The organism is Compostibacillus humi (assembly GCF_014637175.1).
Classification (GTDB): domain Bacteria; phylum Bacillota; class Bacilli; order Bacillales; family Amphibacillaceae; genus Oceanobacillus; species Oceanobacillus humi.
In genome coordinates this window covers 1-44,010 of the sequence record NZ_BMEV01000021.1, presented here as the reverse complement: position 1 = coordinate 44,010, position 44,010 = coordinate 1, and the positions used below count along the sequence as shown (strand labels likewise).

The 44,010-nt window shown below is 40.3% G+C and carries 42 protein-coding genes, 1 pseudogene and 1 riboswitch; of the genes and pseudogenes, 12 read left to right on the top strand and 31 right to left on the bottom strand.

Annotated features, from left to right (window positions below; all coding sequences use genetic code 11):
* Window positions 1-151: 151 nt before the first annotated feature.
* The 9 genes from IEV18_RS07335 to IEV18_RS07295 form a co-directional block, all read right to left on the bottom strand.
* Window positions 152-820, bottom strand: coding sequence for a methionine ABC transporter permease (locus IEV18_RS07335; RefSeq protein ID WP_188391733.1), 669 nt, complete (start codon window positions 818-820; stop codon window positions 152-154).
* On the bottom strand, window positions 786-1,841 hold the full coding sequence (locus tag IEV18_RS07330; RefSeq protein ID WP_188391732.1) for a methionine ABC transporter ATP-binding protein: 1,056 nt from the start codon (window positions 1,839-1,841) through the stop codon (window positions 786-788). Before IEV18_RS07330 ends, IEV18_RS07335 begins: the two co-directional genes overlap by 35 nt.
* Window positions 1,842-1,974: 133 nt before the next feature.
* Window positions 1,975-2,088: riboswitch (SAM riboswitch) on the bottom strand.
* Between the two features lie 121 nt (window positions 2,089-2,209).
* On the bottom strand, window positions 2,210-2,530 hold the full coding sequence (locus IEV18_RS07325; protein WP_188391731.1) for a thioredoxin family protein: 321 nt from the start codon (window positions 2,528-2,530) through the stop codon (window positions 2,210-2,212).
* Between the two features lie 29 nt (window positions 2,531-2,559).
* Window positions 2,560-3,000, bottom strand: a complete 441-nt coding sequence (locus IEV18_RS07320) for a toprim domain-containing protein (RefSeq protein ID WP_188391730.1) — start codon at window positions 2,998-3,000, stop codon at window positions 2,560-2,562.
* A 113-nt stretch (window positions 3,001-3,113) separates the two neighbouring features.
* Window positions 3,114-3,497, bottom strand: a complete 384-nt coding sequence (gcvH, locus tag IEV18_RS07315) for a glycine cleavage system protein GcvH (protein ID WP_188391729.1) — start codon at window positions 3,495-3,497, stop codon at window positions 3,114-3,116.
* Window positions 3,498-3,570: 73 nt separating this feature from the next.
* Window positions 3,571-3,930 carry an arsenate reductase family protein gene (locus IEV18_RS07310; RefSeq protein ID WP_188391728.1) on the bottom strand — a complete coding sequence of 120 codons (360 nt, stop codon included), beginning with the start codon at window positions 3,928-3,930 and terminating at the stop codon, window positions 3,571-3,573.
* Between the two features lie 192 nt (window positions 3,931-4,122).
* Window positions 4,123-5,907 carry an acyl-CoA dehydrogenase FadE gene (locus IEV18_RS07305; RefSeq protein WP_188391727.1) on the bottom strand — a complete coding sequence of 595 codons (1,785 nt, stop codon included), beginning with the start codon at window positions 5,905-5,907 and terminating at the stop codon, window positions 4,123-4,125.
* A gap of 65 nt (window positions 5,908-5,972) precedes the next feature.
* The gene (locus tag IEV18_RS07300; protein ID WP_188391726.1) at window positions 5,973-7,148 is read right to left on the bottom strand and encodes an acetyl-CoA C-acetyltransferase; all 1,176 of its coding nucleotides are present in this window, start codon (window positions 7,146-7,148) and stop codon (window positions 5,973-5,975) included.
* A gap of 19 nt (window positions 7,149-7,167) precedes the next feature.
* Window positions 7,168-9,555, bottom strand: coding sequence for a 3-hydroxyacyl-CoA dehydrogenase/enoyl-CoA hydratase family protein (locus tag IEV18_RS07295; protein WP_188391725.1), 2,388 nt, complete (start codon window positions 9,553-9,555; stop codon window positions 7,168-7,170).
* 312 nt (window positions 9,556-9,867) lie between these two features.
* Between IEV18_RS07295 and IEV18_RS07290 the strand changes: the two genes are divergently transcribed.
* From IEV18_RS07290 to IEV18_RS07265, 6 genes are all read left to right on the top strand, one after another.
* On the top strand, window positions 9,868-10,800 hold the full coding sequence (locus IEV18_RS07290) for a metal ABC transporter solute-binding protein, Zn/Mn family (protein WP_188391724.1): 933 nt from the start codon (window positions 9,868-9,870) through the stop codon (window positions 10,798-10,800).
* A gap of 41 nt (window positions 10,801-10,841) precedes the next feature.
* On the top strand, window positions 10,842-11,594 hold the full coding sequence (locus tag IEV18_RS07285) for a metal ABC transporter ATP-binding protein (protein WP_188391738.1): 753 nt from the start codon (window positions 10,842-10,844) through the stop codon (window positions 11,592-11,594).
* On the top strand, window positions 11,591-12,442 hold the full coding sequence (locus IEV18_RS07280) for a metal ABC transporter permease (protein ID WP_188391723.1): 852 nt from the start codon (window positions 11,591-11,593) through the stop codon (window positions 12,440-12,442). Before IEV18_RS07285 ends, IEV18_RS07280 begins: the two co-directional genes overlap by 4 nt.
* Window positions 12,439-12,852: a Fur family transcriptional regulator gene (locus tag IEV18_RS07275; RefSeq protein WP_188391722.1), complete on the top strand. Its 414-nt coding sequence runs from the start codon at window positions 12,439-12,441 to the stop codon at window positions 12,850-12,852. Before IEV18_RS07280 ends, IEV18_RS07275 begins: the two co-directional genes overlap by 4 nt.
* Window positions 12,853-12,984: 132 nt before the next feature.
* Window positions 12,985-13,428, top strand: coding sequence for an SH3 domain-containing protein (locus IEV18_RS07270; protein ID WP_188391721.1), 444 nt, complete (start codon window positions 12,985-12,987; stop codon window positions 13,426-13,428).
* 790 nt (window positions 13,429-14,218) lie between these two features.
* Window positions 14,219-15,436: an ISL3 family transposase gene (locus IEV18_RS07265; RefSeq protein ID WP_188391720.1), complete on the top strand. Its 1,218-nt coding sequence runs from the start codon at window positions 14,219-14,221 to the stop codon at window positions 15,434-15,436.
* 117 nt (window positions 15,437-15,553) lie between these two features.
* Here the strand turns inward: IEV18_RS07265 and IEV18_RS17525 are convergent, their stop codons facing one another.
* The 4 genes from IEV18_RS17525 to IEV18_RS07245 all read right to left on the bottom strand — a co-directional run bounded on the left by IEV18_RS17525 (window position 15,554) and on the right by IEV18_RS07245 (window position 20,199).
* Window positions 15,554-16,750: a murein hydrolase activator EnvC family protein gene (locus IEV18_RS17525; protein ID WP_188391719.1), complete on the bottom strand. Its 1,197-nt coding sequence runs from the start codon at window positions 16,748-16,750 to the stop codon at window positions 15,554-15,556.
* A gap of 415 nt (window positions 16,751-17,165) precedes the next feature.
* Window positions 17,166-18,437 (bottom strand): isocitrate lyase, encoded by a 1,272-nt coding sequence (gene aceA / locus IEV18_RS07255; protein ID WP_188391718.1) that lies wholly within the window; start codon window positions 18,435-18,437, stop codon window positions 17,166-17,168.
* Window positions 18,434-20,032, bottom strand: coding sequence for a malate synthase A (gene aceB / locus IEV18_RS07250; RefSeq protein ID WP_373281896.1), 1,599 nt, complete (start codon window positions 20,030-20,032; stop codon window positions 18,434-18,436). Before aceB ends, aceA begins: the two co-directional genes overlap by 4 nt.
* 71 nt (window positions 20,033-20,103) lie before the next feature.
* Entirely contained in the window at window positions 20,104-20,199 is a 96-nt protein-coding gene (locus IEV18_RS07245) for a YhfH family protein (RefSeq protein ID WP_188391717.1), read from the bottom strand.
* Window positions 20,200-20,412: 213 nt separating this feature from the next.
* Between IEV18_RS07245 and IEV18_RS07240 the strand changes: the two genes are divergently transcribed.
* The gene (locus IEV18_RS07240; RefSeq protein ID WP_188391716.1) at window positions 20,413-21,459 is read left to right on the top strand and encodes an aromatic acid exporter family protein; all 1,047 of its coding nucleotides are present in this window, start codon (window positions 20,413-20,415) and stop codon (window positions 21,457-21,459) included.
* A gap of 20 nt (window positions 21,460-21,479) precedes the next feature.
* On the opposite strand, the gene IEV18_RS07235 is transcribed toward IEV18_RS07240, so the two are convergent.
* From IEV18_RS07235 to IEV18_RS07200, 8 genes are all read right to left on the bottom strand, one after another.
* Window positions 21,480-22,112: a response regulator transcription factor gene (locus tag IEV18_RS07235; protein ID WP_188391715.1), complete on the bottom strand. Its 633-nt coding sequence runs from the start codon at window positions 22,110-22,112 to the stop codon at window positions 21,480-21,482.
* Window positions 22,105-23,148: a sensor histidine kinase gene (locus tag IEV18_RS07230; protein WP_188391714.1), complete on the bottom strand. Its 1,044-nt coding sequence runs from the start codon at window positions 23,146-23,148 to the stop codon at window positions 22,105-22,107. Before IEV18_RS07230 ends, IEV18_RS07235 begins: the two co-directional genes overlap by 8 nt.
* The gene (liaF, locus tag IEV18_RS07225; RefSeq protein WP_188391713.1) at window positions 23,145-23,870 is read right to left on the bottom strand and encodes a cell wall-active antibiotics response protein LiaF; all 726 of its coding nucleotides are present in this window, start codon (window positions 23,868-23,870) and stop codon (window positions 23,145-23,147) included. Before liaF ends, IEV18_RS07230 begins: the two co-directional genes overlap by 4 nt.
* 121 nt (window positions 23,871-23,991) lie before the next feature.
* Window positions 23,992-24,621 (bottom strand): PspA/IM30 family protein, encoded by a 630-nt coding sequence (locus tag IEV18_RS07220; protein ID WP_188391712.1) that lies wholly within the window; start codon window positions 24,619-24,621, stop codon window positions 23,992-23,994.
* A gap of 16 nt (window positions 24,622-24,637) precedes the next feature.
* On the bottom strand, window positions 24,638-24,982 hold the full coding sequence (locus IEV18_RS07215) for a lmo0954 family membrane protein (protein ID WP_188391711.1): 345 nt from the start codon (window positions 24,980-24,982) through the stop codon (window positions 24,638-24,640).
* A 177-nt stretch (window positions 24,983-25,159) separates the two neighbouring features.
* The gene (locus IEV18_RS07210; RefSeq protein ID WP_188391710.1) at window positions 25,160-26,152 is read right to left on the bottom strand and encodes an LLM class flavin-dependent oxidoreductase; all 993 of its coding nucleotides are present in this window, start codon (window positions 26,150-26,152) and stop codon (window positions 25,160-25,162) included.
* 508 nt (window positions 26,153-26,660) lie between these two features.
* Window positions 26,661-27,716 (bottom strand): M42 family metallopeptidase, encoded by a 1,056-nt coding sequence (locus IEV18_RS07205; RefSeq protein ID WP_188391709.1) that lies wholly within the window; start codon window positions 27,714-27,716, stop codon window positions 26,661-26,663.
* A gap of 54 nt (window positions 27,717-27,770) precedes the next feature.
* Window positions 27,771-28,334 carry a DUF1836 domain-containing protein gene (locus IEV18_RS07200; protein WP_188391708.1) on the bottom strand — a complete coding sequence of 188 codons (564 nt, stop codon included), beginning with the start codon at window positions 28,332-28,334 and terminating at the stop codon, window positions 27,771-27,773.
* A 139-nt stretch (window positions 28,335-28,473) separates the two neighbouring features.
* On the opposite strand from IEV18_RS07200, the gene trhA reads away from it, so the two are divergent.
* Window positions 28,474-29,121 (top strand): PAQR family membrane homeostasis protein TrhA, encoded by a 648-nt coding sequence (gene trhA / locus IEV18_RS07195; RefSeq protein ID WP_188391707.1) that lies wholly within the window; start codon window positions 28,474-28,476, stop codon window positions 29,119-29,121.
* Window positions 29,122-29,248: 127 nt separating this feature from the next.
* Here trhA and IEV18_RS07190 read toward each other — a convergent pair whose 3' ends face one another.
* From IEV18_RS07190 to IEV18_RS07175, 4 genes are all read right to left on the bottom strand, one after another.
* On the bottom strand, window positions 29,249-29,644 hold the full coding sequence (locus tag IEV18_RS07190) for an HI0074 family nucleotidyltransferase substrate-binding subunit (protein WP_188391706.1): 396 nt from the start codon (window positions 29,642-29,644) through the stop codon (window positions 29,249-29,251).
* On the bottom strand, window positions 29,599-29,934 hold the full coding sequence (locus tag IEV18_RS07185) for a nucleotidyltransferase family protein (protein ID WP_188391705.1): 336 nt from the start codon (window positions 29,932-29,934) through the stop codon (window positions 29,599-29,601). Before IEV18_RS07185 ends, IEV18_RS07190 begins: the two co-directional genes overlap by 46 nt.
* A gap of 508 nt (window positions 29,935-30,442) precedes the next feature.
* Complete coding sequence (locus tag IEV18_RS07180) at window positions 30,443-30,985, bottom strand: NADPH-dependent FMN reductase (RefSeq protein ID WP_188391704.1); 543 nt, start codon at window positions 30,983-30,985, stop codon at window positions 30,443-30,445.
* A gap of 73 nt (window positions 30,986-31,058) precedes the next feature.
* Window positions 31,059-31,805, bottom strand: a complete 747-nt coding sequence (locus IEV18_RS07175; protein WP_188391703.1) for a DUF4181 domain-containing protein — start codon at window positions 31,803-31,805, stop codon at window positions 31,059-31,061.
* A 123-nt stretch (window positions 31,806-31,928) separates the two neighbouring features.
* Here IEV18_RS07175 and IEV18_RS07170 point away from each other — a divergent pair, with 123 nt between their 5' ends.
* The 4 genes from IEV18_RS07170 (at window position 31,929) to IEV18_RS07155 (ending at window position 34,512) form a co-directional block, all read left to right on the top strand.
* Complete coding sequence (locus IEV18_RS07170; RefSeq protein ID WP_188391702.1) at window positions 31,929-32,405, top strand: hypothetical protein; 477 nt, start codon at window positions 31,929-31,931, stop codon at window positions 32,403-32,405.
* A 113-nt stretch (window positions 32,406-32,518) separates the two neighbouring features.
* Window positions 32,519-33,235 (top strand): peptidylprolyl isomerase, encoded by a 717-nt coding sequence (locus IEV18_RS07165; protein WP_188391701.1) that lies wholly within the window; start codon window positions 32,519-32,521, stop codon window positions 33,233-33,235.
* Window positions 33,236-33,256: 21 nt separating this feature from the next.
* Window positions 33,257-33,742 (top strand): PCYCGC motif-containing (lipo)protein, encoded by a 486-nt coding sequence (locus tag IEV18_RS07160; RefSeq protein WP_188391700.1) that lies wholly within the window; start codon window positions 33,257-33,259, stop codon window positions 33,740-33,742.
* Window positions 33,743-34,083: 341 nt separating this feature from the next.
* Window positions 34,084-34,512 carry a DUF1259 domain-containing protein gene (locus tag IEV18_RS07155; RefSeq protein ID WP_188391699.1) on the top strand — a complete coding sequence of 143 codons (429 nt, stop codon included), beginning with the start codon at window positions 34,084-34,086 and terminating at the stop codon, window positions 34,510-34,512.
* Window positions 34,513-34,690: 178 nt separating this feature from the next.
* On the opposite strand, the gene IEV18_RS07150 is transcribed toward IEV18_RS07155, so the two are convergent.
* From IEV18_RS07150 to IEV18_RS07120, 6 genes and pseudogenes are all read right to left on the bottom strand, one after another.
* Complete coding sequence (locus tag IEV18_RS07150) at window positions 34,691-35,044, bottom strand: DUF2200 domain-containing protein (RefSeq protein ID WP_188391698.1); 354 nt, start codon at window positions 35,042-35,044, stop codon at window positions 34,691-34,693.
* Window positions 35,045-35,177: 133 nt separating this feature from the next.
* Window positions 35,178-35,450, bottom strand: a pseudogene (locus IEV18_RS07145) (DUF3291 domain-containing protein).
* Between the two features lie 92 nt (window positions 35,451-35,542).
* Entirely contained in the window at window positions 35,543-36,760 is a 1,218-nt protein-coding gene (gene norA, locus IEV18_RS07135; RefSeq protein ID WP_188391696.1) for a multidrug efflux MFS transporter NorA, read from the bottom strand.
* Window positions 36,761-37,695: 935 nt separating this feature from the next.
* Entirely contained in the window at window positions 37,696-40,170 is a 2,475-nt protein-coding gene (locus IEV18_RS07130; protein ID WP_188391735.1) for a restriction endonuclease-like protein, read from the bottom strand.
* Window positions 40,142-42,238: a DUF8727 domain-containing protein gene (locus tag IEV18_RS07125; RefSeq protein ID WP_373281895.1), complete on the bottom strand. Its 2,097-nt coding sequence runs from the start codon at window positions 42,236-42,238 to the stop codon at window positions 40,142-40,144. The genes IEV18_RS07130 and IEV18_RS07125 overlap by 29 nt, the downstream gene beginning before the upstream one ends.
* A gap of 136 nt (window positions 42,239-42,374) precedes the next feature.
* Window positions 42,375-43,544 (bottom strand): hypothetical protein, encoded by a 1,170-nt coding sequence (locus IEV18_RS07120; protein WP_229733577.1) that lies wholly within the window; start codon window positions 43,542-43,544, stop codon window positions 42,375-42,377.
* Window positions 43,545-44,010: the final 466 nt, after the last annotated feature.

Sequence of the window (44,010 nt, the reverse complement as noted above, 5' to 3'; positions counted from 1 at the left end):
CTTACCCGTAAACCATTGTCGTGTTTGTCAAGAGCGATGGCGGGAGTTCCCCTCATCCTAAAATATTAGGATTTTTATTTTGAGGTTGTTTTCATAGAACTTTTTACACTACCTTCTTTATTGTTTTATATTAAGGATAAAATAATCCCTATTATCTTTTATCAATCCGTTTAGAAATAAAATCGCCAATAAATTGGAAAATGAAAACGATAATGACAATCACTATTGTACAAGCAAAGACGACATCAAAGTCTCTGCGCATAAAACCATAATAATGGGCATGGTTTCCTAGTCCCCCGGCACCGATTACTCCAGCCATCGCAGTATAGCCAATTAAGGCAATGGATGTAACGGTAATGCCGGAAATCAATGCAGGCATCGATTCTGGAAGCAGCACTTTAAAGATGATCGTGCTGTTTCTTGCTCCCATTGATTTCGCCGCTTCGACTACCCCTTTATTCACTTCAATAAGGGCAATTTCCACTAATCTGGCGTAGAAAGGAGCGGTGCCAATAATTAGAGCCGGCAATGCTGCATTTGGCCCGCGAACGGTGCCAATCAAAAAGTTCGTAAATGGGAATAAGAGCAAAATTAAAATAATAAATGGAATGGCCCGGAATATATTCACGAGGGCAGATGTGACAACATAAACAAATTTGTTTTCCCAAAGTCCGCCTTTATTTGTAAGATAGAGCAATAATCCGAGCAAAATACCTAAAATAATGACCCCGATTAAGGATAAGACAGTCATATATAGTGTTTCATATGTTGCCTTCAGCAATTCATCAGATGTTATGTTTGGAAATAACTCGCTTATCATTTGCAACCACCTCCACTTCAGCAGAGGTTTCTTCCCGTATATAAGCTACTGCTTTCTCTATCTCTGCTTCCTCTCCCTTGGCTTGGACGAAAAGGGTTCCGTATCCGCCGCCTTGGGTCTGTGTAATTTTTCCTTGAAGAATATTTATATCTATCGGATATTTGCGGATGACATCGCTGATGACCGATTCCTGGGTTGCTTCGCCGATAAAATGAAGCCGGAGAAGTTTTCCTTCTTTTATACTGGATAGCAAATAATGGATATCCTCGTCTTCTTTATCCGTCCCCATCACCTGGGCAACAAACTTTCTCGTTACCGGCTGTTTCGGATTCGTAAATACTTCAAGCACGTCACCTTGCTCGACGATTTTCCCATGTTCCATCACCGCAACCCGCTGGCAAATTTTTCGGATGACGTGCATTTCATGGGTAATAAGGATAATGGTTAATCCTAACTTTTTATTGATATCAACGAGCAAGTCCAGAATGGAATTCGTCGTTTCCGGATCCAGCGCACTGGTCGCTTCATCACAAAGCAGCACTTTCGGATTGTTAGCCAGCGCCCGGGCAATGCCGACCCGCTGCTTTTGTCCTCCGCTCAGTTGGGAAGGATAAGATTTTTCCCTTCCATTCAGCCCGACCAGGTCGATCAGTTCCTGGACCCTTTCCATTCTCTCCCGTTTCGGGACTCCCGCAATTTCCAGCGGAAAAGCGATATTTTCTTCCACCGTCCGCGACCAAAGCAAATTAAAATGCTGGAAAATCATGCCGATTTCTTGCCTTGCCAGACGCAGTTCGTTTGCATTCAGTGCAGTTATTTCTTTATCGCGGATTGTAATTTTCCCTGAAGTAGGTTCCTCCAGCCGATTAATCAGCCGCACAAACGTACTTTTGCCTGCGCCGCTATAGCCAATCACACCAAAAATTTCCCCTTCTTCGATATCTAACGTAATTCCATCTACTGCTGTAATTTCTTTATCTTTTGTCGTAAAAGTTTTTCGTAACCCTTCGATGGAAATCACTGATATCCCTCCTCTGCCTTTCCGTTTCGCTTAGTATGTACTTTTCGCGTAAAATAAAATACGCCTTTCTGCCAGAGAACAGAAAGACGTATGAGTATACAAACAAGCACATATATACTTTAGTCTTACCGTTCTCTCATCTTTCAAAGCAAACATGCTTTGCAGGACTTGGCACCTTTTTCAAACAATATGTTTGAAGGTTGCCGCGGTTTCCTCGGGCCGGTCCCTCCACCGCTCTTGATAAGAGAAAGTAACGCGAATTCATTTATTAAATTTATGATTCTAATCATAGCACCGGTTTTATCCCTTGTCAACAAATAACGAAAATTTTTTATACAAATTGCTTTCCATGCACCGGAGAGGCTATATTACTGCATTTTTTCCTGAAATATTTCGGGTTTATACTCGTACAAATATGTATAAATATTAGCAATGGACCGGAAAGCATAAACTTTTTCTTTTACTTCGCCTTGTTCCATAATCAGCAAACAAGGAACACTTTCGACTTTATGTTCCTGCAAATAATCAGCATAATAGGAAGCATTCATTTCGAAAAAAATCGTTTGCTGATGAATCGATTCAATTTTTTCCAGCATTGCCCTTGCCACGTGACAAGTTCCGCAAAAGGGGGAGAAAATAAAGAGCAAATAGTTCCCATCCTGCAATTGTTCCTTTGTAATTTGCTGCAAAAAAACCACCTTCACTGATATTGTTTCGTTTATTTCTTTCCGCCGGAATCATCCGAATCTGAAAATCCACGCGATCCGTAATTTCTATATGTCCCTTGCGTACCATTACTTCCTTGGGATAAATAATATGGATCAACCGAAATATGTTTGCTTAACAACGCAGTTGCAAGGAGGTGCTTTGGCGTTGTTGCCACCTCCCGATATTCGCTGCTGACAAAAATATGCTGTGCGTGGGGAAGTTCCTTTGACAATAGTTTTCTTAACTTTATCCCGGATTTATCCTCATCAACTAAAATATAAACTTCCTTTTCGTCTAAATCATAAGTTTCCAGCAATTCATCGAAACGCGCAATTCCGAGCGTTCCATTCGTACAAATAATCGTCACGTTTTCGGTAATAATTTTTTCAATCTGTCTTTTGTCCGACAGCCCTTCCACGATAATTACCTTATCAGACGGAGTTGTAATCATCTGTTTGCACTCCTTCTGGAAGCAACAAGGTGCTTTCTTCGCTAATAATTCTCATTATATGATAAAACGAAGGCTAACTATACAGATATTCATCATATAGTTAGCCTTTCCTTTTAATCTTCTTCAGTTAGTTCTTTATACGCCTGTGCAGATAAAAGGTTGTCCAATTCGGATTCATCACTTAATTCGACAACAATCATCCAAGCCTTTTCATACGGAGATTCATTGACAAATTCCGGGCTGTCTTCCAGCTCTTCATTCACTTCCACAACTTTACCTGAAACCGGTGCATATAATTCAGAAACCGTTTTAACAGATTCCACGCTGCCAAAAGGTTCGTCTACCGTAATTTCATCGCCAACTTCAGGAAGTTCAACGAAAACGATATCGCCCAATTCATCCTGAGCAAAATCGGTAATACCGATACGCACTTGATTGCCTTCTCTTTTTACCCACTCATGTTCTTTTGAATACAATAATTCCTCAGGAAAGTTCACCTTTATCCCTCCAAGTAAAAAACTGTTATAACATAACTATACATTTTATAGGCATTTTTTTCTACCTATTTCTTTAAGCTAACCAATTTGCAGCGAAAGTTTCTTCATTAAATCCGACGGTCACTTTGTTTCCGTCGGTAACGATCGGCCGTTTGATCAGCATTCCGTCGGATGCAAGCAGTTCCGCCATTTCTTCTTTCGTCATGTCATTTACTTTATCTTTCAACTGTAGTTCCCGATATTTTTTTCCGCTCGTATTAAAAAACTTTTTCGGTGCAACGTCCGCTTTTTCCATAAAACTTAAAATTTCTTCTTTCGTTGGCGGATTTTCAGCGATTGGAATCGCTTCGTATTCTAACCCGTTGTCATCCAGCCATTTTTTTGCCTTGCGACACGTACCGCATTTTGCATACCAATAAAATGTTAATGCCATAGTTACACCCCATTTCCTGCCATGATAGATATGTATTCAACCTCTCAATATTAATCTACCATACATTTAAACGTCAGAAAAATCATATGGTTTTCAAACAAACTTAGGTTTCATGGCAGGCAGCAAACTGAATAAACGCGGAACCGAAATCTTTACAGTTCCGCGTTTTCATATTGATTTGCACTTCAGTTTCTATAAAACATATTTTTCTTGTTCGATAATTGGTGCAGCGATTTCCCGTTTTTTCTTGATGACATTGATCGGCGTATGGCGGGTTAATTTTCTTAAAGAAGCAAGCATCATCCGCAAGTTGTCCCCTTCCTCAACCGCTAAAATCGTTTCTTTCGCATCGGCTTCAATTCGGTTAAAGGCTTCTTGCACATACACTTCAGTATATAATAGCTTTTGTCTGCTTTTCTCTTCGCCATCCCGGCCAATCGCTTTTTCCGTACGAAGAATGGCAGATTCCATATTGTATACTTCTGCAACCATGTCAGCAAGGTTCGCAAGGATTTCCTGTTCCCCTTCAATTTTTTGCATATACTTTTGTACCGCTAATCCTGCAGCAAATAGAACAATTTTCTTCGCATTCTTCAGCAAATATTTCTCCTGTTCTAACGGTTCAGTGCCTACTTCCTGCGGCATCATCATCACTAATTCTTCCTGCAGGCTTTGAGCTTGCTGGAGCAGCGGCAATTCTCCCTTCATTGCTTTTTTCAGCAATGTTCCTGGAACGAGCAGACGGTTAATTTCATTCGTTCCTTCGAAAATCCGATTTATCCGGGAATCCCGATACATCCGCTCCACATCGTACTCCTGGATAAAGCCGTTTCCGCCATGCATTTGTACTGCTTCGTCAACCGCATGGTCCAATAGTTCGGTCGCCATATATTTGTTCATGGAGCATTCAATTTGATACTCGGCAATCGCTTTTGCTACTTCGCGGCCGTCTTTTAATTGTTCTTCCGTTAATGATCCCATCCGCTGTTCGAACAACCCGACGGTCCGATAAACGGCACTTTCATTGGCATAAATTTCAGAAGCAATGGTTCCGATTTTTTCCTGAGTCAATGCAAAGCTGGAAATCGCTCGATTAAACTGTTTCCGTTCATTTACATATTTAACTGCTGTTTCCAGCGCAGCTTTTGCCCCGCCGACACCGCCGATAGCTAATTTATAGCGGCCGACGTTTAAAATATTAAAGGCAATCCGATGGCCTTTGCCGATTTCACCGAGGAGGTTTTCCGCCGGAACTTCAGCATTATCTAAAATTAGCGTTCTTGTGGACGAGCCTTTAATTCCCATTTTCTGTTCTTCTGCTCCGGTAGACACACCTGGGAAATCTCTCTCCACAATAAAGGTGGAGAAGTGCTCCCCATCCACTTTGGCATAGACGATAAATACGTCTGCAAAGGCAGCATTCGTAATAAATTGTTTTTCCCCATTTAAAATATAATGGGTTCCCGCTTCATTTAATACGGCTGTCGTTTTGGCCGCAAGCGCATCAGACCCAGATCCCGATTCGGTCAGCGCATAGGCAGCGATTAGCTCGCCGGTTGCCAGTTTCGGTAAATATTTTGCCTTCTGTTCTTCATTGCCAAAAAATACAATCGGCAAGGAACCGATACCGACATGGGCTCCATGGGTAATGGAAAAGGCGCCGGCACGGGAGAATTTTTCCGTAATTAACGCCGAACTTGTTTTATCTAATCCGAGGCCGCCGTATTCTTCCGGAATATCCGCACTTAATAGCCCCAACTCCCCGGCTTTCTTTAACAGTTCCACCGAAAGATCAAATTCATGGTTTTCCAATTTTTCTGCTACCGGCAGCACTTCATTTTCAATAAATTCTTCCGTCGTTTTCGCGATCATTTTATGTTCATCGGTAAAATCTTCCGGAGTAATGATATCTTCCCCGGTTAAATCTTCTGTCAAAAAAGCGCCGCCTTTAAATACTTTCTCTTTCGTTTCGCTCACGTGAATCCTTCCTTTCTATCATTTTATTATTTCGTAATCGGAGAAAGATTCTCCGATTACATAGATTATAGAAGTTCGAATACGCCGGCAGCACCCATTCCGCCGCCGATACACATCGTCACAACGCCAAATTGTACATTGCGGCGTTTCATTTCATGGATTAGGGATAACGTTAATTTCGTTCCCGTGCAGCCAAGGGGATGTCCCAGGGCGATGGCACCGCCATTTACATTCACTTTGTCCATATCCAAATCCAACGCTTGAATCACCCGAACCGCCTGAGCAGCAAATGCTTCATTCAGCTCAAACAATCCAACGTCAGACAGTTCAATTCCCGCCATTTCCAACGCTTTCGGAATGGCTGCCACCGGACCGACTCCCATAATTTCTGGTTCTACTCCTGCAACCGCATAGGAGCGGAATTTCACGAGCGGAGTCAGTCCTTCTGCTTCTGCCTTTTCCCTGTCCATCACCAGAACAGACGCAGCCCCGTCACTCATTTGCGAAGAGTTCCCGGCTGTTACCGTTCCGCCGTTTTTAAAGGCTGGACGCAGCGTAGCCAATACTTCCATCGAAGTTTCCGGACGAACCCCTTCATCGGTATCAAAGACAAAAGATTTTTCCTCGATTTTATTGTTCTTTCCGACAAACCGTTCTTTCACTTCCACCGGAACAATTTCCTCTTTAAATTTCCCTTCTTCAATCGCTTTTGCTGCCCGTTTATGGCTTCGTACAGCAAATTCATCCTGATCCTCCCGGGAAATGCCAAATCGCTTAGCCACTTCTTCCGCCGTATGCCCCATGCTCATGTAATATCCAGGAGCTGTTTCCACGAGGGTCGGGTTTGGCTTAATGACATGGCCGCCCATTGGAATCAGGCTCATTGATTCGGCACCGCCGGCAATAATCGTATCGCTTGCTCCGACCATAATCCGCTCTGCCGCAAAGGCGATAGACTGAAGACCAGAAGAACAATAGCGATTAATCGTCACTCCCGGAACATCCTTATCCAATCCTGCCAGTGCCGCAACATTGCGCGCCATATTCATTCCTTGCTCAGCTTCCGGCATGGCACAGCCGATAATAACGTCATCAATATTGCCGTCATAGCCACCGGCCCGCTTCAATGTTTCTTTTATCGTCAATGCGGCTAAATCATCCGGTCTAGTGTTCGCTAATGACCCTTTAAAGGCTTTTCCGACAGGGGTTCTTGCACCTGCAACGATTACAGCTTCTTTCATTTCCTTCTCCTCCCCCATATTAATTACGCAATGGTTTTCCTTTTAATAACATGTGCTGCATTCTCGCCTGGGTTAGCGGCTCGCCAATCAGACTTAAAAATGCTTCTCTTTCCAAGTCAAGCATAACTTGCTCATCAATTAACGTTCCTTCTTTTATTCTTCCGCCGGATAGAACATAGGCTAATTTTTCAGCAATCTTTATATCATGGTCGGATGCATATCCGGCATATTGCATCGATTTTGCTCCCATGACCATGGCAGCATAGCCGGCATCCCCGACGACCGGAATTTTCTCCGGCTGCGGCTTTTTATATCCTGTTCTCGCCAGCGCAAGCACTTTTTCTTTCGCATCGTATAGTAAATGGTCCGGATTTACGCTGATGCCATCCCCTTTTCCAAGGAAGCCATATTCGAAGGCCTCTTCCGCCGAAGTGGACACCTTTGCCGTTGCCACTTTTTCAAATACGTCGTTGGCGATTTTCATCAAGTCAAAATCAATCCCTTTTGGCATGTTGCGAAGTTTCTTCAAGTACAATTCCTTCGTTCCGCCGCCGCCAGGAATCAGTCCGACGCCAACTTCCACAAGCCCAATATACGTTTCTGCCGAGGCCTGAACCGCTGCGGCCGGCAATGTTACTTCCGCACCGCCGCCCAGCGTCATATTAAACGGCGCGACGACGACCGGCTTTTCCGCATATTTAATACGCATCGTCATATTTTGGAACTGGCGGATGACTAAATCCAATTCGTCAAAGTTTTGGTCCTGTGCTTCCATCAGCATCAAGGCTAAGTTTGCACCGACGGAGAAGTTTTTCCCTTGGTTGCCAATCACGAGTCCGACGTAATTTTTCTCAACTTCTTCGAGGGCAAATTTCACCATCTGCATCGTATCGAGACCTAGCGCATTGCTCTTCGAGTGGAATTCAAGCAGCGCCACTCCATCTCCCATATCAATCAGACTTGCTCCGGTATTTTTCTTAATAACGCCCTTTGTTTCTTTTAATCGCTTAATATGAATTTCTTTCCGATTAAATTGCCGCTCTTTATATTCACCATTGTGGTAGAAATATACGCTTCCGCTGTCTGCTTTATAGAAGGATGTATTTCCTTTTTCCAAAAGGTTCAGCACCCACTCCGGTATCGTATCTCCTTCTTCCTGCATTCGTTTCACCGATTTTTCCAGTCCGATAGCATCCCACATTTCAAATGGACCGAGTTCCCAGCCGAATCCCCACTTCATCGCATCATCGATGGAGACGATATCGTCGGCAATTTCACCAAGAAGGTCAGCTGTATATAGAAGCGTCCGTTTCGTTACTGCCCAAATGAAGTCTCCTGCCGGATCACCTTTTGCACTTAGAAGCGTTTTCAATTTCGCCCGGGTTCCTTTTTGCTGTTTTGCCATTTCCACAGCAGGCGTTGTAAATTTTTTCCTGTCTTCATATTCGAGGCTTTCCGGATTTAATTGATAGATAACACCTTTTTCTTTTTTGAAAAATCCTTTGCCTGCTTTTGCCCCAATCATGCCCTTTTCTTTCATCTGCAGCATGAATTCCGGCACTTCAAATACTTTCTTTTCTTCCCCTTCCACTTGGTCATACACGTTGTTTGCCACATGGATAAACGTATCTAGACCGACGACATCCAACGTGCGGAAGGTTGCGCTTTTCGGCCGCCCGATTAACGGTCCTGTTACTGAATCCACTTCACCGACGGTTAAGCCTTTATTTAACATTTCCTGAACGGTAACGAGCAAGCCGTATGTTCCGATACGGTTAGCAATAAAGTTTGGCGTGTCCTTCGCTTCCACGACACCTTTACCAAGAACGTTCTCACCGAATGTTTTCATATAAGCTAATACTTCCGGATCCGTATATTTCGTTGGAATGACTTCGAGCAGTTTTAAGTATCTTGGCGGGTTAAAGAAATGGGTCCCTAAGAAATGTTTTTTCATGTCGTCGGAACAGTCTTCAATCATGGCGTTTACGGAAATTCCCGACGTGTTGGAGCTGACAATCGTTCCCGGTTTCCGGAACTGGTCTACTTTGGCAAATACTTGTTTCTTAATTTTCAGGTTTTCGACGACTACTTCAATAATCCAGTCCACGTCAGCGAGTTTTTCTAAATCGTCTTCCATGTTCCCGATTTCAATCAGTTCCAGGGTTCTTTTCGAAGTAATTGGCGATGGTTTCTGTTTCAATAATGCTTTTTTGCTTTGTGCCGGGATACGGTTTCGCACTGCCGGATGGTCAAGGGTCAACCCTTTTTCTGCCTCTTCCTTCGTTAATTCCCGAGGTACGATATCCAGCATAATTACCGGGATTCCGACGTTTGCCAAATGGGCTGCGATCCCGGAGCCCATCACCCCGGAGCCTAGTACTGCAGCTTTTTTAATCTGGTAGCTCATGATTTCCTCCCCCTATTCTAATTTTGAATGAATACTCATTCATTTTCTCTCCAAAAATAAAAGATAGCGAACTATCTGTTTATTTTACTATAAAATAATTTCTGACTTTTTGCAATCATTATATTCGAATATTAAGAGAACTTTCTTTGCGGCTTTTTATTCAATGGGCATCCCGGTTTATTTTATTTGCACATAAAAAATTTATTAGTAATCGTAATCATTCCTGTTTACAAATCGTAATCATTACGATAATATAATTACGTATTTTATTTATGCGCGTACGAGAAAATTCAGACATAGAAGGGAAAACATATGCGTTATTTAAAACCGATTTTCTTATTTATTGCCATGGCTGTTCTTGCATCGGGATGCGGCTCCCCTCAAGATTCAAATAGTGATGATACCGAGTTGACAATTTATACGTCCGTTTATCCGATTCAATATATTGCAGAAAGAATTAGTGGAGATTTAGCCGCCGTTGAAACAATATACCCTCCCGGTGTAGATGCCCATTCCTACGAACCGTCCACAAGGGATATGACGAAAATTGCGGAAAGTGATGCCTTCATTTATTTAGGAAATCAGATGGAGCCGTTTGCTGATGCTGCGGCGGAAGCATTGCAATCGGAGAAAGTTTCCCTTATTGAGTTAGGGGAATATGAAGAATTGTTTCTTTCTCTTGATGGAGAGCATCACCATGAAGATGAAGAACACCATCACGGAGATTTCGATCCCCATATTTGGCTGGATCCGATCCGGATGATAAAAATGTCGGAAGTCATTACAAATCATCTGGTTGAAATCAGTCCTGAAAATGAAGAGCTTTTCCAAGAAAACTTTCAAACGCTAAAAGAAGATTTAACGGAGCTTGGTGAAGAATTTCAGCGAACACTGTCTTCCCAGCCAAACAGAAACATCCTCGTTTCACATGCGGCGTACGGTTATTGGGAAGAACGGTACGGAATTAAGCAAATTTCGATTCTCGGCTTATCATCCAGTACAGAGCCTTCTCAACAGCAATTGACAAAAATAATTGATGAAGCGAAGGAACATCAATTAAAGTACATTCTTTACGAGCAAAACACCTCCAGCCGAATTAGCGAAGTCATTGAGCAGGAAATCGGGCTAGATCCCCTAACATTGCACAATTTAGCTGTATTGACGGAGGAAGATATTGCAAATAATGAAGATTACCTGTCCTTGATGCGTAAAAACTTGGATACTCTGCTTAAAGCAACGGAATAGGCCGGGAAGGAGGAATTGTATTGAACGATATTATTGTATCGATGAATAATATTAGTTTTACCTATGAACGAAAAAAAGTGCTCGACCGGGTGAATCTGGATATTCCGCAAGGTGCATTCATCGGTTTAGTCGGCCCGAATGGCGGCGGAAAAACGACTCTTGTTAAAATTATGCTCGGACTGCTAAAGCCGGATGAAGGGGAAGTCACCTTGTTTCAGCAGCCAATCAGCCAGTTTAAAGATTGGCAAAAAATCGGCTTTGTTTCCCAAAAGGCAAACTCCTTCAATAGAGGCTTTCCCGCAACGGTCTATGAAGTTGTTTCCACAGGACTTACGGCAAAGGTAGGCTATTTTCGCTTTTTCAACAAATATCATAAGGAAAAAATATTACACGCCATTGACCAGGTGGGAATGCTGGACTACGCCAATGAAAACATTGGCAATTTATCCGGAGGCCAGCAGCAGCGAATTTTTATTGCCCGGGCCCTTGTCAATGATCCGGAACTGTTAATCTTGGATGAGCCGACGGTGGGTGTCGACCAGGAAAATGTGCATAAATTTTATGAATTGCTGCATCGGCTTAATAAGGAAGAAAAAATCACATTATTATTGATTACCCACGATACGGGAACGATGACGGAACACGCAACAGATGTCGTTTGCCTGAATAAAACTTTGCATTTCCACGGAAAGCCGGAACAATTTGAAGACATGAAAGAAAAAGACTTATCGATGATTTACGGGCACAATGTCAATTTGGTGACCCATCATCATTCACCGGAGGAACAACAATGATCACAGATTTTTTTCAGTACGAATTTTTACGCTTTACTTTTTTCACCGGAATACTGATTGGCATCATCGCCCCATTGCTCGGAACGTTTATCGTCGTCCGGAGACTCTCGCTCATTGCCGACGCCCTATCCCATGTCACTTTGGCTGGAATCGCCTTCGGACTGATGATGGAAAAACTTTTTCTCATTACGTTTTCACCATTATATAGCGGTATGGTATTTTCCGTTGTCGGATCAGTGCTAATTGAAAAATTGCGTTATGTTTACAAAGCATATCAGGAAATTGCCATTCCCATTATTTTATCCGGAGGGGTCGGCTTCAGCGTTATTTTCATTGCCGTCGCCAACGGTTTTAATAACGACCTGTTCAATTATTTGTTTGGCTCCGTATCTGCGGTAAGCCGAACAGATTTTTTGATGATTTTATGTATTTCCATCTTTGTAACAGTTATCGTAGCATTATTTTATAAAGAATTATTTACCCTTTCCTTTGATGAAGAGCATGCGGCTATTTCCGGCTTACACGCAAAAGGAATCCATCTGCTGTTTATCATGCTGACGGCACTCGTCATTGCCGCATCGATCCGAATCGTTGGAGTCCTGCTCGTTTCCGCCTTAATGACATTGCCTGTTGCTGCAGCAATGCGCCTGGCAAAAGGTTTCAAACAAATGATGGTTTTATCGATTTTGTTTGGAGAGCTTTCCGTCATTATCGGAATTATAGCAGGCTACTATTTAAATATCCCCCCTGGAGGAACGATCGTCGTTACTTCGATAATCATTCTGCTTCTTGCAATTGCGAAAAACAAATGGGGAATTGGCAGTAAAAAAGTGAGGGAATCTTTATGAATGTAAATGAAGCGATAAAGATTTTAAAAGAAAAGGGCTATAAAGCTACAGGAAGAAGAAAAGATATTCTTACTTATTTTTCCCAGGAAGATGGTTACCGGTCTGCAAAAGATTTAATCCAATATTTAGAAAAGCAAAATGAAGGAATTAGCTTTGATACAATTTATCGCAATTTGCATCTTTATAATGAAGTCGGTATTTTAGAAACGACAGAACTAAATGGGGAAAAACTTTTTCGCATGAATTGTTCCAATGAACATCACCATCATTTTATTTGTAATCTTTGCGGCAGAACGAAAGAAATTGACGTATGCCCAATGGACGAAGTAAAACAAATGTTGGCAAATTATATGATTGAGGATCATAAATTTGAAATTTACGGCCTCTGCCCTGCATGCCAGGAAGCTTAAAAAGGATTGCGACCCGAGCGCGATCCTTTTTCTTTTTAATATTATACCTCTGTGAAAATATCGCAGCAGCAGGTTTTCATTTGCATAGTCTTCCAGTATAATAGATTCAGTAGATAAGTTAGGAGAATGAAAATGGAAAGAAAGAAAGGCATTTATATTTTTCTTCTCACTTTATTTTCTATTGGACTTATCATTTTTATCGGAATTATGCAAATTCAATTTATGAATCCAACATTTGACTCTAACGTACAAGCAATTTCATTAGATTTGGATGAAACGGTCGATGATAAACCAGACGGAGAAGAGCCGCTAACTCCGAATGACGATGAAAATGAGGCTGATGACGATTCTACCTCCGAGGACCAGGAGACGGTAATTAAATATGTGGATGCGGATATATTAAACGTGCGGAGCGGTCCCAGCGCTGATGCAGAAATCGTCGGTCAAGTTACATATAACGAAGCACTGGAAGTGGAAGAACTCGATAATGCGGACGGCTGGGTTTATGTAAAAAATGAAAATGTCGACGGCTACGTCAATGGGAAATATTTAAGAGAAGAAAATACGGAAGAATAAGACACCTTTTGCCCTAACAAGGCACTAAGGTGTCTTTTATATCTTATTTTGAAAGGGATTTGATGTTTTAATCAACTCTATAGTCCACTATTGCTGCAGAAATGATCAAGAAGTGCTTATAGAAGTATTCTAATGTACGTTTTAGAGCAATAAATGCGTTGAAAGTGTTTATAAGGGAGCTCTAACGTCCATTTTGAAGCCGAAATTCCGGAAAAAGGGCTTTTAAAGGGTGTCTATTGGACATTTTGAAGTGAAAAATTCGGTAAAAGTGCTTATAGAGCCGTTCTAATGTACATTTTGACGCGAAAACTTCGACGAAAGTGCTTATAGAGCCGCTCTAATGTCTATTTTCGAGCAAAATTGATGGTAAAAGGGCTCATAGAGGGGTTCTATTGTCCATTCTGAAGCAAAAAAATCGGCGAAAGTGCTCATAAGAGCTTTTGAATGATTCACACGGGAGTAAAAATTCCTACAGAAGTGCACTTATAAGCTTTATAATGTCTCCTCAAAAGCAATAACTCCAACAAAATTGTTCATGGAAATGCTTGCTTTAATCTCCCCTAAAAAGCCTAAAAAGCAGAAAAATATAAAAATCTATTAAATTGGAAGACAACAAAAAAGCATTTCGCAAGTTTAGTGTTACTTACGAAATGCTAATTATTTTTATAAAGGCTCTATACTAAATGTTGGGGTTTAAAAATAATTTAAAGACAAATAAAAACACGCTTCTCCAATTTCTTTTATACTTGAATTGACCAGAAACAAGCAAAAAGAGAGGAGAAGCGCGTAAATGAATAATACCATAAAAATTCCTGGTTTAGAAGATGTAATTATTACAAAGGTGGAGGAATTTGAGGATCGAATAGCCATATTTGTCGAAATGAAGGTCCAAACCCATATATGCCCAAAATGTGGTAAAAAAACGAGAAAAATACATGATTATCGAGTGCAAAAAATCAAGCATTTAAAATGGTTTGAGCGTTTAAGCTATATTTTTTATCGGAAGCGCAGATATAGATGTGATACATGTGGCAAGAGATTTTATGAGAAAAATACGATTGTGGATCGTTACCAGCGTTTTTCCAAAGAATGGAATCGAGCCGTAAATATACGCAGTGTAAGAGCGAAGACATTTAAAGAAATTAGCCAGCAATTTGGCGCTTCCCCATCTACTATCATTCGCAGATTTGATGAGCTTGCAGAGAAAGAGCTAAAAGATGTAGAGGAGCTTCCTCGTGTCATCTCCATCGATGAATACAAAGGCGATACAAAAGAGGGTAAATATCAAGTCATTATCGCAAATGGGGAAACAAAGGAACCCATTGACATTCTTCCGAATCGGAGGAAAAAAACCATTGCCAACTACCTGCGTAAGTATGGGGCAAAGGTAGATGTCGTAGTAATGGATATGAGCCCATCCTTTAAAGCTGCGGTGAACAAAGCTCTAGATAGACCGGTGATTGTCGCAGATCGTTTTCATTTTTGCCGGTATATTTATTGGGCATTAGATGCCGTTCGCAGGCGGGTACAAAGTACTTGGAATGACTACGATCGGAAAAAGTGCAAAAAAATGCGTTATGTATTTTACAAGGACAGTGGGAAATTATCTGATAAGGATCGATGGTACTTGAACAGGTATTGTCAGATGTCGGAAGAATTAAGAGCAGCTTATCAATTAAAAGAAAAGTACTGTAAATGGTTCCAACAAGCAAAACAGAATGGCCTTGAGAAAATCCAAGAAACAAAAAAAGGTTTATATCGCTTTTATGAGTTGGTGGAAGAATCAGGAATCCCAGAATTTAAAAGAAATATTCAGACCTTAAAGAACTGGCAAACAGAGATATTAAACAGCTTTGTATATGGATATTCAAATGGATTTTTAGAAGGGATTAATAATCACACGAAAGTCATGAAACGGAATGCGTTTGGATTTAGAAACTTTAGACGTTCCCGTGCACGAATATTACTATCGCACAAGTATAAAGAAATTGGAGTTCATGTGGGTTAGGAAGACAGTTTCCTTTTACTCCTCTTCCTTTATTGGTGAAATTTATTTCACCAATAAAGGAAGAGGCCACCAAGCGCAAGCGCGGTAGCCTTAACCCCAACATTTGACATAGAACCTTTATAAATAATCTAAAGGATTTTGCAATGCACCGTTTTTATAAACTTCAAAATGTAAATGAATTCCTGTTGAATTTCCGGTCGCACCCATTACACCAATTTTTTGTCCTCTAGAAACTTTTTGTCCAGGTTTCACACTAATGGAAGATAAATGAGCATACACCGTTTTTAATCCATTTGCATGCCTTATAACTATTCGATTTCCATATCCTCCACTATTATAACCTGCAGATTCTACAACACCATCGGCAGCAGCAAAGATTGGTGGAACAACACTTCGATTCGTTCGTGCAATATCTATACCTTTATGTTGACTATTCCATCTTGGCCCCATATAGCTAGAAACATATCCTCCGCTCGTTGGCCATGCGAAAAATCCACTACCGGCAGGAGCAGAACTACTACTGCCTCCGTTTGACGACGATGTTTTTGTATTGCTAGAGTAGGATAATGTTTGTACTTTCGGTAATTTTAGCTTATTCTCAAGAGCTTTTAATTCACTATCCTTCATTTTTAACGATTTAATTTTATTATTTAATTCCGTTTCTTTTGCTTTTAAAGCTTCTTTTTGACTTTCCACCTGCTGTTTTTGTTCTCTGATCAGTTGATTCATTTCTTCTAACTCTTGCTGCATTCCAGTTAACTCTTCAAGTTTATTTTGCAACTCTTCTTGTTTTTCTTCAACTTTTCGTTTGTCTTCTTCTTGTTTCTCAATTAATCTTGCATCTGAATCTGCTATTTTATTCACTGCCGATACTCTACTAATGAAATCACCAAAACTTTTTGAACCGAAAATCACTTCTAAGTAACTTACTGCTCCACCAGTCTTCTGATAGGTGGATACTCGATCCTTTAAAATATTAAAACGTTTTTCAATATTTGCCTCCAGTTCTTCAATTTCTTTTTGTAATTGTTCTGACTCTTCTTCAGTAACGCGAATATCATTCTTGATTTCATTCAGCATTTTTTCGTTTTGGTTTAATGAATAATTCACAGCAGCGATTTCTTTTTCCAATTCTTTTAATTCTATTAAAATATCAGCAACTTGGCTTTCAGCATCTGATAAACTTTTCTTAATTTGGGAACGTTCTTCTTTTACTTCTTGCAAACTTTTTTCAGCATATGTAATATCGTGAAATGTCGTTATTCCAAAGCCAATAATAGCAACCGCACTTACCGCAGTTAAAAACTTTTTCAACTTTGCTTCCTCGCTTCCCTAAACATTCATAAGGATATATATCTACTTTTGTCTATTTGTATCCGATTATGTAAATGTTCCTATTAAAATTACCGTTTGTAGTATAACACGACAAAATTTCACACATATTATCGTTATGTTACAAATATATTTCAAAACTGACATCTTTTTTTATATTTGCACGAATAAAGGAGCGGGTATGTTTGCTTATTTCACAAAAATATTTTGCGTATTTATACTCCCGAGGAACTAGCAAACATAAAAAGATAAGAATGTTGTCCAGTAATAATGGCGCAATATTTTACAAAAAAATGTTTTTCTTGTTTAATAGATTTCATTTCGATGGCACTTCTCTTTCTGGGAAGCACAAAAAATAAGTGCAAACCGCAAGCGGTCTGCACCGGTAAATTTCGTATCAGCTTGTAAATTGGGCTTCTTCTGTTGAACCTTTTAAAGCGGTCGTGGAGGATGTTCCGCCGCTGATGACTTGAGCTACTTCGTCGAAATAGCCGGTTCCTACTTCCCGCTGATGGCGGGTAGCGGTATAACCGTATGCTTCGCTGGCAAATTCTGCCTGCTGCAATTCGGAATAGGCGGCCATTCCTTCTTCTTTATATTTGCGGGCCAATTCAAACATGCTATGATTCAAGGCATGGAATCCAGCCAAAGTGACAAACTGGAATTTGTATCCCATCTTCCCTAGCTCTTTCTGGAAATTGGCGATTTCCTCATCGGACAGCTTCAGTTTCCAGTTAAAGGAAGGAGAACAATTGTAAGCAAGCATCTTATCCGGGTATCGCTCGTGAATGGCATCAGCGAACTGCTTCGCTTCTTCCAGATTTGGCTCTGCCGTTTCACACCAGATTAAATCGGCATACGGCGCATAGGCGAGTCCGCGGGCAATGGCCTGATCAATTCCAGCTTTTGTACGGTAAAATCCTTCTGGCGTTCTTTCCCCGGTTATAAATGGAGCATCATACGGATCGACATCGCTCGTAATTAAATCGGCTGCGTTGGCATCGGTCCGGGCGATAATAATCGTCGGAGTCCCCATCACGTCTGCCGCAAAGCGGGCAGCAATTAAATTGCGGACAGCGGTTTGCGTCGGCAATAAAACTTTTCCGCCAAGATGGCCGCATTTTTTCTCAGAAGATAGCTGGTCTTCAAAATGAACAGCCGCCGCCCCTGCTTCAATCATACCCTTCATTAGCTCAAACACATTCAACTGTCCGCCAAACCCTGCTTCCGCATCGGCAACAATTGGCACAAACCAGTCGATATCCTCTTTTCCTTCGGAATAATGAATTTGGTCCGCCCGCTGCAATGCCTGATTAATCCGCTTCACAACGTGCGGGACACTATTTGCCGGATACAAACTTTGGTCTGGATACATATGCCCAGCCAGGTTCGCATCCGCCGCAACTTGCCAGCCGCTTAAATAAATCGCTTTTAACCCGGCTTTAACTTGCTGGACTGCCTGGTTTCCCGTCAGTGCGCCGAGGGCATGAACGTAATCTTCCGTTTGAAATAGATTCCATAATTTTTGTGCTCCCCTTGTTGCCAGCGTATATTCAATATCGATGGAGCCTCTTAGACGGATGACATCCTCTGCCTTGTAAGGCCGTTCAATTCCTTTCCAGCGCGTATTATTCTCCCAATCCTTCTTTAATGCTTCAACACGATTCATTTCTCATTTCCCCCTTCTAATTGTTCATAAGCAGGTAACGTTAAAAACTCAACAAACTCATCTTCACGGATTAACTTCCGGAAAATTTCTGCTGCTTGCTCGTACTTCCCGTTTTCATACACTGCTTCTCCAAACGCATCTTTCAATTTTTGCAGTTCTTCCATTATCACCGCTTCTGCCAAATCCAGTGTGACCTTTCTTCCGTCGTTTAAAATTCCTTTCGGATGACGGATCCATTGCCATACTTGTGCCCGGGATATTTCCGCTGTGGCTGCATCTTCCATTAAATGATTAATTGGTACTGCTCCCCGTCCTTTAAGCCAAGCAGCAATGTATTGAATCCCGACGCTAATATTTGTCCGCAGTCCTTCTTCCGTAATTTCTCCCTGGGGCACTTCTAAAAGGTCTTCTTCCTTAACATGGACATCTTCCAGCTTACGGTGGATCTGATTTGGCGTTGGCATTTGCTGATCAAAAACCGCTTTTACGAGAGAAACCATACCAGGATGAGCAACCCAGGTGCCGTCATGGCCGTCCCTTGCTTCCCGCTCCTTATCCTGTCTTACCTTTTCAAAGGCAACGGCATTTTTCTTTTCATCATTTTTCACTGGAATATGGGCCGCCATGCCACCAATTGCCGGCGCATTCCGTTTATGGCACGTTTGAATAGCCAGGAGGGAGTACGCCCGCATAAACGGAACTTCCATCGTCACAACAGACCGGTCCGGCAAAATGACATCCGGATGCTTTTGAAATTTCTTAATAAAGCTGAATATATAATCCCATCTGCCGCAATTTAAGCCTGCTGAATGGTCCCGCAGTTCATACAAAATTTCATCCATCTCAAAGGCAGCGGTAATCGTTTCAATCAACACCGTTGCTTTAATTGTCCCTTGAGGAATGCCTAAATCATTTTGCGCAAAGACAAAGACATCATTCCAGAGCCGGGCTTCGAGATGATTTTCCAGCTTTGGCAAATAAAAATACGGTCCCGTACCTCTTTTGATTAACTCTTTCGCATTATGGAAAAAATAAAGCCCAAAATCTACTAAACTGCCAGACATCGGCCGGCCTGCCACCTGAATATGCTTCTCCTCCAAATGCCAGCCGCGGGGCCTGACGATGAGAACGGCCGTATCTTCCTTCAGCTTGTAATATTTCCCATTATCTGCCTGAAAGTCGATTTCTCTGCGGATCGCATCCCGTAAGTTGATTTGTCCTTCCATCATGTTTTCCCACGTCGGAGATGATGCATCTTCAAAATCCGCCATAAACGTTTTCGCTCCGGAGTTCAGCGCATTGATCATCATTTTCCGGTCGACAGGCCCGGTTATTTCCACCCGCCGGTCCAGAAGATCCTTTGGCAATGGTGCAATTGTCCAATCTCCTTCACGGATGGACTTTGTTTCTCGGAGAAAGCCGAGCCTTTTCCCCTTATTTAATTCCTCCTGCATATGCTGCCGCAATTCCAGCAAGTTTCTGCGCCGTTCATCGAAATGGTCATGCAATTTCTCCAAAAACGCCAATGCTTTCGGCGTTAATATTTCTTCATAACGCTTTTTGCTTTGAACGGCAATTTTTGGCTTCGTAAGCAAAATCTCGCCTCCCTGTTATAATATAGATTGATTATATTTTTTATTGTTATATAACATAAGGTGCAAAAAAATTAGTCTTCTTTTTTCGAAAGACAATAATCACATTCCAGCGTATAGCTTTTTCCATCCACTTCTCGCCCGCATTCGGGACAGTACACTGCCTGCATTTCGCTCCTCCTTTTTATATAACAGTTTTTATTTATTAATTTTGTTATAATACAGTTTAGTCGAAGGAATGATGAATTGCAACCCTTTTTTTAAAAATATTTGAAAAATTTTTCTTTCCACTGATTAAAGATTCGGAAGTATTGCCAAAAGCAGGAAAAAACATGATAAGCTATTCCTATAGATAATGGAAAAATATCGTAGGTGAAAAGGGTATGAAAAGTTTTGCCTTAATCGGGAACCGTACAATCAAAACAGGAATTGCAGTACTTTTGACGGCCTGGCTATGCGAGCTCCTTCATTGGCCGCCGGTATTTGCCGTGATTACAGCGATTGTGACCGTTGAACCTACCGTTGCTGATTCCATTAAAAAGGGAATCGTCCGATTTCCGGCATCTGCAATCGGATCCTTTTACGCCGTTCTATTTATCTCTTTGTTTGGCAATTCACCATTGACGTATACCCTAGCTGCAGTACTTACGATTGCTACCTGTTTTCGTTTAAAACTGTTTGCCGGACTGCTCGTTGCAACGCTGACATCGGTTGCCATGGTGGAAGTGATTCACGACAATTTTGCCGTTGCCTTTTTCATCCGGTTAGGAACAACAACGATAGGACTTGCCGTCTCCACTTTAGTAAATATGTTTATTTTGCCTCCAGATTACCGGGATGATATATCCCATTATTTTAAGAAAACGAGCGCGGCCATGGGAAAAACACTGACAAACCTTTTCCGTCAAATGTTGGAAAATCTTGCTCGCCGTAATCAATCGGAAGAACGGAACATGCTGGAAAACATTGACAAGCACATTGAACAGCTTGATACATTCATCCGTTTTCAGCAGGAAGAAAACAAATATCATCCTTTGTTGAAACAGAAGGAATTTTCCTATTCAAAGGCACAGGGAATGGTCCAATGTTTAAGGAGGATCCGCGACCATCTTGATAATCTGATCGAAACTCCAGTATCTACCTTATCGTGGACTGCGAAAGAAAAGAAAATAATCATTCAGGCAGCGGAGGAATTAGGGAATATACTGCTACATCCGGATCAGTATGAAGAGGAACATTTTCAGGAAACACAGCAGGAATTGATGGAATTATTTTGGGAGGACAACGAAGAATTGACAAAAGACAACGAAATTCATCCGACGAAATTCCCGCCGGAGCTAATCGTTCTCTATGAACTAATCTCGATTTACGGTCTCGTTGAGCGCTTAATCCTGTTAAAAAAGAAAAAAGAATATAAACCCAAGTGGTGAGTTCATATTCCCGCATTTCATTATTTTACCAGTCCGTGTTTAAAGGCATAAATCACCGCCTGGGTCCGGTCCTGGACTTCTAATTTGCTAAGTATATTGCTTACATGTACTTTTACCGTTTTCAGAGATATAAACAGTTCGTCGGCAATTTCCTGGTTCGTTTTCCCTTGGGCAAGCATTAGCAGCACTTCCATTTCCCGTTCCGTCAGCTGGTCATGCAAATGCTTTTCCTGTTTCGCCCGCATCCGGTTCATAATTTTTCCCGTTACTTCCGGCTCTAAAATCGTTTGTCCTTTATACGTAGCTCGAATGGCTTCGGCGATTTCTTCAGCCTTGGACGTTTTCAGCATATAGCTGGCAGCACCTGCTTCTAAAGCCGGATACACTTTTTCGTCATCCAAAAAGCTGGTAACGATAATGATTTTCGCCTCCGGCCATTCGGCAATAATCCGTTTTGTTGCTTCGATGCCGTCCATTTCTTTCATTACGAGATCCATCAATATAATATCCGGACGCAATTCGAGGGCGAGCTGAACCGCCGTCGTCCCGTCATCTGCCTCGGCGACTACCTCCATATCCGGCTGGCTGGATAAATAAGCGGAAACCCCAATCCGAACCATTTCATGATCATCGGCAAATAAAATTTTAATCATTTTCTTTACCCCCTTTTCTTATGATCGGGACCTTTACCTCCAATTGAGTTCCTTCATTTGGCAGGCTGATTATCTTCAACGTACCGCCAAGTTCTACGGCGCGCTCCCGCATATTCGTCAATCCGTAGGAACCGGTTTTCACCTTTTCAATATCAAACCCGACCCCATCATCAACGACACGCAAAATGACCGTTTCGTCCCGTTCAATTAGCATGACATGCAACGAGGACGCATCGGCATGGCGAAAAGTGTTGGAAACGGACTCCTGCAAGATGCGAAAAAGCTGGTCTTCGATTCCTTTATCGACCTGAATATCTTCCAGTTTCCATGTTATGTTCATCGGCACTTTCTGCTGCATTTCTTTCAGCAGTTCTTCCACCCCTTCTTTCAGCGACTTGCCTTTTAAAGCAACGGGGCGAAGGTGAAGAAGCAATGCCCGCATTTCCAGTTGCGACTGCTGGATCATTTTTTCTACCATTTTTAGCCGCTTGTTCATCTTCGGGTCTTTCGGAGGGCCGGCCTGATTAATCGCCGACATCATCATTGAAGCGGCAAACAACTGCTGACTGACGGAATCATGAAGTTCCCTCGCTAAACGGTTCCGTTCCTGAACAACAATTTCTTGCAGGCTTTTTTCCCTTTCCTCCGCCCGTTCGGTGGCTAGGCGCTGGGACAATTCTGCCTGCTGCCGCATTTTTTCCTGCAGTTCCTGGATCCGTTCGCCAATACCTCCTAAATCTTTCAATGATTCTTCCGGGATTAAAGTTTGCTGGCCTTTCACCAGCCCGGCTAGTGTCCGGTCTACTTGCTGGTATTGCTGTTTCCAATAATAGCCGACGGACACCCCGACAATGGCACCGACAAGGATGACCGTACCTAAAATCCAGCCGAAAAACGGAACACTGCCGATTTCCTGTTTCCATAAAAACGTCCAATCGAAGGTCGGGACAGCTAGCCACGTAATGCTGAGGACGGCCGTTGCCAGGAAGGAAGAGAGAAATATGGAAATAAAGACGTAACGCAGGACGACATTCATATCCGTTTCACCTCTATATCCCCAGAGAATAGAGAGGTGATAATTTTCACCCGCGGATAGGCCGAATCGTAATGTTCCGTCTGATAATGCAACGATTTATTCATTAATTTCCAATGGGAATGGCCAAAAATATGGGCTCTTCCAAAAACGGAACTATGATGGACGCTCACTTCTACTTCATAAGGAACGTAAATTTCGATATTGCCGATAAAGTGCCTGATGGAAATGACAGCAGTATCATTAGGCAGCACCGTATTGCTTAAATCAATAATCCGATCGCCAAATCCGCCATGGATATTTACATCCCGCCATCCGTATGCCGAATCGGGGGTTTTCTGGTCTTCAAACAACCGGTGGTCAAATAACGGCTCCACTTTAATATATTCGCCCTTTTTTTCTTCACCGGGCAAAATCGGAGCAACAAATTTGCCTTCTTTTTTTGATCTCGAATAATCCATAATAAATAGAATCAGTGCAGCAACAATAATAAAACGAACTGCCATTAGATTGAGGACGAAAAACACTCCGCTAATGATAAAAATCCAAAAGACGATTTTCCCCCATAAGCGATGGAAATTTTTCCATCCGATGTAGGCAAATAAGCACGTAAAAATCGCAGGAAAAATAGTTCCGCCGAAGAAAAATATAATTTCAATGACAAGAAGGATCACACCAATTATCATAATCCAATTGAACGTATCCGTTTGCAATCGTTTGAACATGTTGTGACCCTCCCTTTATTAATAGTTAGTACAGGCTCCGTGCAAAAGTAGCCTGTACTAGTATACCATGTATTTCCTTTTCGGTGATAGTCCTAATCACCAGAATGAATGTATTTCTGCCTTAATTCGCCTTTTCTTGCAATTCCTTTTCCAGTTTGGCAATTTTGCTGTCAAACGTGCTGCGATAGTAAGCATCGTTCACTTTCCGCTCTAAACACTCAATATATCTTTCCATTTCGGCAAATTTCGAAAACGGTTTGTCGGAAATATTGGAAATGACTTGATTGATCTGATGGTTGGCATGGGCGATATTTTCCCGGCCCATCAGTTCCATCCGTCTCAGGTGCATATCCTTAAGCTGATGTTTCATTTCTTCGTATTTTTGTTCCAGATTTTCCAGCTGTGCCGACGCTTCTTGCATCGATACTTTCATCCGGTCAGCCCGGCCTTGATACTCTTCGTGCTCTTTCATCGCAAATTCGTATAATGCTTCTTCCCCGGCTTTCTCAGCAATGTTTGCCTGTTTCAGCCGTTTGTCAGCCAATTCCTGTGCCCGGAAATGCTCCTTCGCAAACTCTTCCTTCAAACGGTATTGACGTTCTATAAGTTTTTTCACCTTTTCCTTTTCTGCTTCCGCCTGGCGCAAATATTGGTTCAGCGCTTTAATCGGATTCTTCTGCTCCTTCTTATCTAATACATCATGTAAATCAGCTTCGATAGAATCTTTAATTCGTGTAAAAAGATTTGCCATTTACAACCACTCCTTATTATTTATTTAAATCTGCCCATTGGCGTTCAAAATTTGTAAAGGGATCGTCCGATGCTGCATCGATGACGGAATCATCCTTGTTCCAATTTTTGATGACGAGATATAGGATAATCGCTGCTCCTAATCCAATCACCGCGTAGCCATTGGCAAATGTTATGCTCAGGACAATCAGCCCCAGCACGACCCAGCCGATTTTCCCACCGACGGAATCACTCTTCATAAATTGCTTAAAGATGAGATAAAGCAGCCATGCCCCTAAGGCTAACAGGGCCATCGGGCCAATCATTGCTAAGATTACAAGGGCTGCTGCCAATCCAGCGAGGAATAATAGAAATTTTCTCAAGCTCGCTCCTCCTTTCTCTTATCTTGATTTCATCATACCGGGAAACGCATTCTTCTATAACGAGCCTGAGAAATATTTTGCATAGTACTTGAGGCGTATTTCGAGATAGGACTTGATAGATTTCTGAGGGAATGGTTGTAGCGCCGGGGCACGTGATGTGCAAAAAAAAAAGCAGAATCAGTCAAGAAGACCGAATTCTGCTGCCAGCAATTCATAGGATTTTTTACGCGCTTCGTAACTGTGGGTGATAGTGACAATCATCAGCTCATCCACTTCATACTCCTTTTGCAATTGTTCCAGTTTTTGCTTTACTTTTTTTGGATTTCCGACAATGAGCTTTTCCTTCATGTTTTGTACCGTTTCCAGTTCTTTTTTTGTAAAGGGATATCGTTTTGCCTCTTCCACCGATGGGACCCCATTTTTAGCAATCCCTTTATCTTGCTGGAGCTTCCATACATAATTGCTGAGAGCGAGTTCCTCTGCTTCCTCTGTCGTCTCCGCGCAAATGACGGACACCGCAACGAAAGCTTTCGGTTCCGTTTTTTTGCATTGTTCTCGATAGGTTTTCACAATTTCCGGTCCGTCTTCTCCGCTCATAAAATGGCCAAATACATAAGGCAATCCTTTCTCCGCAGCGAGAATTGCACTTTTTCCGCTCGTACCTAAAAGCCAAGGTGTCGGAGTTTTGTCGGGAACGGGAGACGGAGCAATTTTTGCATAAAGATGACCTTCAGGAAAATCCTGATGCAAAAAGTGCAGCAATTCATCGATCAATTCGGGAAAGCTGCGCACTTTATCCAAAAAATTATCAGCAAGGGCAATGGAAACTTCAGCAGAACCTCCCGGGGCCCGGCCAATGCCGATATCTACCCGGCCGGGAAAAAGGGTCGCCAATACGTTATACCGTTCTGCAATGTTAAAAGGTTTATAATTCGGCAAAAGCACCGCGCCAGACCCAACGCGAATGCGCTTCGTCACGGAACCGATGATCCCGAGAAGAATGTCGGGTGCAGGTAATGCCAGGCCATCTAAATCATGGTGTTCGGCCACCCAATATCGCGTATAGCCTAATTCGTCTGCTGCTTTTGCGAGTTTAATCGTTTCCTCCAGCGCCTGCTTTGGAGTAACCCCAGCTGAAACCGGAACCTGGTCCAATATGCTTAGCTTCATTTTAAAAACCTACTTTCTTTTATATGAATTTTAATGGGCACTTCAATTTTTTTCGGCGTTTCATAGGAATATATCAGCGGATATGGATATTTTTCAGCTTTTCTTTCAATTTATCGTGCATTTACAAAAAAATATCAGCGAAACTGTATTTATCAGCGTTTTTCATAGAGATTTCGGCGCTCCTCCAATTTTTTCGGCGTATCTGCAAATTTATCGAACGTTCTCGGAAAAATATCAGCTTTTCTTCTTTTATCGGCGTTATTTTCGAGGATTTCGGCGAAAATCCAAATATTTCGGCGTTAATGCAATTTTATCGAACGCTTACAAAAATATATCAGCTTTTTTCAATTTATCAGCGTTTCTCGATAACATTTCGGTCGGAAACCTGAATATATCAGCGCTCCTCGCAAATTATCGGGCTTTCCCAGAAAAATATCAGCGATTCTGTTTTTTTCGCATCAGAACAATACAAAAGGACGGGACTATACTTCCAGTCCCGCCCTGTAAATTATTCCAAAACCATGTTGGATTGGACGTAATGATAAAGAAGATTTTCCGTATGCTTTAATGAATCTTCATGGGTTCTTTCAAAGGCGTGGGAAGCATCGATTCCTGGGCCGATTAATCCGTGCACAATATCATGCCCGGCACGAATGGCAGCAGAAGCATCGGATCCGTAATACGGATAAATATCCACTTTATATTCAATGCCGTTTTCTTTAGCCAGATGGATCAAATGGTTCCGCAAACCGTAATGGTACGGGCCGCTGGAATCCTTCGCACAAATGGAAACCGTGTATTCATCGGTCGCTTGCCCGTCGCCAATGGCACCCATGTCCACTGCCAAATATTCCACCGTTTCTTCGGGAATGTTGGAATTTCCTCCATATCCGATTTCTTCATTATTAGAAATGAGAAAATGGGTTGTGTATGGCAATGTAATATTTTCTTCCTTCAGCCGTTTAATCAGCTGGATTAAAATTGCAACACTTGCTTTATCATCTAAATGCCGGGATTTAATAAAACCGTTATCGGTCAGCTCCACCCGCGGGTCAAAGGAGACAAAATCCCCGACTTCAATACCAAGGGCGCGAACATCTTCCTCGTTCTTCACCTTCGCATCGATTCGCACTTCCATGTTTTCCTGATTGCGTTCCGCTTTCCCTGCATCTTTGTATACATGGACCGAGGTCTGATGCATTAAAATAGTTCCGGTAAATTTTTTGCCGCTGGAAGTATGAATCGTACAGTACTCCCCTTCAATGGAGTTGTAACGGAATCCGCCGATTAAATCGAGACGGAGCCGGCCATTGCTTTTTATTTCCTTCACCATCGCTCCCAGCGTATCCACGTGGGCAGTTAATATTCGGTGCTGCTCCTGATTTTTTCCGGGGAGCGTCGCAATAAGACCACCTTTATTGTTGCGCTTTGATTCTACTCCTAAATCATTAAAAATATTTTCGACGTATTGTATCACTTTTTCCGTATATCCAGAAGGACTCGGGATAGAAACGAGCTGTTTAATCAATTCCTTTGTTTCATCAACATTTGGATATGTATTCATTATTTCATTCTCCTCTCAAACACAATTTTAGCGTGAAGCAGACAATAATCACAACTATTTGGACGGTTCTTCGATTTCATCGACTAATTTTTCCGCCATCCTGCGATATACACTGCTCATATGGGTAAAAGAAGCAATGAGCAACAGTTTTTGCAAGTAGTCGTTATCCTCTCCTGCTTTTTTTGCTGCTTCCTGTTCCATTTCCCGGCTGTCGGCAATGATTCGTTCCACGTTTTTATCGGCCAGTTCCAATAAGTTCTCGTATAACGGTTCTAAATCAAAGCCGTCTTCCACAATGGCTGCATTCAATTGGGCAAGTGTTTTCTTAATGTCATTAATCGAAAGTATACTTTTCATCTGATAAATCATACTAATTAACATAATATGTTCTCTCGTATATTTTTTGTTTTTTACCGGAAAAAACAATTTCCCCTTTGCATAATTATTAATCATCGTTTTCGTTAACACTTTTTCATCTTCGGTACGTTTTGTTCCGGCAAATTTATTTTCAAAAAGATGAATCACCTGGTCCATGTACAAATGCAAATCCGGAATATCCTCCAGTGTCAATTGGGCGTCCAAATGCAATGTTTCAATCAGTTCAACGATGTTTTTCATGCTTTTTAGCTCCTATTTGTCATGATGATTTAATTATAAGGAAGGTTTAATGAAAAGTAAACATTGACTACATAACATAATACATATATCATTAACATATAGTTTTTAAAACTACATTAAACGGTAAAGGATGATTTATTTGCGAACTTTTATTAGAGAACCGATTAACAGCTTAACCCATTGGTTCGGGGCGTTTTTCGCGGTAATCGGGCTAATTGCTCTTGTTAGTAAAGCACTCTCATCAGGCCATTCTGGAATGGCAGTCACGGCAGTAGTCATTTTCGGAGTGAGCATGATTTTGCTATATTCGGCATCGGCAACGTATCATATGGTGATGGCAAAAGATAAGGTAATCTCATTTTTAAGGCGGATTGACCATTCGATGATTTTTGTTCTAATCGCCGGGACGTATACTCCGTTCTGTCTGATTAGTTTAGGGGGAACGTTAGGCTGGGTATTGTTTTTTGTCATCAATGGCCTGGCTATAGCCGGGGTCATTTTTAAACTGACGTGGTTTCATGCGCCTAGATGGCTTTCGACAGCGATTTATCTTGGGATGGGATGGATTGCGATATTCTTTACAGGGGACTTGGCGCCCGTTCTCGGTACAGGCGGGATGACGTTTCTCATATTAGGAGGGGCCGCATATACAATCGGAGGGCTCATTTACGGATTTAAGCCCCAATCATTGCAGCTGAAAAACTGGGGCTTCCATGAGATTTTCCATATATTCATTTTAGCCGGCAGCCTATTCCACTTCATTTGCATTTATGGATATGTATTGTAGGTGCCGCCGGCTAAAGGCACCCGTGGCACTTCTTGGTGCCTGGTACGGGTGCCACCGGCGGGACCTCGGGAGCTCGGTAATGCATTGCGTGCAGCAATCTGGCTGCGCATTTTTTAAATGATACGTTTTATTGAACACGGCTTTGAATACGTGCTATGAAGTTCGTTAGCAAATCATAATATTTTGGCAAATAAGAGAAAATTTCTTCAGCTAATTCTTCGTGATAAGTATGTACGGTCAAGTTACGATGATCAACCATATGTAATCCCAATATTGTCTCTTCTTCAGACAATATCCCAACTGTTCTTAATGAACGAATAACTCCTTTTGGTGAACCGAGGTCTATTCCTTCGACATCGAAAAGAAATTGCTTACCAGCTTTCCAGCAAACTTCAAAACTATATTCAAATCGCTGAATTGCTGCATCCCTTTCAATCGTTGTCGGCTTTTTAATCTTAACTAGTTCTTCTAATGTTTTTAATGCTTTGGTTGCGCTTTGTATTCTTTCTTGTAATCTCTCCATTTAATTCCCTCCTCCTTCACCTTTTGAATAATCTTTGGATTCGCTTTTGATAAATCTACTAAATCAACATGGTAAGGTAGACTCGATTCTTCTATCTTTTCACGCAATTCCACCCATATATTAATAGGAATTTCTACTTTTGCTTCTAAAGCAATATCAATATCTGAGGTTCTTTTTTCTTCTTTGCGGGCCCATGATCCAAACAAATAAATATTTACAGGTAAATCTTCCAAGGATTCCTCAACTATGGATTTTAGTAATGATAAAATTTTCTCCCTTTCTTTTGTCAAAATAACTCCTCCAGATTAAATTTTGTAACATTATACCACTTATAAGTGGACAGTAACCCTCACTCCGTTCGACAAAATTCGGGAAGTACCAAGCACCTATGGCATTTTCGACATTCGGGTGGTGCCTGGTACGGGTGACACCTAGAAAATCTCGTCAATTTGGGATTGGATGTTCTCAGGCAATACGCCATAAAATAGTCCTTTATATTTTAAATCTAGGATGCCGGCAATAAGCAAAATGCCTATACTAAAACAGAGTATAGGCTTTTTCTTTTCAGCTTTTCTCAAAATGTTCGCCTCACTATCCAAAGGAAATATATTTCAAAAAATATCCTTATTTTCAAGAATGCACCATGATGAAATTTATTATGCTTCATATTTTGCTGGATTAATCAAAGGGATAAGTGATTTTTATATGACACCACTTATCCCTTTCAATATTTGACAAGTACCTGGCACCCAAAAGGCGCTTTCGACAAGTCCCTGGTACGGGCGGCATCTAGGGAGCCTACCCGATCCAGTCTAAAAACTTATCCATTATGCCATCTAAAAATTCAAGCGTGCCTTCATCCGTCAGTTTTCCGGATTTGTCGAATTTATTTTGCGCAAAGTTCACCAACACTTCATTTCCTGCCGGCGGCAAGACCCGGGCGGAAATGCCAGGGGAGGATAAAATTTGCCGTAAATGAAGCTGACAGCGCACCGTTCCTAATGCTGTCGGCGAAGCTCCTGCTGTCATCACCGGTTTGTTAATCAATACTTTATCAACCCGGGACAACCAATCTAAAGCATTTTTTAACACACCTGGAACAGACCAGTTATATTCCGGAGTAATAATGATAACCCCGTCCGCTTCTGCCACTTTTTTCTTAAAGTCCTTCACAACTTGCGGAGGATTCAATTCTTCATCCTGATTATAAAACGGTAAGCTGGCAATGTCGGCAATTTCGAAATCAATCCGGTCCTGGTACCGGTATTGCATCGCCTTCGCCAAATAGCCATTATACGATTCCTTTCTCAATGATCCAACCAGTGCTACAATCTTTACCATTGTCCCAACCTCCATGTTTACAAGAATTAAAGTAATAATACAAAAATTTCTGTTAAATGTATAGAAATATGCTCTATTTTTCTGCTGTTATATTTTGAAATATTACTTTTGCCTCTTTCAAAGATTGGGCGGGCGCAGCAAAGCGAATTTCGGTGCCATCAGCTTTCATTACCCCGGCAAATGTTTCAAAATCCCGCGAAAACCATATATCCCCTTTTTCATTGCTGTCGATTTCAACCATCAAATAATAACTGCTGCGCCCAAGAAGTCGGTCGATAATCGGGATTTCCTTGCTTTTCTCCCCGTATTTCACTACGAAGAATCGCTTATCAAATAGCTGTATTTCCCCGTCGTATTTCTTGCCATATAATAGATTTCCCCTTAGTTCCCCGGTGATTTCCATTTCAGATAATTCGTTTATTGCCCCATCCTCAGAATATAGGCAGACAGGCACTGTGTAGGAAATGGTCTTCGGCATACTGAAAAACAAGAGTCCCCCGACCAAAATAACGAGAAAACTGCCGGTGATAATGGTGCGGACATATTGTTTTGATTCTTTATTTTTTCTCCATTCCATCCAGGCAATGACTCCGAATAGGACGGCAAGGAATAGAACAAGAACAGCGATTCCAGCTAAATTATCTGTACCGGACCATGTTAATAGAAGGATATTAAAAAAAATCAGCATAAAAACTCCGAACCATCTCACAAAAGGCTGTTCATCTTTTCGCTTCTGTTTTTTGATATTCAGTCTTTTTACAACTATCCGTTCAACGATTAGCCACAAAACGAAAACCAGCACAACAAAAAGTAAATCCAAAAAATCCCTCCTCTTCACAAATTCCGACAGACTCCGGTGCACCATTGGCATCTTCAATTTATTGTATAAATTTCCATTTTTGTTCTGATACTAATTATATATCAAATGTAGGAGCGTGGGCAGATGAAAAAGTGGATAAATGTTCTCTTTTTATGTATGGTATTTTTTATTTTAGCTGCATTTAAGAATGCGGATCAGCTGCAGATTACAGAGATTACAACGATGATTGATAAAGAAAACGGACTGTTGCGGTATGAATTTCAAATCATAAACAACGGGGATGAACCGATAAAAAGCGAATTTGATTATCCCGGGCATGAAAATTATGGCATTGAAATAGTGGTACAGCCTAAAGAAGCATTGGCAAATTTAATGGTAACAGACGCAACATCTAAACATCCAAAAATGCAGCCGCTGGAAAAAGGCTGGAAAGAATATTTCGAACCCGGCAAAGAAAATCCTTTTTACATATCATATAAAATAAAAGAAGATGCCGATTTCTCTAATGTGACAAAACACGCCCTCGATGCTGACTTGCTTATTTTAGACGGCACCGAAATATCAAAACGAATCCCTTTGCAAGAATATAAGAAAAAATAGTGGAGATTGCGAATCTCCGCTTTTTTTGTCCTCATATATGAAAATCTTAATAGAATGTATTATAATTAGCGGGGAGTATGCGTGATTCCTACTTAACGTGATTTCACAGGAGGATGCACATGAAATATAGATTGCTTCTATTTACGGTCATCATTGCATTTCTCGCAGTCACCGGCTGCAGCCCTACTGCAGAAAATGCAGATGGAGACCAAGCAGAAAAATCGAAAACCGACAGTACTGCTGAAGAACATGAAGAACCTTCCGAGGAAGAGCAAAGCTCAAAGAAACCTAAAGCTTATCCCCTTCCAGAAGAAAATCCGATTGTTACCATTACAATGGAAAATGACAAGCAAATCATCCTTGAGCTATTTCCGGAAATTGCCCCGAACACAGTGGCAAATTTTGTTTCCCTCGTCGAAAATGGCTTTTATGACGGACTGATTTTCCACCGGGTCATTCCTGGATTTATGATTCAAGGGGGAGACCCAAACGGGAACGGAATTGGCGGTCCAGGATATTCTATTTATGGCGAGTTTACGAGCAATGGTTTTGAAAATCCGTTAAATCATGAACGGGGAGTTATCTCTATGGCCCGTACGATGGATCCTAACTCTGCCGGATCTCAGTTTTTCATTATGGTAGAAGACTCTCCGCATCTTGACGGAGAATATGCTGCCTTTGGAAAAGTCATTGAAGGCATGGAAGTAGTTGACGAAATTGTGTCCGTTGATACGGATGCATCGGACAAGCCGGTGGAAGACCAGCGAATGAAAACCGTAACAGTAGATACAAAAGGATATGATTATCCAGACCCAGAAATACAATCATAAAAAAGAGAGAGGAAATTATCCATGCGCCAAATAATCATTTATTTTGCCATTTTAGGTGTTTTAATTTTAGGAGCTTGTTCTGCAAATAACACAAAGGAAACGGAAGGAAATGACCACGTCCATCAGCTGCCAAATGGGGATATCCGGGAAGAAACGGCTTCAATGGATGTGCTGCCAAGCTTTTTGGACAAACACGATGAAAACATGCACAATCTGTATACGGCGGTGGCGATGCACCAAGATTTGCTTGAAAAAATTCCTTGCTACTGCGGCTGCAGTCTCTCCTCGGAACATAAGGATAATTATGACTGCTTTATCCATGACAACAAAGAAGACGGGAGCATCGTATGGGACGACCATGCGACAAGATGTCAGGCATGTTTGGACATTGCCGCAGAATCAATCATTATGTATAACGATGGAAAATCGATAAAAAATATCCGCAGCTACATCGATGAAAAATACGAAGAGGACTATCCGGAACCAACGCCAACACCGGAGGTTTAATGTAAAAAGTCAGCATTTGCTGGCTTTTTTTATATGATTTTATAATACTCTTATTTACGCTTTAACTATCCGCTCCCCTATCAGACTACTATTATTTTCAGCAGGAATCCGTTGCAGTGTATGTTGATTGTGTTTTTTACATTATCCTGTTGGCAAACGATTCCCTTCTATCACAAATAAAAAACTACTGCCGCAAGGAAAAAGTTCTGTAGCACCTTCCAACTTTCATTGTAGAATCATGTTGGCTGCAAAAACTACTCTTGTCCTGCATAACCTGTCTATTCCTGTCGAGCCACCTTCGCAGATGATGCAGTGAGAATTGGAAAAAGGTGGTGGAATTGATGGGTAGAAGAAGAGTGAATGCAGGCGGCTGCCGCAATGGTGGCGGGAATACAGCGTCTTGCCGGAGGCTTGCAAATATTATTGGCGGGGACGTTGTTCAAGCAACCCCAGTTTGTGTTGTCATGCGGCTCCGGAATATTCGCGCAACCATTTTAAACCGACGCACCCGGTCTCCGTTGGCGCTGCCATTTATGCTATCCTTTGAAAACAATGGACTAAACTTAGGGGAAACCGTCGTTCTTCAAAAAGAAGTTAATCCGATGATTCGAGCCTTGCAAAGAAGAGGGCTTATCGTTACCGCATTTCATAACCACTGGCTGTTTGAAGAGCCGCGCTTAATGTATTTGCATTGGGAAGACGTCGAAATGAGTCCTGCTGAATTTGCAAGGGCAAGTATTGGAGCGGCTAGAGAAGCAGGGCTTTTCTAAATATGAGCCATTTGTGATGTACAAATGGCTTCCTTTCTTCAAGTAAGGCATCTCTTGCCAGCTTTTTGCCGAAACCAGCCGGCTGCCTTCCTAAGATGGAGTTATGTTTCTATAAACTTTACATATTTTATAATAAAACACCGTTCCCATGACAATGGAAGCGGTATTTTTTATGTTCTTATTGTTCTCGCAAGATCTTCTCCATCGCTTTTCCTTTTGCCAGTTCATCGATGAGCTTGTCCATATAGCGGATTTCCTGCATTAAAGGTTCTTCAATTTCTTCGACCCGGACTCCGCAAATAACACCTGTAATCATTCTCCGGTTTGGATTCATATTTGGAGCTTCAGCAAAGAAATCTTCAAAATTCGTCTTTTTCTCGATATGTGATTCTAACTCTTCCTGGGTGTAACCAGTCAGCCAGCGGATAATCTCATCTACTTCTTCCTTGGAACGTCCTTTTTTCTCCGCCTTCGTAATATAATGGGGATAAACGCTTGCAAAGCTCATTGTATAAATGCGATGTTTTGCCATCGTGACTCTTCCTTTCATCTTCCCTTTTATAAAAACAGACTCTAATAAACTTCAGTCTGTGTTTTATTGTCCCCCTCGGCCGATGATTGTCAACACGAATTTAAAACATCGTTTATAAGTTACTGGCCTGCTTCTATTTTTTCAAAACGAAAGGCTTTCCATTTTCAGCAAATGCATGTTGGAAGCCAAAGGAAAATGGGGCAGGTCCGTGCCAAATACAATATTTGTATCTTTTAAATGCTTCTTCCCAGATGATATCCTCTAATTTCTTTGTCCACCATACGACGTAGGAACGGTGATTTTCTCGATTACGTTCCATCTATTTGCTCCGGTTTTGTAACGCTTCGATATGTTTCTCCGAAAATGTAAATTGGTATAACGATTCTACGTTTTTCCAAACCGTTATAGTAATTACGGGATACCCTTTTCCTTTTGAATCATCAGGAACTGGAACACTATCAGATTAAAAAAACAAGCACAGAATACCCTAATGGTATTCTATGCCTGTTGTTTTGCTCTTTTTTTGATTCGGATATTACATTTGAGTTTCAGCGGCGTTTCATGGCCGGGCTTTTGCCAAAACAACGTTAGGACAACACCGATGACTAAGATGACCGACGCAAAATAGTACGGATAGTTAATATCGATATCAAACAACATGCCGCCTAAAATGGGGCCGAGAATATTTGCCATGCTCGTAAACATCGAGTTCATTCCGCCGATAAACCCTTGCTCATTCCCGGCTATATTGGATAAATATGATGTAACCGCTGGACGGAATAAATCAAATCCGATAAACACGATAAAGGTGACGAATAAAATCCAATAATAGCCTTGGACGACGGTCATACAAAAGACTAACAGGGCAGAGAAAATTAAACAGTAGCGAATAAGCTTGATTTCTCCCCATCGCTGGACAAACTTGTCAAAAAGAAGCGCCTGGCCAATTGCGCCAAAGACAGCTCCGCCGGTGATGATAATGGCAATATCCTTCGGCTGAAATTGAAATTTATGATCAACATATAAGCTGAAAAACGACTCGAAAGCTGCGAGTCCAAAAGAAGTAATAAAAATCAGCACAAAGGCAATGAGGAACCTGGATTGCAGCAGTTTCCCGTAACCGTTTTTCGTATCTGCTTCCGTGTCAGCCGCTTCTTCCCGATGTTCCGGTTCCGTTAATAATATGATGGATAAAATGGCTGCAAGCACTCCAAGAGCCCCTGCAAAAAAGAACGGCACCCGGGTACCAAGTTCAGCCAAAAATCCACCAATTCCAGGACCGATAATAAAACCGGTATTGATGGCCGCGGACATGTAGCCCATTCCTTTTGGCCGTGTTTCTTTCGTTGTAATATCTACGATAAATGCGGTCACCGCCGGCATGATAAAGGCTGCACTAATCCCGCCTAAAATCCGGGAAACGAATAATGTCTCGATTTCCTTTCCAATCCCGAATAAAAATTCGGAGATGCCAAACGTAAATAGACCGATTACAATCATAATTTTTCTTCCAAATTTATCTACAGCTTTTCCCGCAAACGGAGAAACAATCAACTGTGCGATGGCAAAGGCTGCAGTTAAATAGCCGACCGTTGTCCCGGTAATCCCCAGCTCATTGATTAGAGACGGCATGACAGGGATGATTAGACCGATTCCCAAAAATGCGATAAAAATGTTCAACAACAATAAACTTAACGTCACTTTCCAGCTTCTCATGCTGCCTTCACCCTCTTCCTATAAACTGAATAAAAGAAAAAAAGAAACCGCCTGGTCCCCATCCGTTGACCAAACGACTTTTGCATTATCCTATTTTACAACGTTTAGCGGAAAATGCATATAGAAATTTTGCCCAAAACGATAAATTTTTTTCAGCAAGATTTGCAAAAAAATAAACTTTATTCGCTAAGGCGAATAAAGCCTTCAATCATAAATGTATTCTTTTCTTACGTGCTCAGATGTCATTACCCTTAACATTGCATCATAATCAAACCTAATTCTTCCATCAGAATTATACCGTGGATTTTGCCTAACTTTTGAGCCGCTGACCCACTGCCCGGATGACCGGCATTTCAGAGTGAAGGGATACGTCTGCAGAGCGAGCCACTTCTTCCGCTTCACTAAGCATCGGAATTCGCACGAGCATTTTTTGAACAGGCAGGCCGTCGTATTTTTGTAAATTACGGACACGAGAATCACCAATCGTCTCGATTCCAGCCTCGATGACAGCTTCAGCAACTTCTCTAGATCCATTTGTTCCTTTTAAAATCGCAGCCGGTTCGATTCCGATATCACGTCACAATTTACAAATGTGACGGACATTATGTTTTATTTTTTCCAAATTGATTTCGACACAAGGATAATTCCTCAGCTGATTGCTACTCTTCTCTACAATTCTTCCTCCATTCTCGCAAAAATCTATGCATCGTTTGCTCTTGTCATGGTCCAGTGAAATATTAGCGGGATAACTTTTTCAACGCATCCTATTTTACAGAATCTTCATAATAGATTTTACTTTCTATTCCTGTTCTTGTAAATTTTTTACATCGCGGTATCTTTAAAATGTTTTTATACATAAAAAAGGACAGCATCCTTGCATCTTTTAAGGAGGGCTCTCACTTTAAAATTAGACTATCAACCAACAAAAGAAAGCTTTATTCCATCATATTTATTAAAAGTCTAAATACACCTGATGGATTTTTCTTAAATTGATCAACCGTTACTTTATTTTTTAAGTTCTTCGAAATAAACAGTACTTCCCTTTTTTCTTTATAAACTTTTACTGAAATACCTTTTATTTTATAATCAACTATTTGTGTAGCTTTATCTAAGTTATAATCGTTTAATTGTATTCTTATTCGATCTGATACCCTTCTTAACATTCTCCAGAGCATCATTTCTTCTTTTGATTTCATAAATAACTCAGGAAGTTCCTTTGCTTCTTTTAGAGTATTCAATGTAGTAAGTATGTAATTAGCAATTCCATAGTTAACTGGCTTAATAGCCTCAGGAAGGTTTATCCAATGCTCTATCCTAAATTGAACCACTTCTACCTTAGATTTCAGTAAGGGAGTTACCTCTTCGATTTTTCCATATATAAAGACCCCATGCTGTTCAGGAACTACACCCTTTTTCAAATACAACGCGACATACTCCGCCTTTTGCCAACCTTTCTTTAACTTTTTGGCATCAATTGAAAAGTTTCTTTCGTGGATAAAATGCATATATTCTTCTTTTGTTGAGACAAGACCGACAAGAACAATTGGATCAAGACTGGATTTCCATTCTTCATCCGTTCCACGAGGTAATATTCCTTGCTTTTGAAGTTCCTCTGGACTTTTATCAATTAATCTTTCCACAAATCTTTCAACTAACCTAGTCGCATTCGGAAGAAAGGGTAATGCCCCAATATTTACTTGATTAATACTCTTATAAAAATGATGCTCTTGATATGCATCTTCATCAAACCATGGAAATAATACATATGCACCGAATGCCGTTCGTTCATATGGTCCGTTGTTTACAGCAACGATGGAATCTCGGTAACGATGCATTGTATTAATATCCTCTTCCATAGGACCAGGAATTTGATACTTCAATTGATAATAACTACCTTCAAGGGCATAATCAATCCTGTACTTTGCATCGAAGATATAATTAAAAGTATAATCTTTTCCTTTTTTTTCAATACTTAACATTGTATCTGGCTTTTGAGCGGTTGTAGGCAAATTACCTTCGTATTTCTGGTATGTTAGGGTTATTTCCTCTTTCGTTATAGGATGTTGAAATACTCGTCTAGCCATTTTATTTGTTTCCAAATTTACGAAAAGCCCATCACGTTTCACTTGTACTATATCTTGGCTTATCATCGTATATTTTCGTCCAAGAATTTGACCAAGCTTAAGAAATGTCCAGTATTCATATAAAGTCGCTACATCCTTCACTGACATTTTATAGATCTTACCCTGGAGTACTAATCCTTTCGAGACGGTCAAATAGATTTGAAAAGCCTCACGATATCCAGGTGCCATCTGCATGACAAGACTAAATGCTGAACGATCTAATTTTCCTACATTTTTCCAAAAGGATTGCTTTAATCGGGATTGTAGTTGATCTGCCATTTGCTCCACTTGATTTATTACATCTAGATCAGCATCAATCAGATTTTTTAAATTCTTCTTTATCGTCTCTAATAAATCGGTTAGTTTATGTATTAATCTTTCTATCATCCATTTAACATAGCGGTTTTCCAACGTATCATAAGTTAATACTTTTTTAATTCTTAGTCCTTCGGTGGGCATGAATTGTTTATATCCGATAGGGATTCCATTTTCTACATCAACAAATAAATTAGAATTTTTCCTTAAGAAGCTCCGGCTTCTACTATCTAATTTTCTAAGTTGATCCCCTCTTGCCTTTACATAATTCTTCGAAAGTTTGTGATGAGGTTGTTGTTCAATCCTGTTTATCGATTGTATAAAGGTTGTAAAATGACGGCTTATTAAACGAAAAAATTCAGTTCTAGAAGGGTTACCTTCCAATTTCGTACGAGCTCCTAAATAGGTTTTTCGAATAAAATGAAAAGCTAGATTGTAAATTTCTTCATTGACCTCTTCTATAAGTTTTTGATAATCCTTTTTATAATCTAACTTAGATGGAAAAATTTCCAAAGTAACTTCTAAAAGTACTTCATTTTCATGCTGTATTTGAAATGTCGAAAATCCAATTTCATTTTGAAAATGGAGGTTTCCCATTAACGTCACTTGCTTCCCAAGTTTCATAGGAGAAATAGCTTGTCGAAAAAGAGGGTGCTCATGGTTAAATGTAAGTTTTTTCTCATTTTTTTGGATAACTATTAATTGGTATATCCCATTTTCAAAAAATATAGGTCTTAATAATTTATAATCAGAAGTTAGTTGTCCTAGATTTACATCATATACTTTTACAGATTCAATATTATTTCCAGTGACGGAAAACTCCATCACATCATGAAGATCCATTCGACGATATTGCTTCAGCCCTTCGTACCGTTCATGAAAGGGCTTGCCTTTTATTAATAGAGAGAAATCCATCGTTTCTATGTGGACCAGTTCAACATCTTCACGAAATCCAGAAGGAAGTAAAACCATCTTCACCTAACCTCCTCCACATTTCGAGAACCTTTGCAGCACTTCTTGGATATCTCGCACTAGCTAAATCAATTTGTGCTGTATCAATATCATCTTCAAGTCGCTTATTGGTAAAGAGTAAGTATAATTTTCTTAACATTTGGTCGGTCCCTGAACTACTACCAGAAATTCGCGGTAAGATCTTTTGTAATATACAATAATCCAATGCTTGTTTCTCTCTAAATAACCCTGCTTTTTCACTATATACCACGTAAAAGCAAATCTCATCACGAACACGGTAGCCAACATGACTGTTTGTTAATTGAAGGGCTTCATTAATTCTTTCTAATTCATGTGACACTCTTTTCACAAGTTCTGAATTTTCATTGTAAATATCTTTCAAATGAAGATAATTAGAAGCAAAAGTTTTATTGCCAATAATAATGGGCTCTATTTCTTCACTGCTTTCTAAGAAAGACAAGTTCCCCAATTCAATCCGATTAAATTCAATCGTATTTGCTCTATCCAACACTTTTTTACTAAATGGATGTGTCGTTTCATCCATGTTAACGGTTCCAATTATATAAATATTATTAGGAAGTTTTAAATCAAAACCTGCTGTTTCTTTCGTAAGCAAATTCGATGATACAATTTTTCCCTCCTCCCATTTTCTACTTTCCATAATGGAAAGAATATCGCTAAAGTAATATTCGACGCGCGCTAAATTCATTTCATCTAACAATACAAAATAAGGTAAATCGGGATGACTTATTGCTCGTTTAATTACTTTTGTTAAAGGTCCTTCTTTAAATTCATCCTTAATATCTACATAACCAAGTAAATCAGAACCATCATTCCAGTCAGGTCTAATTGGGATTAACGTAAACTGTCCATTTTCTTCGTTTGCACCTATACTTTCTGCGAACCACTGTACTAATTTTGTTTTCCCTGTCCCTGATATGCCAGAAAGTATGACAAATGGCTTTGTTTTTAATGACAGGAAAAGATTAGCTATTTCCTCTTTTTTGTAGTAAAAACCTTTGGAACGGATATAGGAATAAATATGATTGACGACTTCTTTAATCGGCATGTAACTATTTTTCGTTTTTTCTCTGATGGTAAGTATTTCTTCGTCTTTTGTGTTTTGTTCCATTATTGCTTTCACCTCTATTCCAAACCGTTCTGCAAACTTCTTATATAATTTAATAGCAAAACTTTCTGACACCTGGAAGAAGTACCCTTGCTTCAAATTGCCGTTAACATCAAATGGTCCATCCTCATTTAGTCTCCAATCTAAAGGAATCTCATCTTTTTGTATAATCGGATGTAATTCAAAATATTCCAACTCAACTAAATAGCCTTCTCTATGCCAATCATGACTTGCAATTTCAGTAGGTTTTGTAGCTTCCACCGCTTCCTTTTTCACAATTCCAATTGCTTTCAATTCCATTGCGGAATAACAAAATACAAGATCGCCAACCTTTGCTTCAAGAAGTCTTACATGATGTGAAACTGCTCTTCCTTGTTTTGACTTTTGTGGAGCCCAAAGAAAACCTCCATCCTTCTCTTGTGCATAGGTTTGTCCTTGATTTACCCACCAGAATGAAGGCATTATAGAATCACCGTTAGACTTTGATTGAAATTCCATTTTGTAAACAAAAGGTTTATCAGTTTTGTAAAAATCAATAAACTCTGCAATCTCATCCGGAACATTTACTGATTTTTTCTGTTTTTCCCCATTTCTCTGATTATTTATATATCGATAAGAAGTACTAAAGACATTTTTTATTAATTCTTTTAATTCTCTATTAGTATCATATCGAAGTTGTAAAACAGGTTCCATGTTTGATCTGCTTCTATCTACATACCTTAAACTAGCTTTATAAGAACGATTGTTATGTATTAATTTTACAGGAACACTTTCTCCTACTTTTACGGATTGATGTTGATTCGCTTCTGTAAAGTCTTCGTAAAATTGTTTCGGAATTGTAGATCCATGTTCAAACATTGACCAATCCACTTTTTTTCTTCCAATTATATTTCGTAAATATGGTTTTGACCAACTACGTATTTTTTTCAAAATAATCACCTACTGTTACGAATGTATTTATACGGTGTAATTTCCGTTAAATCAAGCAAAGCAATATCAAAAATTTAAATATAAGTTGGTATTTTTAATGTACTAATATCATAATAATATCCTAAATATTGTAGGAAAATTTCCTTCAACTCTTCCTTTTCGAGCATCGGTGACATAACCAAATGGGCTTCCCTTTATTGATTACTGTCCCTAAACTATTAGAAAGTTCTTTTTTAAACTCTGTTTCTACAACATAGAGAATATCTTTTGTATTCATCACACCGTCTGTTGGATTATTTTTAATTGCCTCCTCGACAATAGATGCAATTTCACGAGATAAATTGTTAATAAACCGAGTCGCATTTCTTTTAAGTTCTTTATCTTTTATATGATCAGCAGATATTTCCGTATGTGATTCATTTTCTAATGATTTTAGGAATCCGTCCTCCTTTGGACTTCCAATCAAGACAGCATTAAATGGTTTACTAGCATTTCCTTTGACCTTGAAATCTTCTATTTTCATTCCTATTATCCTAACCACTGCTACTCTACCTTTAGGTATCTGTTCATCGTACCTGAAGTATAAATTAAAATTATAGTCTTTATGTAAATCCCTAACCACTATTTCACAAGGTTTTTCATTGAGGTATGTATCAACATATAGAGGTGTAAACACTTTTTTTGCCTGGGTAACATCTTGTTCATAATACTTATCACTTTTTACATAGTTTAATAGTGTATCTTTTGTAATTTGTTCTTGATTAACATGAACCTCTAATTTCCCTCGTAAAATAGAAATAAAGATGCTATCACAGATACTTCTAATTATCTCAGCTTCATCATCATATTCCTCACGAAGATAAGGGATAATAATTTTTAAGCCTCTAGTATTCTTTTCAAATACCGAATGAAAATTATTTTCATATGGATAAAATTTTGATTTTTTTCCATCGTAGTATTTAATATCAGTAAAGTACCCAGTTGAACGATAACATTGATCTTTGTATACATGTTCAATTAATTGAACTGTTCCACCTAAATGCTTATCACCATTTTCATCACAGTTTGCAAAGTACATAATATGTAAGTCGGAAGCTGCATTAGATGCAATTTTTCCGACACCGTGGGATCCCCCTCGGGAAATTTCAACATTGGAGTCTTCCTCTTCAAAATGTACTCCTTTACTATATGCATATATACCCCACGTGTCTTTTCTAGAATTACTCTGTCCGTTTCTAGCACCAGTAAGACCTCGAGTATTGATGTCTTCAAATGAGATATATCTTATTTCTTGTTGATCGATTTTATTTAACATGTGATCAATTGTTTCATTGGTATAACTATTTCTCCCTTCTAAACACTTAATTCTTTCAATAACTTCACCTATTCCAGGAATATGATTTTTATGAATTGAGCCTGTTTTAATTTTGACTATAACTGGTCCATCAAAGTCTAGTAATCTACCATCAAGTGAGTTTTGAATATTCTCACGAGTGAGGCCTCTGACCCCATGTTATAGAATCTCTCAAGTATTTTAATAAAATTGGATTCTTCGATATTTGGAATTGGTGAAAACTTCCACATTCCATCTGATATAGATGTTAAATTCATCATAAACCCCTTCCTATTAACTAAATAAATTATACAATTAGATATATATACCTATTTTTCACTAGCATTGCATAAATTAAATCTAAAAACAAAAAATACTAAGAATGTTCAATTATTTAGTGGTTTGTCCATAAAAAAATCCTTTATACTGAATAGGACGGGTGGCTTCC

Coding starts and splice junctions, on each gene's coding strand:
- IEV18_RS07335 (WP_188391733.1), bottom strand. CDS start 820: ATGATAAGCGAGTTATTTCCAAACATAACATCTGATGAATTGCTGAAG.
- IEV18_RS07320 (WP_188391730.1), bottom strand. CDS start 3,000: ATGATTACAACTCCGTCTGATAAGGTAATTATCGTGGAAGGGCTGTCG.
- IEV18_RS07310 (WP_188391728.1), bottom strand. CDS start 3,930: ATGGCATTAACATTTTATTGGTATGCAAAATGCGGTACGTGTCGCAAG.
- IEV18_RS07300 (WP_188391726.1), bottom strand. CDS start 7,148: ATGAAAGAAGCTGTAATCGTTGCAGGTGCAAGAACCCCTGTCGGAAAA.
- IEV18_RS07295 (WP_188391725.1), bottom strand. CDS start 9,555: ATGAGCTACCAGATTAAAAAAGCTGCAGTACTAGGCTCCGGGGTGATG.
- IEV18_RS07290 (WP_188391724.1), top strand. CDS start 9,868: ATGCGTTATTTAAAACCGATTTTCTTATTTATTGCCATGGCTGTTCTT.
- IEV18_RS07285 (WP_188391738.1), top strand. CDS start 10,842: ATGAATAATATTAGTTTTACCTATGAACGAAAAAAAGTGCTCGACCGG.
- IEV18_RS07280 (WP_188391723.1), top strand. CDS start 11,591: ATGATCACAGATTTTTTTCAGTACGAATTTTTACGCTTTACTTTTTTC.
- IEV18_RS07275 (WP_188391722.1), top strand. CDS start 12,439: ATGAATGTAAATGAAGCGATAAAGATTTTAAAAGAAAAGGGCTATAAA.
- IEV18_RS07270 (WP_188391721.1), top strand. CDS start 12,985: ATGGAAAGAAAGAAAGGCATTTATATTTTTCTTCTCACTTTATTTTCT.
- IEV18_RS07265 (WP_188391720.1), top strand. CDS start 14,219: ATGAATAATACCATAAAAATTCCTGGTTTAGAAGATGTAATTATTACA.
- aceA (WP_188391718.1), bottom strand. CDS start 18,437: ATGAATCGTGTTGAAGCATTAAAGAAGGATTGGGAGAATAATACGCGC.
- IEV18_RS07245 (WP_188391717.1), bottom strand. CDS start 20,199: ATGCAGGCAGTGTACTGTCCCGAATGCGGGCGAGAAGTGGATGGAAAA.
- IEV18_RS07240 (WP_188391716.1), top strand. CDS start 20,413: ATGAAAAGTTTTGCCTTAATCGGGAACCGTACAATCAAAACAGGAATT.
- IEV18_RS07235 (WP_188391715.1), bottom strand. CDS start 22,112: ATGATTAAAATTTTATTTGCCGATGATCATGAAATGGTTCGGATTGGG.
- IEV18_RS07230 (WP_188391714.1), bottom strand. CDS start 23,148: ATGAATGTCGTCCTGCGTTACGTCTTTATTTCCATATTTCTCTCTTCC.
- liaF (WP_188391713.1), bottom strand. CDS start 23,870: ATGTTCAAACGATTGCAAACGGATACGTTCAATTGGATTATGATAATT.
- IEV18_RS07220 (WP_188391712.1), bottom strand. CDS start 24,621: ATGGCAAATCTTTTTACACGAATTAAAGATTCTATCGAAGCTGATTTA.
- IEV18_RS07210 (WP_188391710.1), bottom strand. CDS start 26,152: ATGAAGCTAAGCATATTGGACCAGGTTCCGGTTTCAGCTGGGGTTACT.
- IEV18_RS07205 (WP_188391709.1), bottom strand. CDS start 27,716: ATGAATACATATCCAAATGTTGATGAAACAAAGGAATTGATTAAACAG.
- IEV18_RS07200 (WP_188391708.1), bottom strand. CDS start 28,334: ATGAAAAACATCGTTGAACTGATTGAAACATTGCATTTGGACGCCCAA.
- IEV18_RS07190 (WP_188391706.1), bottom strand. CDS start 29,644: ATGGAGAGATTACAAGAAAGAATACAAAGCGCAACCAAAGCATTAAAA.
- IEV18_RS07180 (WP_188391704.1), bottom strand. CDS start 30,985: ATGGTAAAGATTGTAGCACTGGTTGGATCATTGAGAAAGGAATCGTAT.
- IEV18_RS07170 (WP_188391702.1), top strand. CDS start 31,929: ATGAAAAAGTGGATAAATGTTCTCTTTTTATGTATGGTATTTTTTATT.
- IEV18_RS07165 (WP_188391701.1), top strand. CDS start 32,519: ATGCACATGAAATATAGATTGCTTCTATTTACGGTCATCATTGCATTT.
- IEV18_RS07160 (WP_188391700.1), top strand. CDS start 33,257: ATGCGCCAAATAATCATTTATTTTGCCATTTTAGGTGTTTTAATTTTA.
- IEV18_RS07155 (WP_188391699.1), top strand. CDS start 34,084: ATGGGTAGAAGAAGAGTGAATGCAGGCGGCTGCCGCAATGGTGGCGGG.
- IEV18_RS07150 (WP_188391698.1), bottom strand. CDS start 35,044: ATGGCAAAACATCGCATTTATACAATGAGCTTTGCAAGCGTTTATCCC.
- norA (WP_188391696.1), bottom strand. CDS start 36,760: ATGAGAAGCTGGAAAGTGACGTTAAGTTTATTGTTGTTGAACATTTTT.
- IEV18_RS07130 (WP_188391735.1), bottom strand. CDS start 40,170: ATGGTTTTACTTCCTTCTGGATTTCGTGAAGATGTTGAACTGGTCCAC.
- IEV18_RS07120 (WP_229733577.1), bottom strand. CDS start 43,544: ATGTTAAATAAAATCGATCAACAAGAAATAAGATATATCTCATTTGAA.